Origin of the sequence: Rapidithrix thailandica, from assembly GCF_039710355.1 — a bacterium.
Taxonomy (GTDB): domain Bacteria; phylum Bacteroidota; class Bacteroidia; order Cytophagales; family Flammeovirgaceae; genus Rapidithrix; species Rapidithrix thailandica.
Map to the genome: position 1 here is coordinate 1 of NZ_JBDKWZ010000027.1, position 57,671 is coordinate 57,671.

The window sequence follows — 57,671 nt, forward strand, 5'->3', positions numbered from 1 at the left end:
TCCTGTAAAATTTCCACTAATGTTTTATCTTTATACTGGCTTGCCATCTTTATTATTTTTAGGTGTGGTAACTCAAAAATAACATATTGATGGCTTGCCTTTATTTTTTTGTCATGTACTTAGCCTTCTTCTATAAATTCACCTGCTTTTTGTCCGGCAAGTTGCCATAAGGAAGTCAGGTTTTCGATATTTTTCTCTATTAGTGAAATGCTTTCCATCATTTTAAATTGATTAATAAAATTCCTGTAATCATTGCCAGTACGCCCAGCGCTCTCCGTAAAGAAATGGGGTCCAAGGGAAGGCCAAACCAACCAAAATGTCCGGCAATCACGGCAAAGATCAGTTGTCCGCTAAGGCCGAGAGATATCATGGTAGGAATGCCTAACTTAGGAATGGTAAAATAATAAAGACTGATGCCTATCATACTACAAAACCCACCGGTAAACCATAAATACAGTGGGATTTCAGAAAGTTGCTGTTGAGTGGGCAGCTCTTTAATACTCAACAATACAACTGCCAAGGCAAAGAGTGCGCTGCAACAAAAGGCCACCAAAGAGGCGAGTAAGGGGTTCTTTAAAAGTACGCCTAATTGGGCGTTCAAACTACCTTGTACAGCTAGAAAAATACCTCCTGTAAAGGCCAATACGGATAAAGTAAATTGATTCATACCACAAAAATACCCGGCCTGTTTGCCATCTGCATTTACATAGGTTGACGGATTGTATTTTTTTGAAAAAAAATAAGCCCATGGTTTTAACCATGAGCTTAAATAAAATACGGAAAGGTAAAAATTCTATGTTCAGGCAAGAACCTTTTGAGATTTGTTCAGGATTTTTCTATCCAAGGAGTATTTTCCTCCTCCTTCCAATACAATTGCCGTGGCAATGCCAATGGCCAATAGATGATATTCAAATCCTTCCCCGGCTTGGTTGCCAAACCAGTTCATAAAGAAGCCGTTGTCCCAATGATAGGGGATGGCCCCGATCATCACCACCGCGAGTAATACGGCCATAATTCTGCTGGCAAAGCCTACAAGTAAAAGAAGTGGGGTGACAAACTCAATCAAGACCACAAAAAAGGCAATGAGCCAAGGCAATTGATAGTCGTTGACCAGATGATGCATCACCTTGGAAAAACCTGTGATTTTTTGATAGCCATGGGGCCATATCACAATTCCCAGACTTAGCCTAAGAATGAAAAAGGTAAGGGAGCTTTTCGTTGCAAAGAGTTTTTCTTTCATAATTTTCAGGTTTTTTTAAGCTCCGTAGTAAAACTTTTCTTTGATGATCTGCCCGTTTTTCCACTCCTGTACCGAGATCTGTGTGTAGTTGCGAATGCCCCAGTCTTTGTGCGTATAATCATAGTGCCATTCCACCATGGTGATTCCTTCGCCCACAGTTACTTTTAAAGGCTTGGCTCCTCTGAATTCCGTAATGGCACCGTAAAATTCTTCTTCTCTTTTCCGGTTGGCTGACTTTCCTATGGTAGGTTGGTTTTCGTTTTCCTGCATGACCACTTCTTCATGGTAATATTTTTCAAAGGCTTCCATCGATTTCCCTTGAAGTACCAAATCGTTTAAGTCACTGATTTTTTCTAATAAAGTTGCCATGATCTTTGTGTTTTCGTTAAATGTTTTTGTCTTACAAAGATCAGGACTGGTAAACGAGAGGAAAATGAAGTAGTTTAAAAAAGAAGGTTAAACTAGATTAACATCCATCATTATTATTGCTCCAAAATCAATTGGTTTCTGATCTTACTCAAAAATTCTTTGGTGATTCCCAGGTAGGAAGCAATGAGATATTGAGGAACTCGCTGTTCGATTTGGGGGTATTGCTGCTTGAATTGCAGGTAGCGTTCTTTGGCCGTAAGGCTGAAGTTTTGGACAATGCGCTTTTGGGAAGCTACAAAGGCTTTTTGTAAGATGATTCTGAAAAAACGCTCCAGCTTCGGGATTTTTGCATACAGCAATTCCATCTTGTCGTAGGGGAATTGAAACAGTTCGGTATTTTCCAGACATTGTACATTGTAATCCGCCGGCGTGTGGGTGAGAAAACTACCCAAATCCGAAGCCCACCAGTCTTCCACCGAAAACATCACCACATGTTCTTGTCCCTCTTTGTCTATGTAAAAAGTTTTTAGACATCCGGAAAGCACAAAACTTTCATATTGACAGACATCGCCTTGTTGTACTACAAATTGTCCCTTCAAATATTTCCGGTATTTGGTCAGGGAAAGCAAAATATCTATTTCTTCGCCGGTTAAATGGATATGTTGTGAGATATAATGTAAAAGTGATTCGGCATTCATGTTTGTAAAGATTGATTTGACTGATCAAAACATTCATCGAAGTTGAACGATCCTGATGGAGATTGTCAATACAAATGCATTCGATGAGATCCTTCAAAGGTATTGAAAAATAAGTCAAACCGGCTGCGCTTGTTCATGGCATCAGGGATAAATAAATATCCACTTCTGCCTTGTCCCAATTTTTACTTTTTTCAGAGTAGACTTCAAAGTCCGTGCGATAGGCTCTGGGTATATCCGAATTCCAAATGTCTTTCCAGGTGTTTACCATGCAGTCGGGCATTTTGCCTTTTGCCACTATTATCATGTAGCTTCCTTCCGGAATCGTCAAACGGTCCATTCCCGGTGGCACTGGAGAATTTTCCGCTACTCTGCACCCGATAAAATAAGAAAAAGACGAATCCTCCTCATAATTATGGTACACAGCAAAAATGTTTTCATCCAGTTTGTTAGGAATTCTGTCCGTATATTTTTCCGTAGTAAATTGTTGCCATAAGTTCCCGCAATCAATACTTGATTGCCCTTGAACATTGCTTGTTTGAAAGGGTAAAGCCAAGCCGATCAGATGCCAATTCGCTATTTTGATCCGGTTCATATGTGGAGGTTTTTTAGATGTGAAATACCTATTAAAAGTTAGTAAATATTCTGTTGGTTATAAAGGGAAATGCTCTTTTTATGGTTGATGTTCGGATAGGGAATAGGAGGGGGCATCTGTTGAGGCTACCCACCAGACAAGTTGAAGGTTTGAAAAATTCGGGACTCCGGAGGAAAGTTCAGCTCAAAAAAAAATTACCCGTTCAGGTAATTGCTTTTTGTTTGGGAATTAAAGAAATAAGTATAGGCTGTTGCATACAGAAAGGAGTTGCCTCATCACTCCTTTTCAGATTTTCTCAAATAGATTGCCGGGATTTTTTCTGTCAACCACACGCCATTGTCAGAGACAAAAAACTCAAAGCCGTCCTTGTACATTTGTCCGGAAAGTACTTCCAGGATGACGGGTTTTCCATGCCGTTGACCTACTTTCCGTGCCGTTTGTTCATCCACACTAAGATGTACATGATGCCGGTCTCTTTTTTCCAGGCCCGTTCGAAAAATGCTATCAACAGATCGGTGACCGGTGCCGTGAAAGAGGGTTTCGGGCGGTTGTTGAGGCGAATAACCCAAATCCACCTTTACCGAATGTCCTTGATTGGCCCGGATCAGGGTTTGGTCCCCGTTAAAGGCAAAGCGTTTTTTATTATTGGTGGCTACTACTTCGTGGAGTTGTTTCAAATGGATCTTCTTGCCATATTTGTTCATTTTCTCCAGCAATGTAGCGACCTCGGTCCAGCCGTTTTCGTCCAGTTGGATCCCGATGGTTTCCGGTTGGTGTCGCAATACCAAACTCAGAAATTTGCTAAGCTTGGTAGTTTGTTTTTCATTCATAAACTTTTTATACTTTATTGAGTGATTAAAATAATTTGCGTCAAAAGTACTTATATTATTTTATATTCTCAAAAAAGAGGGTAAATTGTTGGCTTACAAAGGAAGCTTTTGGAAGTGGAGCGGCCTGTATTTTACGCAAAATAGCTTGGACTATTCCTTAAAAAATACAATATCCGGCCCCAAACTTCCAAAGGCGTTTGTCAAGATCAAATGAGCGGACAGAAGTGTCTTTCTCTTACCGTTCAAAAATCAGCTCTCCCTGTAAATAAGTCGCCAAAACCTGAGTTTTCCCGATTTGGTGGGGAGGTATCTCAAAGAGGTTCCGGTCCAGGACAATAAAATCGGCTTCTTTGCCCACTTCTAAAGAGCCCACTTTCGCTTCTTGGCGCATTACGTAGGCGCTATTGAGGGTATAAGCTTTGAGGGCTTCGGCCAAACTGAGCGCTTGAGGGGTCCGGGTAACGGCATTTTGCAAGCCGGCAAAAGGGCTCAGTGTACTTACGTCCCAATCGCTGCTAAGCGTGACTCTGGCTTTTGCTTCATGCAAACTTCGAATCGGAATAACATTGCCGGCCAAAGAGGGAACGATAAATTCATCGTTGTCATGCCAATGGTCCGGCTGGGTAAAATCCCCGGCCACCTGGCAATCCGCAGTGACATTCAATTGGTAAAACCTGTTGTAATCGGCAGGATCCACAAACTCCACATGCGTCAGGCGGTGCCTGCCTTTGGCCGAGCCGCTTTGCTCGATGGCATTTAAAGCCTCTTTTACCCCTCTGTCTCCGATGGTATGAATATGAAAATCAAACCCGGTGCTTTCCAGAGCCGCAATGTATTTTGCAATTCTCTCCTGGGTAAAATAGTTTAAGCCATTGTTGGTGGGCAATCCGAACAAATCGATTTTGTAATCCTCTTGCATGGCTGAGGTGGTATTGATGATGATGCCGTCACTGTACAATTTGATTTGATTGATTTTTAACAAACTGTTTTCCTTCTCGTTGTACAATTCCTTTAATCGGTTGATTTGGAAGGCATCGTCTTCATCCGGGTAGGCCCAAAGACCCAAGTTTACCCGGGCCGTTAATTTTCCTTCGTCTGCGATTTTTTGCCAGGTCCGGTGATGGTTTCTTTTCCAATAAGTACGGGCATCGCAAAGGGAAGTAATGCCGTTTTTGGCCAATTCCGGTAGACCGAAATTGACCAGCCCTTCGTAGTCCTTTTCTGCATTGCCGGGTATAGAGACGATGGCTAAATCGATTAAAAGGTTTCCGGCATTGTCGATCAAAAGGCCGTTGGGTTCTCCGTTGGCTTCCCGCATGATGATGCCGCCCGGTGGATTGGGAGAGGAAGTCGTTATTCCGGCCAACTCCAGAGCTTTGGAATTACACCAAATGGAATGCGAGGTCAGTTCCATGATGGCGATGGGTTTGGTAAGGGACAGCTCATCCAGGATTTCAACCGGAGGCCGTTTGGCACCCAACAAGGTATGTATGTCAAAGCCCCAGCCCAAAATCCACTCTGCCTCCGGGTGTTGCTGTATGGCTTTTTCTACATCATAGGCGTAGTTTTCCGGGTCGGTTTCCGTTTCGTCTAAGATAAACTGAAAATTTTTCGACCCGGCTTCCAAAGGATGCAAGTGCACATCGTGTATTCCGGGCAGGACCATATGGTTTTGTAAATCGATAATTTTGGCTTCTTCCGAGGCCTTCTTTTGCACCTCCCGGTTACTTCCGATGAGTGTAATGACGCCTTTTTCCACAAGCATGGCTTCTGCCCAAGGCTGCTCCTCATTGACCGTATAAATTTTTCCATTGAAATATACTTGCCGGTCACTTTGTTCCGCGGACGGGCTCTTGTTCTTTTTACAAGAAAACAGGCTGAAAATGAGTAAAATGAAAATCGGATTCATGTGCATCAGGTGTTTATGGCTAGTTATTGTTGGAAATCATCGGCTTTTTATTTCTCAGGGCGGTTTTTCATTTCCAGTACGAGCTTGCCGCCTTTTATCAATTCTTTTTGAGGAAATCGCCAAGTATTCAGTTTTTTGCCATTCAGCCTGGCAGAGTGGATGTACTTGTTTTCCCGGGAGGCATTTTTAGCTTCAATGACAAAGGTGTTGCCTCCATAATACTTTTCGCTCAGGTGAATAGTGACCTTTTCGAATCTTGGGCTGCCCAGTTCATAGTGCGGGTCGGTCGATGCTCCTCCATCCATTTGAAATAAGCCAAGGGTACTCATCACAAACCAGGCGCTCATTTGGCCTTGGTCTTCGTCTCCGGGATAGGCGTCTCTGGGGCCTAAGCCATAGTACTTTTCCTGGATGGCACGGGTCCACTTTTGGGTAAGCCAGGGGGCATTCGCATGATTAAACAGGTAGGAAGATTGCATATTGGATTCATTCCCATGATTGATGGGGTACTTGGAAAAGTTGTCCGAAAGGGCATTAAAGTACACTTTTTCAGATTCTTCCATTGCCTTGTCCAAACGTTCGACAAACTGCTTTCTTCCCATCAATTGGAGCAAGCCGGGTACATTATGGGGGACGTACCAGCTATACTGCCAGCTATTGGATTCGCAGAATCCGGGTGCGTGAAAGGGATCAAAATTTTCATACCAGGAGCCATCTTCCTTTCTCGGCCGTACAAAACCCGACTCCTGATCGTAAATATGGCGCCAGTTTTCGGAACGCTGCATAAAAGTCCGGTAAGTAGTGTCTTTGTTCAGAGATTTGGCAAATTGTGCAAAACACCAGTCCTGGTACGCATATTCCATGGTGTTGGACACATAGCTTTGCACATCGTTATTTAAAGGGACATATCCTTTGTCCAGGTAATACTGATAACTTTCGTTGCCCACCTGGCCCCCTCCGGGGTGCTTTTCCATCAGTGCCGTTTGCTGATGGTGCATCGCCCTGAACATTTTATCCGTATCGAAGTCCCGGATGCCGTGCTGGTAGGCCGCCACGATGAGTGGAATTTCGGGTTGGCCGATCATTACTCTGAAGTACTCCATTCCCGGATTCCCTATGGGCAGCCATCCCCCTTTGTCGTACATTTCCAGATAAGTATGTATCCAGTTAGAGGCATATTCGGGAGCGAGCAGGTTGTAAAACGGCACCAGGTTCCAGTGCCAGCCCCAATAGCCGTCACTTCCGTACACGGGTTTGGAAGGGTCCGTTTGTTGCGTTTTTTCATTCATATCCACCCATTTCCCATTCACATCGCTCCAGGTATTTCTGGGACTTAATGCTCTGTAAAAATTCGAGTAAAACTTCACCTTTTGAAGGTAATCGTCCGTCTCTACCTCCACCCGGCTTAATAAACGGTTCCACGCATTTTTCTGATTTTGTACAATCGCTTCGAAGTCCCAGCCAAAGGGTTCGCTCATTTCTTTTTGCAGGTTCAGTCTGGCCTGTTCCGTACTCACCAGGGAGATGCCGGTACGGATTTTTACACTTTGTGTCCCTTTGGCAAATTGTACGAAAGCCCCTGCATCTTTGATGGCAAAGTTTTGCAGGTAGTGGCTCCAGCTAGGTTCGTACGTGGCCTTATGGATCAAGTCGGTGTTTTCGGTAATCCGGTCCAGCACCCATCCGCCCATTTTTTCCATGGGCGTGTCAAATTGCATGACAAAATGCAAGGTGTAATCTTGCTCTCCGGCATATCCTGTGGAAGAACAATGTGATACTGCCCATCCCTCTATTTCCGTAGCACTTACCTTTTTAATTTGGGCATCGCGCAATTCCCAAACGTATTCCGAGGGAAAATGCAAGTCGATAAGGACCCGGTTTACCTTTTCTGCGGGAAGCGTATAGCGCTGCATGGATGCCCGGGTCGTTGCGGTTAGCTCTGCCCGGATGTCATAGTCCAGTAAATCCACAGTATACTTTCCGATGGAGGCCTGTTCGGTGTGTTTGTCGATGCGTGAGCGATAGCCTAAATCAGGGTTGCTTTCCGGGCCGGGTTGGGTAAATAAGGGGCCATTGGCCGGCATCGTTAACAGCCCGGCCATCGTCCACTCATGAAGATGACTGAAGCCCATGATGTTTTCGATTTGATAATCATAGCCGGCTTTCCAACGGCTGTCTTCGTTTTCCGGGGCAATTTTTACCATACCCATAGGCATCCAGGGTCCCGGAGCGATCATCCACCTTGAGCCGCTTGTCCCCATAAACTGGTTGACATAGTCCGAAGGGCTGACCAAAGCTGAGGGCATCCGCTCAAGTTGATCGCTAAATATCAATTTTCCACCGACCAACACCTGCACGTTTGACAGCGTTTTTTTGTAGATGGCCGGAAATTCAAATTCAAGGACGGAGTGCCCCTCCTCTATGGGTAGTTGCAATTGCATGCCATCTACCACAGCGGTAGCGATGTTTTTTTTACCCCTATGGCGTATGTCTACCAATAAAGGCAAGCTACGGGTTTCTTCTTTGCGGATTTCGTGTTGGGCAAAAGCAACCGAGTGGATCAAGGTTTTTCCCGGAGAGGTGATTTGCAGGGACGAAGGGCCGTATAATTGAATGGCATCGAAGGCACACCAGTTTCCGGTTAAGTTTTGAAAAATGAGTTCGTTGATCCCTTCCCTGAATACGGAATGCGGAATGTCAAAGACAAGCACTTGAGGGGTGGCCTTCATGTTTTCCGGCAGCTTCCCGGAGCTTCCCGGTTTGAACTGTTGTTCATAAAATTTGCCATTCACCATGCACCTGAACAATGGAGCCTCTTCGGAGCTGACGGCATAAATGCCGACATGCAGTTGACAATTTCCCCGGGCGGGCAGCTTTGTGATTTCAAAATAGACGGGAAGTTGATGCAAAGCCCTGCCAGCCCAGTAGCCGTAGCCTGCAAAACTATCCATAGGCCCGGGAAGTAGATAGGGAAAATCTTTGGAAGGGGAGGACTCACCAACTACATAATACCGATGAACTCCGCCAAAGCCTTCCGGTACAAAATCCTGATAACGGTTGGGAGATAGGGCAAATTCCGAAACAGCCGTATCCGGTTCTCCAATCTTCCATATCAACTTTTGCAGGTCCGCTTGGGCACGGGCATTGAAATGGGAAAGTGTTGCTAAAATGAAAAGTACTTGGTAGGGTATACCTTTGAGTAATCTGTTTTTCATTATGTTTTACAAATATGTAATGAGTATCATATGAGTTTGAGGGCAAGATATAATAATTTGTCCAAATGTTCAAACATATAAAAATATATGCATCAAACAATAGGTGCCGGCATTTTTTTACCATAGAAGGTATTTGCTTTCTATTAATAGCTTCGGTTATATTAATTCAAGTGGCCACCGTTGATCAATGACGAATTGAATGTTGCTTTGCAGGCATGAACCGGAAAAGAAATGCTTATCAAGCGAGCAGGCCGGGAAAAGGGCAATGAAGTGAAATACTACAATTTACTTTGGCTGTGACCATCTATATTTATACTTAATTATGAAAACTTATCGAATCAATATACGCAATCAAGTGAAAGCTTTCAGTCCTACGGTTGTGATGGTATTGGGAATATATTTAGCCGTTTACTTTGCAAATGGCTATAGGGTTTTGCATTTTAATATCCTTTTCAAGAGCTTATTAAAGTAGCCAAGTACAAAACTTTTTTGAATCGCTTGCCGGCAGTGTCTTATCATTTTTATCAACTTCAGTTTAAAGACAGCCGTGAAGTGATCGTTACTTCCTTAGTATTCAGAGAGTTTCCTGTTAAGGGAAAAAATATTTCTCATCAGTATAAAATGTTGGCTTATGTGCCTATTTGAAAGTTGATATAGCTGTTATAAAAGAGGTTATCAAGTAACATTTAGAGGAATTTAAAGAGTTAACTTCTGAACATCTTTCTTTATATTCAATGAAGTGAATTAAACTTTTTCATTTTCGGTCAAAAACTATACGTTTAAATCACTTCAATAATTACACATCCTATATGAAAAGGAGCAAGATGATTATCGATTTTATAATTGCCCGAAACTTCATTATAACCTAAGTTTTCTATTCTATATTTTGTCATTTTACCATGCTTCATTTGGGCACTATACTATGACATGATGGTTGCCCACCATGTCATATTTCAAGAATTACCAGTACACAGGATTATCCAATGCTTCAACACAATAGGATTTCCCTTGAATTGGCTTGATTTCACCATCTTCTAGCGATTGAGCTATCCAACCTTCAGGATAAGTCAATTTCAATGGAGACGGAATCATGTCTTCTGTAATGGGCCTGTATCCCACTTTAGAATAAAAATTAATATCGCCATAGGTTACCATCACCTGCATACCTTCACGTTTTAGAAAATCATGTGCGTAATGGATTAAGCTTTGTCCTACCCCTGTACCTTGTGCAGATGTAGCAACCGCTGCGGGTGATAATAGCCAAGTGTTAATATTACTTAGCTCAAATCTCATTCTTGAAAAGATAACCCCACCTATTATTTCTTTGCCTTTTGTAGTAATGAAGATCCGCATGTCTTCTTTGGGTGTTATTTCAAGGAGCTTCTTTACTAATGCTCCTATGGCGTTTCCTTCCTTTTCTCCCTCAGAGTCAGTAAATGTTTGTGCGAATAATTGAATGATCTCACTATTTCGGTCTCCCTTATATATAGAATTTTGCATGATTATCAACTTGATTATTAAATAATTAAAAGGTGCTTTCTACCTTAAACCATAAACGCATAGGGCAATTCCATTTAGGTCTTAAACCAATGAGCATAGACGGCACATTTGCTAAGAACATGTATCAATAAGAAAATTAATTTTGGAAAATTACACCTGATGCAACACGGCAAAGACACCATTGCATAGGTATTTTGAGAAGTGTCGACAGTAACGAATTACACAGACCTAATTCTGATTACTGTCTACTATACCGACTCCTGAGAGTTTAATATGTGAAGAATATTATTTTTCATAAAGGCACAAAGATATGAATCATGACGGTTTTTGCCAACGATTACCACAATCAGAAGTGATTTTATGCAGGCATAATTGGCTGAAAAATTACCTTTTATTCTCTTCAAAGCTTTTCTTTAAGCGTCTAAATGAGTAGCATGATATTTATTTTCTTGAATACGATTACCCTGTTTTGGCATTGCAACCATTAGATTAGTATAAGCCTCTGATAATCCGATTTTGATTCTATTTTCGGTCAAAAACTATACGTTTAAATCACTTCATTAATTGATCCTTACCTTAAAGAAACTGAATGAATTTATTGTGAATCAATTTCTTAATAATGTTTAACAGTTACAACTCCATTCCTAACTGCCGGGTCAATTCGGCTTTTCCTTTAAAAGTGATCAGCACCTCCCGGGTACCTTTTTTCTTCTGATCCAATCTTTTGTTAGCATCGTTCTCCATACGATGACAGAACGGGCTTTGTCCCCAATCAACAAGGCGATTTGACTAAATTGATTTTCAAGTTCTTCCATTTCAAGACCTAGGCTTCCAGGGCTTCCACCCTGAGGGTACAACAGTGTTTATGCCCAAGAGAAAATCCAGGAAGGGGCAGCCCTCTGAGTTGGAAAAGTGGGCAAACCAACTGATATCCTCTTGGGAACATGTGATCGGAAGTGTAAAAGTGCTCAGAGTACTCAAAAATAAAATAAGGATAAGGGGAATCGACAAAAGGCAGGGCGTCTTTTTGATAGGTTGTGCTTTGCACAATCTTAAAAAACTCCCCTTAATCAATCATTCGTAATAATCTCTATTATGTCTACCAAACTTTTTACGGTAAACGAAAACGATCTTGCCGAGCTGGCTACCTGTATTATGCAATGGAAAAATATCCACCATATGCCGGTAGAGGATAGTAGTGGTAAATTACTTACCTGGACACAAATGGAGTGCTTCCTGGAAAGGCAAAAATATAATGGATACAGTGGCCGGTATTATGATCAAAGAAGTACTGACGGTAAATACGGGTACTGAAATACAGGAGGCCATTGCATTGATGAAGCAAAACAAAATAGGGTGTTTACCAGTAATACAAGAGAAATTTCTTGTAGGGATCATCACGATAAAAGATGTAACAGAGTTTGACTATGGCAAAGATCTATAACGAAGCGCTAGACAGCACTGTGGAATTGAAACGGGTAATCGGTCATATTCAAGGTGCGAAACCCGGTCCGACTCTCATCTTCATCGGTGGCATTCATGGCAATGAGCCCTCCGGAGTTTTTGCCTTGAATAAAGTAGTGGAAGAGTTATGCCATCAGGACATTGAACTGCAGGGTAATCTGTATGCGTTGAGTGGCAATTTGTGGGCATTGGAAAAAGGTGTTCGCTTTCACAGGCAAGACTTGAATCGACTGTGGACCGTTGACAAGGTGAGGGCATTGGAAAATGACCGGATAGGGGTAAATAATGAAGACGTAAACCAACAGGTGGAAATCTATACACTCATTCGCCATATTTTAGATACGGAAAGCGGCCCCTTCTACTTCTTTGATTTACACACCACATCCAGTACAACGATCCCATTTCTGACTGTAAACGATAGTTTGTTGAACAGAAAATTTATTCAACAATATCCGGTTCCGATGATTTTGGGTATTGAAGAGTACTTGGATGGGCCTTTTTTGAGCTATATCAATGAATTGGGGTATGTGTCTTTTGGATTTGAAGCCGGGCAACATGATGACCCGGCTTCAATCGAAAATCATATCGCTTTCATCTACCTTTCGTTAGTGTTTGCGAATGTAGTGGCAAAAGAAAGCATAAATTTTGAACAGTATTACCAACGTCTTGCCAAAGCCTCAGGTTACATCCGGAGCTTCTATGAGATATTTTACTGTTATAAAATTAAAGCGGGTGAAAAATTCACCATGTTGCCCGGCTATCTCAACTTTCAGCAAGTGAAGAAAGGGCAACTGTTGGCAAAAAGCAATAATAAGCCTGTACTTGCTCCTAACACATCACGAATTTTTATGCCACTTTACCAGTCGCAAGGTGATGACGGGTTTTATTCCATACGTAGTATCCGGCCCATATTTTTGGCGCTTTCTGCCGTGTTACGCAAGTGTAGGTTGGACCGTATAGTCCCTTTGTTACCAGGCGTGCGATGGGCTACTGTTTACAAAGATTCACTCATCGTCAACCGGAAAATAGCGCGTTTTTTTGCAAAACAATTGTTGCATCTTTTAGGCTATCGTTGTAAGCAAATGAATGGTACATATTTGATGATTAAAAGCCGGGAATTTGCTTCAAGAACGAAAGAATATCAGAAAGAAAGTTGGAATCAACGCCACCCGATCAAAAATTAAGTACCCTGAAGGTAAACAGCCTTCAGTCCGGAAAATATTTCGCTTTTCTCCCCTTCTCCAATCAATATTCAAGTCCGGTTGTATCACTGAAGAATTAAGCTTTGATCGTAGTGATCGTCATTTTTCCTTTCCCGTGTTCCTTCTGCCTGGTCTTCATATTGTTCCACTATGTAATTTCGTTTAGCTGCAATGGACAAGAAAAACAGCATATGGCAACTTGAAACCGCAGCAACAAATGCTTCCTCCGGATCTACTGCCGAAGCATCTGACATCGGTGTAGGAACTACTTCAGGGGATGAAGAAGCCAGCTATACAAGCTCCTCCGGCAAAAGTCCAATGATGTGCTCTGTTGTAGCGATTGTCAATAAATACTTCTTTGGGCTGTTTATACTGGTTGATCTTCGCGATACCTTTCACACTCGTTTTTTCTTTAGTTTCATTCTGAACTGAAGCATGGTTTTTTAATGTAAAATACGCTTTTTTTGGGGCTGATAAGAATTTTGGTGGAAATTGTTCATGAATTGCGATTTTCTGTTTTTTCAGCCATTCATAAGCGTGGTGACTGTTTTTACGGATCTGCCCTACACTTTAGACGGAAGGCATTTATTTTTGTCTTATGGGAGTAGGAGGTTGGATCTAATAACAACCTTGCCTCATTGTCCGTTGATAAAAGAACTAATTAAAAACCTTTGTATACCGGAGAGATAAAAAAACAGAAGGCCGTATATTTGTACACACTGTAAACTCCCTATAGTGGGTATACAAGGGAACTTTAGACAATTGAAAACCTAAAAAAAGCATAAATGCCGGCATTGTGAAAAGGATCGCTTAAGAAACCGGACAAGAAAAAAGAGCACTAATTGATATGGAAACGAGTGGAAAACATCATATAGTAGAATTGTGGGGAAGTACTTTTGACAAACTTAACGACCTTGATTTTATTCGAAAAACTTTAATACAAGCAGCTGAAAAAGCCGGTGTGGATATCCGGGAAAAAATCTTTCATCGATTTACGCCTCATGGTCTGAGTGGGGTGCTTGTCTTGGCGGAATCGCATTTATCCATTCACACATTTCCCGAACACGGTTATGCCAGCGTTGATATTTATACTTGTGGTGATTCAGTGAATCCTTCATTGGCCATTGATCATATTTGTGAACAATTAGCCGCCACTTCCGTTGAAAAACTGGAGATAAACCGGGGGGAGAAGCCTATGAGAATTATTTCCCATTGATGTCAGGAAGACGTTTTCAGAAAAGCGGAAAGCTTCATTTGGGGAAATACCGGAAGGCTATTGTTGAGTTACCTTCTTGCGGTGAGCCTCTCCCCAATCCGAGATACTTTGTAGCATAGGCCGCATCGATAGCCCTAAGGCGGTCAGTTCGTATTCCACTTTAGGTGGAACCTCCGCATAAACAATTCGTTTTACCAGTTCTCCCTTTTCCAATTCCCGCAATTGCATCACCAACATCCTTTCCGATACGTCAGGAATAGATCTTTTTAATTCGCTATACCGCATTTTACCATCCATAAGCCGCCAAAGAATGGTAGGTTTCCACCGTCCACCTATTAGTGATAAAGTATAGGCCATCCCGCATTTAGCCGCAATTTTTTTCTCATTAATATTATTACTGGAATTTTCCTTTCTCATGGTTTTCTTAATTTGTGCATTTTCCGATACTTACAAAAGTAAAGTGCCTCTGCTTGCTTTACAAAACATCAGAGCCGGAGTCAGGTCCTGAAAACTTGCAATGTTATACCGGTTTTTTCAACAGGAGAGTCAAGATTCTGGGAATTTCCTTCTTTCCCTCCTTGTCAAAATATTCGTTCAGATCCATCAACGTAAGCCCATTGTTCTTAGCTACTTGTACAAATTCAGAGACTGCATGTGTAAAACAAGGCACTTCTTGCCGGCCTTCAGATGTATCAAACCGGGCTTTACTACCCAGGTATTGTTTGAAAGGATGAAGCTCCCCGATATATACATAGCCTCCGGGTGTTAACACCTGGGCCACTTGCTGAAAAATAGGATTTAGATCCGCAATATGTTCCAACACCAGACTGAAACCCACAAGGTCGTAGGCTTCTGTTACAAACGTCCACTCTTTTGTGATATCAGCTTGGTAAAACCGGACTTTCTCCGAAGTGACTTTTTCCCGGGCTTTGGCCAGCATTTCGTCCGAGAGGTCTATGGCTGTAATCTGTTCCGCTTTTTTTATAAGCCATTCGGTATTTTTTCCGGTTCCACAGCCGATTTCCAGACAGTTTTTGAACGTAACATTGGGCAGTGTTTTTCTCAAAGCAGTTCCTTCCAAGTCTCTGGTTTTATTCTTATTGCTGTCGTATTGTGACGCCCAGAGGTTATAGGCTTGACGAGTATCCATAAAAATTCTTTGAGATTGATTCGAAATTAATAATTACAGACTTGGTATGTCTTTAGAATTATCTTTTTGATAACTGATTTAACCAGCAACCGAACAATTGAAAGCGGGGACAATGCTAAAAAACGAAAAAGCAGTTGTTCAAACTTATACTTTAGCTTTCCCTTCGTATTCAGGACAATCAATCCGGATGTCTTTATCGAGCAATTCTTTTTTTATAAGATTGCAAAAGTGGTTTGTTTCATTCTTTTGATAAAATTTACAACCGTAACAGGTCCGTTGCACAGAAAGAATTCCCGATTGGTTCAAAGAAAAAATCACTTTGTTTAAAGCTGAGAACAATTGTATTTGTTCCGGCTTGTCCATCTTTTCAATTTGTTGCCGGATAGGATTGGCAAATTGCTCGGTGTCTTTTACCACAGCTTGCCCTTCGGATGTCAACGCTATGGAATAGCTCCTTTGGTCAAAAGCCGTTTTGTGTTTTTCTATAAGTGCTTTTTTTTCCAGTACTTTCACCACATCGCTAATGGTGGGTTTGCTTACATTGAACTCTTTGGCCAAGTGGCTTACATTGCACAGTGATTCGGGATGGTAGGTAATAAAGATGAGCAGTTGGATTTGGATAGGGCTGAGTCCAATGGTTTTTGCATGTGCCCAAAGCAATACCCGGAATGCTTCTGATATGCGCTCAAGCCCCGCCACTATCTTACTTGGGGTATCTGTCTGTTGGAATTGGGTATTGAATACACTTTCTTTCATAAATACGGATATGCTACTTTTTTACTACTACTCTCTGCTTGTTCAGGTTTTTAGTACCCCGGTGAATGAATCACTCAAATGGCATTCGGAAAAAATACAAAGGAGTCTGATTGTACGAGTAAAGTTAGCAATCCTAATTTTTAAATGAAAGTGGAATGAGGCATAGGTGTATAAGAGAAAAATAGTCAGGATTCTTTATATTAGGAATCCTAACTATTTTGGGTAAATTTTTTTAACCTTTTACATCTTCTAGAGAGGCTCCGAAATTGATATGCAATACATTGCCATTAGACGTAACCAAGGCCGGTACGGATTTTACCCCTGCCCTTTCAGCCTGTTCGATTTTACTTCTGTCTTCTCCCAAATGCACGATTTCCACAGCATCAGGATTTATTAAATTTAAGATATCGTGTTCTGCACTGACACAAACGGGACAACCAGCATGATAGAAAATTGATTTACTCATAATAAATAAAGTTTTGAATGAATGATGGGACAAATATAGTTAGGAATCCTAATTATAAAAATCAATTTTACATTTTTTTTTATAAACCGGATTTTTATCAGGAATTTGACCTCTCATTGAATTTTGTCTAATTTCGCTGATAGCGCAAACTATCGTCTTTCCTATTCAATGCATTGGGTAATGGAGCTTATCCCTAACATTTGATAGCCACTACACTGAAACAACGCTAAGTTCATCAAACCGCAGATTTCAACATTTTTAATGGGTAGAAGCGCTGGAAAAACGAGCCATTCACCGGAAGGGAGAAGGAAGTATTTTTTTAAGTTAATTACAATTTAATGGGTTTAAAAAACACACAAAAGGGGCATTCAGAAGTCTATTTTGGAGATTATAGAGATTATTGGTGGAATAGGGATTATTTAGATTTGATAGCCGAAAGGTTGGGTCTGGAACGCCATAGAAAACTTCTGGATGTAGGCTGTGGCCTGTGTCATTGGAGCAAATTGCTGGTGAATTACCTGGCTGCTTCCGCTCATGTAGTCGGTTTGGACAACGATGAAAAATGGACCCAGAAAAATAACAAAGTCCGGAAGCATTTTCAAGAACTCGGGGCCCGTTTTGAGTTGATCAATGGGGATGCTCATAAATTACCGTTTGAAGACAATTCATTTGATTTGGTCACCTGCCAAACGGTACTGATCCACGTAAAGAAGCCAAAGAAGGTAATCAAAGAAATGAAACGGGTTTTGAAACCCGGAGGGACGATTTTATGTGTAGAACCCAACAATCTGGTGCAGAACCTGATGAAAAGTTCTTTGTCAGACGGGAATACCATTGACGAAGTATTGGACCATGTGAAATTTGCCTTAATCTGTGAAAAAGGGAAGAAAAAATTGGGTATGGGCGATAGTTCCTTGGGGGATTTGGTTCCGGGAATGTTAGCCGAAGCGGGATTTGATGAAGTGGAAGTCTGCCTTTCTGACAAAGCCATTCCGATGTACCCCCCCTACGAACGGCAGGAACAGGTCGCTACTCTGAAACAATGGGGCAATACCACCCACCCGGATTTGCAACCGGAAAGTGATTACAAATATTTTGAAGCGTTTGGCGGCCGCTATCTGGATTTTTATGAAAATTACCAGAAGAAATACCAGGGTGCGGGAGAAGACTTTTTGAATTCTTTGGTACATCAACAATACCATGCCGCCGGTGGAGCAGTGATGTATATTGTATCCGGTACCAAACCGGAATAATGCTAGACTCTTTGAAGAGATGCATTTGCCCGGTTACTATATTTTATAACCGGGCAAATGCATTTAAACCGTTTTTTAATTAGAGGAAATATTTTCAGAAAGCTGTTTGCAGGGGAATAACTCACTTTTAAGTTCTTCCCAAAAAACTTGTAAGGTGAGTAGTTGCTGTAGGTCCATCACGCCGAAATACTTGTTGAATCCAATAAATTGTTCCAGACATATTACTGTAACTTTTGCCGTAATGACGGACTCTTCCTTGCCGGACACGGAAAGCCGGTCAAGAAGTTTTCCATTGTGATAAGCGCTTGTGGACACTGCAAAGATTGATTCTCCCATTGAAAATGAATCAAATAAGCGGATGGCTATTTTCTTCAATAACTTAGTGTGTAACAATCGGGTTACTCCTGTCTTTTTCAATCGGGAAAGCAACCGGGTGACCCATGGAGAATCCAGGCACAAATACGTGGCAAATGATTTTTCCGGATAGTTTTCTTTTAAAGCATGTTGATCGGAAAAGTTAAATCGGTAGGCTTTCCTTTTACCGTTAATTCCGGCAAATTGAAACTCCTTACTTTTTCCGAAAGATTGTACAGGGGTATGATGATATTCAAAATCCTTTATGAGGTTGTCCAGGGTCCATTCAATGGCAGCTTTTCCATGTTTCTCTCCCAAGCCTAACAAAATACCGGTGGAAATTTCATCGGCATGGGGGTATCGGGTAATCAGCTCAGCTGCTAAGAGGTTGGTCAAGCCGGGGCATAGTCCCAGACTGACTACTGCCAAAGCCCTGTGTTGATGAGCGTAACCATTCAGCTTTCTCAGTTGTGAAAGAAAGTTGGTATTGGCAGTAATATCCAAATACAAGATAGCCTTAGTGAGACAATAGGTGGCAAAGTCGGTACTTGATTGATCGATACATACAATGATGGCATCGTGTCTATTCACAATTTCTTTTTCCTATTTTTTGAAATGAGCAATATCAAAGTGAACACCTGTAACTTGTCTGCCCAATTGCCGGGCAGTATTGTTGGCTTTTTCTTTGTTTCTTCCGGCAAGGGTAATGGTATAGCGATTGGTTTTAACAAGCTGAGAAGCGATTAGCTTCCCCACTTTTCCATATCCGCCAATAATTAAAATTGCCTTTGTATGGGTAGTATTCATAAGTCGATGTAAATGGATCGTTCAAAACTCATTTTATTGTGCCTAGGGAGATGTAGGAAAGTAGAAAACACAACCTTACACTTACCGGAAGCTTGTTTCAAGTTCTTTTTGCCTTCTTCTTAGTCTCCGGAAGGTTTTCAAAGAGAATATTGCATAGATACCGGTGAAGAATTGCAAAATTCCACTGAATTCAAACCAAAAGTCATTGGGCATTTCATAGGTAGGCGGAGGAAAAAATTGCTTCAATGCATTTTGGGACATACCCCCATAATAAAGAATGTTTTTAAGCAAATGATTGTATCCCCCTTCATACAATCCGATCATTCCGATAGACGCGAGTAAGGTGACGGTTAGAAATATTCCAATTGCCACTTTTCCGGATACGGTAGAGGGTTGCTTTTGGAATATTTGATAAGTAATTCCCAAAATTACGATTATCGGTAGGGCAAAAAAAAGCCACATGGAGACGGAAGGGGGCTTCATAAATTATCGCGCCATAGGCATGGTGAATCAAAGTAAGTACCATTGTGCCTATTGAAGCCAGCATCGTGTTTCTTAAAGCGTTCATTTTTTCTTTTTTGAAACAAAACTATACCGGGTAGCCCGCTTTGTATTGTAAAAAATTTACCTGATATGATGGGAGTGAATGAACCGGGCACAAGTACTTCCGGTTGCCAGATAAGCCTGAGGGTTGGTGCCCGTAAACTGTTTGAACTCTTTGATAAAATGAGCCTGATCATAGTAGCCATTTTCAAAGACCAAAGTGGACCAGTCTCTCATTCCCTTTTGTGTTTGAATCTGCTGCAAAACGTTATTGAACCGGTGGATACGCTGGAAATATTTCGGAGCAACACCTATATGTTTTTTAAAAAGATGACTGAGGTGTTTTTGAGAGTATCCGGTTTTTGGAATCAGCGAAGAGAGCGGGACATTCATATGGCCACATGCGTAGTTGACCACCGTATGAGCATCACTTGGACGATCGATTTTGTTGAAAAAAAACTGTTCTGCAGTTTGAAAGAGACGGGTCGTATTCTCACAATGGAGTAAGCTTTCTCTTAGATCCAAAATAGAGGAGCCAAATAGCAAATCTGCATCCAATACCGTGGATTCCATTTCCGATTGAGGCAATTTTGTGAGTTCGTAAAAACCTCCGGGCTGGAATTGAATATACAAAGAGACTGAATTTTGAGCCAATTGATACGTAAGTGCCTGTTTTTGAACGCCTGACACCCAAGCATTCTTAAGTTTTTTCTTAGGTTCAGTTTTGACAAATCTTGTGGTTTCATCCAATGAAATCACCAGTTGCACTGCCCCATCGGGTAAAATTTTCTCATAAACATAGTCGAGATGGTGCCCTTTGCAATAGATCATGTTGGCAACATAAGTATCCAACGGAGCAGAGGGGATATAAGCTTTGATCTCTAACGGATTATGCTGCATTTGCGAAAGTGTATGCAGCATATTCCGGTGGCGTTTTTGAACAATGGTCGAACTTTTGATTAGCCTGGAAAGATGACCGGGACTTTTGCATTCGGTAAGGAGAGGTGGTAGTTCGGCTTGTATCCTGTCATTTTGATATTGAATTAATAAACCTTTTTCCCCTAAGTCAAAATAAGTGGCGAGAGTAAAAACCTGAGCTTTGGTAAAGTGCCTTTTCCCCTGTTCGATTTGATAGAGCACGCTAGGAGTTAAGTTCAGGAAACTGGCTAACTCTTGAGAAGAAATACCTTTTTTGAGTCGTAATTCCCGGATAGATTGACCAAGTGTATGCATTGAATCTTTACATTGGATTGAAATGTTTCACACTGCAAGTTACCTTTTCTCCGGGAAGGATATTTTACACAATTATGGAATGGATGTATAAAGTTTTATGTAGAGGTATGGATAAAAAAAGGCTGTATTTCTAGCAAATACAGCCTTTTCATTAAAGAAGTGAATTAAACTTTTACTTTTTCCTAAAAAACGTTTCAAAAACGCCTCTTCTGTGTTACTTTTCTCAACAATAGCTTTGGCTATTCTCTTCAAAAAGTGCCTTGATGAGCCGGTTCTGATTCCATCTTCGGTCAAAAACTATACGTTTAAATCACATCTACAACTTAGGGCATGTTTAAATTTTATCCTTTGGGCTGAAATTTAAACATGCCCTAAAGAGGATACCCACATCGGTTTATTCAGGAGTATTTTTAATAAGTATAAAACTATTGTTTTTGGATTACTTACAGCAAGTTACACTGTTTATTCGCCTACTTCCACATAACGATCATCCTCGTCTCCTACCGGGTTTCCTACCGGGTCCGATAAATCCACTTGACAGGGGAGTTTACTTAGTTTTGCAGATAGCTCTTCAGAGATATAATGGTGCCTGAGGATTAAACTTTTCAGTTGGGTAATTTTCGGATTGGCTAACAGCGCTTGAGCACCTTTGTCTCCGAGCGTCCCCATCGAAAGGTCAAGCACTTCCAAACCATCCAGGATGCTTGCATTGTTCAAAGCCCTGGCAATCTCATCGGAAATTTCGCTGTTTTTCAAACCCAGGTAGGTGAGCTTAGGGAAGTGGTCTCCGGACAAGAAAGGTTGTAGGTCTTCCAGGGTTCCGGTCCATCCGTAATTTTTATTACCCAACCATAATTCCAAATGTTTCAAGTTCGGGAGAGTTGCATTGGCGATTTCTATCAGGGTTTGGCGATCCATTCCCCCGGTTTCTACAATCAAGGTTTCGAGTGAGGTATGGTGCAATGAACCGAATGAGAGTCCGTTTCCACCCCGAACCTGAAAGTGTTTTAATTGTGGGTAAGCGGCTAACAGAGGGGAAACATCGCATTGATTGATCCAGGACATCTCACATTCTTGATAGGTAATATCTCCTAAGAAAAGGTATTCCAGTTTTGGTAATTTGTCTTTATTCTGAATCAGAAGATCTACAAGTTTAGTAGAATCGTTTTTATAACTAATTGTATTAAACCAGGCCCCGATAACGAGTTCCTTTGTTTGAGTGGTGATAGGATTATCACAATATTTTTGAAATAAAGCATCGAAACCCCCTTCTTCATTATCTTTATTAATGCTTATCCGGTAGATAAACTTTAAGAAAGAAATTTTACCTTTAAAGTCAACGATTTTCCTGTGGTTGAAGGAAGACAGGTTTTCGTTAATGGTCATGTTAAAAAAAACAAGGGTTTTGATTTTAGGGTCGGTTAAAATTATTGTCATAATGTTAGAACATGTCTAAAATTCGATGTGGGTGCCCTTTTACAACCCAAAAGTGAAATTCAGACATGCTCTCTAATCGCTTTCTATTCACCTACCTCTACATAGCGGCCGTATTCATCTTCTTCCTCTTGGTCTGACAAGTCTACTTGGCAAGGTAATTTGCTCAGTTTTTCAGATACTTCATCGGAGATATAATGATGGCTGAGGTTTAAACTTTTCAGTTGGGCAATTTTCGAGTTGGCTAACAGCGCTTGGGCACCTTCATCTCCGAGCGTTCCCATTGAAAGATCAAGTATTTCCAAACCATCCAGGATGCTTGCATCATTCAAGGCCTTGGCAATCTCATCAGAAATCTCGCTGTTTTTCAAACCCAGATAGGTGACTTTAGGGAAGTGGTCTCTGGACAAGAAAGGTTTCAAGTCTTCTACTGTTCCGGACCATCCGTAGCTTTCATCCCCCAACCACAATTCCAGGTGTTTTAGTTGAGGAAGGGTGGCATTGGCAATTTCTTCCAGGATTTGGTTGTCCATACCCCCGGTTTCCACAATCAGGGTTTCCAGCACCTCGTGGTGCAGCGAACCGAATGAGAGTTGGTTTCCACCCCGTACTTGGAAGTGTTTTAATTGTGGATAAGCGGCCAATAGCAGCGATACATCCGATTGATTGATCCAGGACATCTCACACTCTTCGTAGGTAATGTCTCCCAAGAAAAGGTATTCCAACTTTGGCAACTTGTCTTTATTTCGGATCAACAGGTCTACGATTCCCGATGAATCGTTTTCCATATCGTCACCAAACCAGGCTCCGATGATTAATTCTTTTGCTTCTGCTGCCTTAGGGTCATTGCAAAATGCAGTTAACATTTCTTTAAATGCACCCTCTTCACTGTCGTAATCAATGCGTAAGCGATAGGCAACGTCTAAAGAAGAGATTTCACTTTCAAAGTCAACAATTCGCTTGTTGTTGAAAGCAGATAAATTTTCACTGATGGTCATGTTGAAAAAATAGTTTGAATGGGTTATAAATGATTGGCGCAAGTTTAGAAGATTACACCGTAAAAGATTTACGGTGTGTAATATTTTTTAGGAAGTTATTTCTTTTTAGAATGATTTTAAAAAAAATAACTCTGACGAGCATGAGAAAATTGAAGGGATGGACAAAAAACACTCTCTGAGGAATTTAAAATTCCTCAGAGAGTGAAGAAAGATCATTGCGTGACGGACTGTGTCAACTCATTAGCATGGATGGCTTGTGATGTAAGGGCTTTCATAAATGCGATAATAGCTTGTTGTTCTACGGGAGTTAAGTTCAAGGGGTCTTCCGGTAGGGTTTGGTTCGGAAGGTCAATGCCGATACCTTTTCCCCCGCCCCGGTTATAGAAATCCATGACTTCCTCCAGGGTTCGGTACACCCCGTTATGCATATAAGGAGCGGTCAGGTCCACATTGCGGACGGTTGGCGTTTTGAAAGCATGCCGGTGAAGATCAATGTGATGCAAGTTGTATTTTCCCAAATCCGGGTCTACTGTGGCATGGACCGTGTCCGGAGTAGTGGGGACTCCCAATACTTCCGATTCCGTATGGGCAAAGTTAGGAGGTACGGTACCGTTGAATACAGGCATAAAGTGACAGGTACCACATTTGGCCTTGCCCATAAACAAATTGAAGCCTTGAATTTCCTCTGGGTTGAGTTGCGTCTTATCTCCCCGCATGTATTGATCGAAGCGGGAATCCAGGCTTGTAGTACTTCTGATGAAGTTTGCCAGGGCAGTTTTTAATTGTTTTTCTTCAATGGCTCCTTTAAACCCATCTCCAAAAGCCTCTTTAAATAAGGGTAGGTATTTTTCATCGGAATTCATTTTGACAACCGCTTCTTGTAGGGAACCGTGCATTTCTTCTTTATTGCTCACGACATCTTTTACTTGGTCTTCCAGGTACACGACTCTGGAATCGTAAAAGTTAAAACGTTGTAAACCAGCATTGATAATGGAAGGAGCATTCCGGGAAACCGTATGTTGTAAGTCGATGGTCGGACTTTTGACCAAGCCATCGGCATAGCCTTTGTCCGGTTGATGGCATGTACCACAGGAGCGTTGACCATTTCCGGAAAGCACCGGGTCGAAAAAGAGCTTTTTACCCAAGTCGACCGTAGAAGTCAAGTATTCGCGACTGTATTGCGGAGCGTAATAATCCAGGTTAAAAGCCTTCTGCTCAAAGAGGGTTTTGGCTTGGGGGTTTATTGCATACAAGCCTTCGAAGGGTTGGATTGCCAAAGCCTCTTGGACATCCAGTAGAGAGGAAGAGAGGGGGTTGATGCATTCTGTGATGAACTGCATCCTGTCAAAGGTATTGAAGCTTTGGTGTTGTTTGAGGTAGGCAATTGCCAAAGAGAGTTGATGTTCATACGTTTTCGCCAATTCCGGTTGCTTTTGGGAGAGAAGTGGTTGGTAAATAGTGTAAATAGCTTGTAAGCCTTCCATAGCAGATTGGGCCTCGGGAAGAGAGTGTAAAGCTATGGGCGAGTCAAAACCGGAAATTCCTAAGGTAATGATCCGGAACAGTTCCATCCGGAAGGCGATGAAGATATTCCCGTCAATAAAGTTTGTTGTTTGTATGATTTTATGGAGTCGTTGAATATTGGACTGTACAATGTTTAATTCTTTCAGAAGAACATCCCGGTTTCCGAGGGTAAATTCAGGGAATAACAATTCTTCCACTACTTGATACCCTTCCGGAGGAATCACTACTTGGTTAGGGTCATCGGTTTCCACCTCGTCCAGGGCAGGGCCGTTCAAGCTTTTTGCGGTAGCCGGGAAATACATTTCTGTCAAAGGCTCTACTTTTTTATAAGCCAGTCGAGCCTGTTTAAAAGCCTTTTGAATTGCTTTTGTGTCTGCATTTTGTTCTACCAGACGGACTAATTGTGCGTTTTGACTATTTAGTTGGTCAATGTATTGTGTCAACAAATGCTTGACTTTTTCAGGAGGAGGTGATAGTTGTTGTGTCGTTTCACAGGAAATTGCCAACATAGCCGTGATCACCCACAAACTGATGCTTGCCATCACCAATACTCTGATTCTCCTTCTACTCATTTCTTTTATGTATTTGGTAAATCGTTATTCGCTTTTCAATGGAATTTTACTAATCCTTTCAGGCCGCCACTGCAAAAACAGGACGACCCGAAAGGGGAACGTATTAGGACATGAAATTGTAAAAGACTTTGATTATCTAGGCAAACCTCTTATCACCACGATCTGGCTACCTTGGTCCTGGTCTTGTCTTTTGGAACCACCGTCCACACCTTTGAACTCTTCTTTTCTCCAAGTATGAGGTTGAATACAAAGAGTGAACGTATTTGGAATGCCCAATACATCGGAAACATCTACCAGTGAGCCGTATTCCCAACCACCAAGTCGGGCACTATACCCTCCGTATACTTCGTCAGAGGCAGGGTTGTCTCTATCATGATCCAATTCAACTACTTTTTTCAACACACCTGTAGCGATATTATACTGGTAGATATATGAGTCGTGGGTTTCGTCTCCGTAACCATTCGGATCTTCCTGTACATACACAAAGTTGGTGGTTACACAGATGTTGTCAGGGTTTTGGAAGGTTTTCGCAATGCCGCCCCGGTCATCTCCATTCAATACCAGGCTCAATTTTCCTTTGAGCGGGTCATTGGCATCCAATACCAGTTTGTATACTCTTCCGTATTTTGAACGGGAGTAATCCGCATTGGCACCGCTGTTATACTGACCGGTTACGTTGAAATAGATTTCACGACTGTGGGCCCCTCCGCCTTTTCGATAGTCGATGTCTTCCACTCTACCGAAAGGCATGGCATTGAGCTCCTGGGATTTCATGTTTAATTGTTCTCCGGTAAGATTTTTATGATCTTCCAATTTGACGAATTCCACTTCGTATTCCGTCCCGCTTACCATATCGGTCTCAGTAGTGTTTTTATCCACTCTTCTTAATGCATACAAGTCTCCGTTTTCCAAGTCACCTACGGTAGAAGATACATACATGGCTACTTGGCCTCCATACGTTCCCGAATCATCGTCACCGATGATGATCACAGTTTTTCCGGAAAAAGCATTGGAAGAAAGAGGGACTGCATTTTCCGCACTCCAACGGCCTAGTCCGGCCAGTTCGCGGGAGGTTCCTGCATTGGAAGCCGGATCGGTGGGGTGGATTCCATGCGTTCTGGACTCGGGACCAGACTCACCGCAAGTCAGGTAGAGTGGGCCGAAACCGTGTTCTTCCTGAGTGGCCAAGGTAGCGGAGCAAAGCCTCCATTGCCCTCCGTCTGAATTCAATAAATACTCACCACGGACAGGACGGAACGTTTCATCGAAATACAGTCTGGAAACAGCGTAGTTATCTTCATTATTGACCAACATCACATATCCTTCATTGGTCGCCATAAGGCCCGACCCATCTGCAGATCCCCCAAAGACATAGTCGGGAGATTCTTCCAATACATCGGCACTTCCTACTAAAGAGTATACTTCTAAACTCTCAAAACCAGGAAGTTTTTTTACAAAAGTGGAAGTAGCAGAGTGATTGGCAAGTTGTACAAGACCAGGTCCTTGAGGGCCGTCCGGACCATCAGGGCCTTGGGGTCCTTCCGGACCTTGTGGGCCTTGCGGTCCCACATCGCCTGTATCGCCTTTACATCCTGCAAATAAAACTGCAATGATCGCCAACAACTTGAGCGAATGTAAAAGTGTTTTCATGTTCATGATCAATGGATTTTCTTGATTTGGGTTTGTTTATGGCGTCAAATTTAGAAGACTGTTTTACTGAGGGGGTTAAGTGAAGGTTAAGCTTTTTGAGTGGATTTTACACCCAAATAATACAGTCCTTATCGTTCCTTGTTTTTGAGGTGTAATATATTGGTAATCAAAATTATATGATTTTAACTTTTGCTTAATCCTTTTCTAATTTATACTATTTCTAAATACGAAAGATTGAAATTGTTTGCTCCTGTTAGTCTTATACTTCTGAGTTTCATGTTATGAAGTGAATTCACCTTTTTCTTTTTCCTAAAAAATGTTTCAAAAACGCCTCCTTTGTGTTGCTTTTTTCAACAATAGCTTTGGCTATTCTCTTCAATAAGTGCCTTGATGAGCCGATTTTGATTCTATTTTCGGTCAAAAACTATAAGTTTAAATCACTTCAATATTTTGATGAATTACCCACTACTACATAAGTCTAATCTGTAGATTATTTTGGCTTAGATTTCCACAATGTCTAGATTTAAGGAAAAGTATAGGCCAACTCCGGAATGAGGTAGAGACAGGTTTTTACTTTTGGGTAAATGGAATAGGTGTAAGAAGCATAAATTTTCGGAGTAATCTTGACCTGCTACTGCTCTTTACCGTTAGAGATATTTATTTTGAAATGAGTTGGAAAATCGTTGAAAGAAGAATTGGCCAAGCCGGAAATACCAAACAGCAACAGAAAAGGCAAAGAGAATGGGACCGGAAGTACGGACAGAACTGGATGATCGGCTATATGGTGGATGGGGAATTTATCTCCCAAGAAGAAGCCCTGGAAGTGATCTATTACCAAAGTTATCATGAGCATTTTGAAAACCATCCCGATGATTTGAAGGAACTTATCCATACGGCTAAAGCCTTGAGAAATCCGCATGCCCTACAGACCGGAGGGGTAGACTTGCAAGTGCCTACCATCATGAAATTCCTGGAAAGAAATGCCCTGAGCTTGCTTGGAAATGAGGTGGTGGACATCGGGACTTATGGAACCCGTTCTCATAAGATCAGTGTGCGATTGAGTCCGTTAAGTATAAAAGTGACGGGTCGTCCCAAAATGACGTTAGAGCAGTTTTGGCAAGACAAAAAATGTCTGGCGGTCTGGGAGGAGTAATTTAAGGTATACTCATCTACTAAATCATATTCAAATGAAATTCGCGAAAAGGATTGTATGGAGCATCTTCATCGTTTTGTTGGTCGGGATATTGTTTCGTGGTGGGGTATACAGGTCTTTGATTAGCTACCAATCGCTTGGAGAACGAAAAAACTATACCGTATACGATCCGGAATTAGTCCGGCAAATAGATGAAATGGCCAAGGCTGAAAAGCCACAAGATATACGGGAAGTTGTAGACCTTGGGCTTTTGATCACAGCTTCACAATTGAAGTTTACTTTTACCCGGAATGAGATGGATCCGAACCGGCTGGCTCGCTCAAAAACGGCCCATTGTGTAGGCTATGCAGTTTTCTTCGCCAGTGTCTGTAATTATCTTTTGAAAAAAAATGATTTGGAAGGTGACTGGATTGCCCTGCCTCATGCCGGCCAATTGTACTTGGGGCAAACCAATGTGCATGCTTATTTCACTTCGTCTTTTTTCAAAGATCATGATTTTGTGATCCTGAAAAATCAATTGACCGGTGAAATCTTGACAATAGACCCTACTTTGTATGACTATCTACGAATCGGGTTTGTCACATTCAAAGAATGAGTTTCATTATTTGTAATCTTAAACGTCTTATCATGAATATCGCAGTCGCCCAATTTGAACCTAAGGATGGAGACAAAGTTTATAACCTTTCCGTGATTGAACAACTTACCCAAAAAGCAAAATCCCAAGGAGCGGATTTGATCAGTTTTCATGAAATGTCTATCACCGCCTACACCTTCACCAAAGACTTGAACCTGGATGAAATTACACAACTGGCTGAGGCCGTTCCTCATGGAGAAAGTACCCAAATGCTCATGCGGATTTCCAGTCAATACACTATTCCAATTCTTGCCGGTTTAGTGGAAATAGAAGACGGTAAAATTTATAATACCTATGTATGTGTGTATGAGGATCGTTTAGTGGCTAAGTTTCGAAAGTTACATCCTTTCATCAGCAAGTATATGTCACCTGGTGAGGAGTATGTGGTATTCGACCTGTTGGGTTGGAAATGCGGAATTTTGATCTGTTATGATAATAATGTGATAGAAAATGTAAGGGCGACAACCTTGTTGGGAGCAGAGTTGATTTTTGCACCGCATGTAACGGGATGTACTCCTTCTTCCATGCCGGGGAGAGGTTATGTCGCTGACAAATTTTGGCAAAACAGAGAAAACGATCCGGTGTCTTTACGTATGGAGTTTGACGGGCCCAAAGGAAGAGCTTGGCTGATGCGATGGCTTCCGGCAAGAGCGTACGACAATGGGGTCTATTATGCATTTACCAATCCGGTCGGTTATGACGGTGAACATTTGAAAAATGGAAATTCCATGATTCTGGATCCCTATGGAGAGGTGTTATCAGAAATTAAAAGCTTTGAAAATAGTATTACGATGGCAAAAATCACCAAAGAAAAACTACAACTTGCCGGTGGGTGGCGGTACCGGAATGCCAGAAGACCGGAACTGTACCGGAATATCCTTGGTCAGGATCACAAACCTCAAACCAAGCCTGTCTGGATGAAAGATAAAGCGTAAACAGTCTATCCTTCAGACCTTCCGGGTTTCCGAAACCTGGAAGGTCTTGCCCGGGTCAAAGCATTTATTGGTGAAATTCCTCTTCAAATTCTCGGATCAATTCCCGGATATCCTCTTCGGAGTACCTTCTGGAAAAATGTACGGGGATGGCTTGTTTGACGCTGGCCCTTCGCATGATTTTACCCGATTGCCTCGAATAACTGTGATAGTTCAACTGCGCTTGTTCTTGATCATCCGCTTTGTAAAAGCTTTCGATAAACACTTTTTCACTTTGAGAAAAATGCGTTAAAATTTTTTGATGGTTTTCCTCATGGGCGGCATGGTCCATAATGATGCCTAAAGAGTCCCCGGTTTGTACATGAAGTAAGTGAAATAAATCTTTTGCGCAGTAGGATTGGTTTCCAATTTCGATGATGCGTTTTTTTTGCCCTTCTTCAAAAGCCTCTTTCAATTCTTTTACCCACTTGCCTCCGGGAAGCTCACTTTTACCGAGATCAATTTTCACCGTATCGTTTTCTTTGAATTTAAATGCCAAGGATGGCGTTTTGTGATCGAGAATGGCAAAACTTACAGAAAATGTTTTTTCTTGAAATATAGTATTTCCTTGTAGACTGTCTATTGCTTTTAATTCCCATTCCGGTGGTTCCAGTTCAAAGCAGAGTACTTTTCCAGGGGCAATGACTTCCCGGATTTCATACATAATGGCGCCCTTTTGGATCAAATTCCAGGTATAAGCTTTCAATTTGGCTTGTACTTGACGGGCAATTCCCATAGGTCCGCAGATAACCACCCTTCTTTCAATACCGATTTGGTGCCGGATCAACGCATCGAAATTGACAAAATGATCAATATGTGTATGGCTGATAAAAACCGCATTGGTATTTTGTACTTCCTTTACCGTCAGACCACTGGCATCTCCGCATTCACAGAGGTAGTTCCAAGCGTGATTATCCGGTCTTATTAAAATAGAAATGTCCTCTCCGACTTTGCTTTTTACTTCTGCTTGGAACATAGTTTTCAATGGTAGGTTGTGTTTTTAAGTTGTGTAAATTTAATACGGTTCTCGGTAAATTCCTTGATGATCAAAAAGACCTTCCAGGTTTTCAAAACCTGGAAGGTCTAAGAAGGGTTATCTATGGGACTTAATGTACCTTATTGAACAGGCTTTTCCCCTAAAACAAATACCAATTCTCCACCTTCGATCAGCTGTTGATGCCGGATATTCAGAGACGTATATACTTCTCCGTTCAGGCGGATTTCCTGAATATAAGGATGCTCTTTGGCTTGGTTTTCAGTCTTAACGGTAAAGATTTTCCCATTAGGCAAATTGATCTGTGCTTCTTCCACCCATGGAGAGGTCAAGTCATAGATCCCATTGGCTGGGTTGGTCGGGTACATTCCCATGGCTGAAAATAACAACCAGGCTGACATTTGTCCGCAGTCTTCGTTTCCACAATAGCCATCCGGCTTGTTACTGTATTGGGTGTCCAGAATTCTTCTGACCAATTCCTGTGTTTTCCAAGGTTGACCGATGTGATTATACAGAAAAGCTACGTGGTGACTAGGCTCGTTGCCATGTGCGTATTGACCGATCATCCCTGTGCTGAATATCGGCAGTTCGTCATCCGTTGCCGGATAATAGGTGAACATAGAATCCAGCTTTTGAGCGAAACGCTCCTGACCCAAAGTGTCAATCAATGCAGGAATATCGTGTTGTACATGCCAGAAGTACTGCCAGGCATTGCTTTCACAATAGTATTCGGTGTATTCTTTGGCAACAAAAGGCGAAAGGAACTTACCGTTTTTATCTTTGGGACGGATAAACGTGGTAGAAGCATCGTACAGGTTTTTCCAGGAGTCGGCTCTTTTGGAAAAATACCGGTAATCTTCTTCTTTACCCAAAGCTTTGGCAAACTGCGCGATACACCAATCGTCATAGGCATACTCCATGACCATAGAAACTACCCAATGATTTCCGAATTTGCCGTCAAAAGGGATATATCCGTATTCCATATATTCGTCAATGCCCCGGTCTTTTACGGTGGCAGACGCTTTACAAGCGGCATAGGCTTTTTCTGCGTCCAATTCAATGCCTTTAAAATAGGCGTCTACAATCACCGGAACGGCATGGTAACCAATCATCATATTGGTTTCGTTTCCGGCCATCGACCATACCGGAAGGAGCCCGGTTTCCTCATAATGCGCCAGAAACGATTTGACAAAGTCACCTACATGATCGGGGGTCAAGAGAGTATACAAAGGATGTGCTGTACGATAGGTATCCCATAAAGAGAAGGTATCATAACGTTTAAAGCCTTTCGCTTGTTGGGTTTTGCCATCCGCTCCTTTATACTGTCCGTCTACATCACTGTGCAAACTTGGGGTTAAAAACAAGTGGTAAAGGTTGGTATAAAAAAGCTCTTTTTGATAATCGGAACCTTTGATACGAATGCTATTCAGCGCCTTTTCCCAGGTTTGCTCTGCTTGTTTTACCGTAGCATCAAAATCCCACTTGGGCAATTCTGCCTCCAGGTTTTTACGGGCCCCTTCTATAGAAGCGGAAGACAAAGCGACTTTCATCAAAATTTGCTCCCCTTCCGAAGTGGCATAATTTGCAATGAATTTAGTGCTTTTGCCTTTGGTTGTATTGTCTTCTACGAGTTCCTGCCCTTGATAGAGTTGTGTTTTTTCGAAAGGCTTGGAAAATTGTGCGACAAAATAAACCCTTTGGTCGGCAGCCCATCCACTGGACATCCGGTAACCGGAAATGGTGTTTTCATTTTCAATTTGAATATGAGTTTCCGTTGGGCCGTCCCAGTTCAATGAATATCCCAGGTCCAAAATCAATTGACTATTGGCATCTTCCGGGAAGGTGTACCGGTGAAACCCGACTCTCGGGGTTACGGTTAATTCCGCATCGATACCCGAACTCTGCAAATGTACTTTGTAATAGCCAGGCCGGGCTTCTTCTTGCTCGTGGCTAAAGGTGGAATACGGGCGATACCCGGCTGCTTTCGGCAAACTTTGCGTAAACCGGCTGTTCAAAGGCATCACCAATAAATCATAAAGATCACCTGCTCCGGTTCCGGTAAGGTGGGTATGGCTGAATCCGGCAATAGTGGTATCCGGCCAGAAGTAACCTGCGATACGATCCCATCCCGGCAAGCCGTTGTCCGGACTGAGTTGCACCATGCCGAAAGGTACTACGGCTCCCGGGTAGGTATTACCCGGACCGTCCGTACCGATAAAGGTATTGACGTATTGGGTCAGGCTTTCTTTTGTATTGGGTTGTTCTGTTTGTTTCTTCTGTTCATTTTGGCAATTTGCAAATAGAGAGAGTATTGCAACTGCTAATAGTAGTTGTTTCATTTTTATATTTTTTTGATTCTAAATCTAAGTAGGGTGATTTTTAGGGTACTACAATCAACTCTTCAAGAAGAGTTCAAATCTCTTGAAGGTTGATACCGCTAGTTTTTTAAGTCCTAATCAAGGAAGGTGGCTCTGCTCCGTTTTACAAAGAATTCTCCTTTACAAACTCAATGATTTCTTTGATATAACCGAATGCCATCGCAACTACCGTATCTGCCGCACCATAGTAGACAGCCACTCTTTCTTCATCGTGCAAAGCAGCACAAGGAAAAACCACATTGGGAACATCTCCTGCCAATTCATACGGGGCTGCGGGAGCCAATAGGTAAGGTTGAGAGCGGTATTTTACTTTGTCGGGTTGTTCTGCATCCAGAATGGCGGCTCCCATAGAATAGCGAAAACCGTTACAAGTATTGATCACACCATGATAAAACATCAACCAACCTTCTTCGGTAAGGATTGGTACAGAGCCCGCTCCGATTTTGGTACATTGCCAGGCGCTATCAGTAAAAGGGGCTACTTTCATTACCACGCGGTGCTCTCCCCAGTATTTCATATCCGGGCTATAGCTCAAATAGATATCTCCGAAAGGGGTATGTCCGTTGTCGCTGGGCCGGCTTAACATGGCATATTTTCCGTTGATTTTCTGAGGGAAAAGCACTCCGTTGCGGTTGAATGGCAGGAATGCATTTTCACATTGGTGAAAGGTTTTGAAGTCAAAAGTATAGGCGATGCCGATGGTAGGGCCATGATAGCCATTACACCAGGTAACCCAATAGCGGTCTTCGATAAATACTACCCGGGGGTCGTATTTGTAGTCGGAATGAAGTAGATCCGTGTTGCCAGCTACCATTTCAATGGGTTGTTCGTTTATTTCCCATTGAATACCGTCTTTGCTGAATCCGGCGTGAATATTCATTTGTACGGCCTTGTTATCACAGCGGAACACTCCGGCAAAACCGTCTTCAAAAGGTACTACGGCACTGTTAAAAATGCTGTTGGAAGTAGGAATTTGGTACCTACCAATCACTGGGTTGTGGGAATATCGCCACATTACCTCTTTCGATCCTTCGGGACGCTCTTCCCAGGGAATCATTACCTTGCTCATTTTTTGGTTTTTTTAAATGTTACTATGTTAATTGGAAAGCTATTCAATACAAAAGGTATTTTTACTATATGCGATCAGTACTACTTTCATTCAAATGAAATGCAGTAATGCTGGATACGACAATAGCTTTTGGTTTTAGTACTACAAGTTTATGCCTTGTTTCTTCAAGTTTCCAAAAAAGCCGGAAATTATTTCTAGCACTCAAGTACAAACGACCCGGTGCGACTGGTCAGGATCAGGATGTTGAATGAGCGGAATCGTTCGATAGCAGGAAGAGTCATATTATTTTCCTAGTGGATGTATTCCCCCTCCTTTCGTGAAAAGTGAATTATTTTTATTATAGAATATTATAAACTTTCAGAATAGTTTGAAAGAAAAGAAATTTAGTTTACGCCTGATCCGGTTAAGAAGGGGATAGGGCGGAGGGTTGGTACTGGAATATGTGGAAAATAAATTGTAAATGGCCGTTATAAGAAAATTTTGATACAAAGCCAAAGGGCTTCCGGTTTCTGTGGAACTTCATCCGTACATCCCTGTAATTCTACCGATCAATGTTTAACTTAGCCGGGAAAATTATGATCTAACCTTTAGATATTTATGAAAATGTTTTCAGCTGAAACTTATAAACAACGCAGAGAAGGATTAAAAAAGCAACTATCCTCAGGAATTGTCTTATTCATGGGAAATGAAGAAGTAGGGATGAATTTTAAAGACAATGTATATCATTTCCGCCAAGACAGTAGTTTTTTGTATTACTTCGGAATTGACGTTCCGGGTTTGGTCGGAATCATGGACCTAGACGAAGGTACCGAAATCATTTTTGGGAATGAATTAAGTATAGACGATATTGTATGGACCGGTCCCTTACCCACCATTGCCGAGTTGGCCGCAAACGCAGGGGTGAGTCAAACCCGTCCGACGACTCATATCGAAGAAATATTGAAGACGGCAAAAGCACAACAACGAACTATCCACTTTTTGCCTCCTTACCGCTCTGTCAACAAACAGAAAATCCAAGCTTGGTTGGAAATCCACCCGGAACAACAAGCACAAGAAGCTTCTGTAGAATTGATCAAAGCGGTAGTGGCCCAGAGAGAAATCAAGTCAGAAGAAGAACTGCAAGAAATTGATAAAGCCGTCAATATTACCTCGGAGATGCACCTGACGGCCATGAAGGGAGCAAAGCCGGGGTTAATCGAATCACAACTGACCGGATTAGTGCATGGGAAAGCTATCAGTGGAGGAGGAGATTTGTCATTTCCGATTATCTTAACAGTGAACGGACAGGTGTTGCACAATCATTACCATGGCAATACACTGAAGGAAGGGCAAATGGTGCTTTGTGATTGTGGAGCGGAAGCCCCCTCACATTATGCCGGGGATATGACCCGTACCTTTCCGGTAGGCAAGCAGTTTACCGAACGGCAGCGTGAGTTGTATCAGATTGTCATTGATGCACATGAAGCAGCGGTCGCGGCATTGAAACCGGGAGTCCGATTTAAAGATATTCACTTACTTGCTTGCAAAACCCTGGCCGAAGGGTTAAAAGGCGTTGGTTTGATGAAAGGGGATGTGGAAGAAGCTGTCAACCAAGGGGCACACACACTCTTTTTCCAATGCGGATTGGGGCATATGATGGGACTGGACGTACACGATATGGAAGATTTGGGTGAACAATACGTAGGATATGATGAATCACTGAAAAAGAGTACCGAATTTGGTTTGAAGTCCTTGCGTTTGGGTAAGGCTTTACAAAAAGGCTTTGTGGTTACAGTGGAACCTGGTATTTATATGATTCCGGAATTGATTGATATGTGGAAAAGTGAAGGGAAATATGCTGATTTTGTCAATTACGATAAAGTGGAGACATATAAAGATTTTGGCGGTATTCGTGTAGAAGAGGATTTTGTGATTACCGGCAACGGAGCAGACCTATTGGGTACTCCGGTAGCAAAGTCTGTCAGTGAGGTGGAAGCTGTCCGGGCATCCAGTTTTTAAGATCGTTTCAAATCAGGAATTACGAAGGCATTTGTATGGTTCGTAATTCCTGATTTCTTTTATTTTTTTAATCCCTTACTTCTTCCTGATTTACCTGGATCAAAACGTCTTCTGCAATTTGTTCCAAAGGTAAAACCGTACAAGCAGCACCTTTTTCAATCGCTTTTTTAGGCATTCCGAATACTACACACGATTTTTCATCCTGTGCAATCGTATAGGCACCTGCTTCCCGCATTTCCCACAAACCCTGTGCGCCATCGCTTCCCATACCGGTCATGATTACGCCAATGGCATTGGGGCCGGCATGATGCGCAACAGACTTAAAAAGCACATCTACCGCCGGACGGTGCCGGTTTACCAATTCCCCAGCAAAAATTTTTACTTTGTATTGATTGCCAATCCGGAACAAAGACATATGGAAATTTCCCGGAGCAATAAGAGCTGTTCCAGGCAATACCTGGTCATCGTTTTCTGCTTCTTTTACAGAGATACGGCAAATTTCATTTAACCGGTCGGCAAAACTTTTGGTGAATTTCTCCGGCATATGTTGTACAATGACAACTCCTGGTGAATGCTCGTCCAGACTTTGTAAGAAAAGCTTTAAGGCATCCGTACCGCCCGTAGAAGCGCCTACAGCCACTACTTTGTTATGAGTGATCAGGGTGGTAGGCCTTTTTACCGGAGAAAATGTCCGTTTTGCGGAAGCCGTTTGTACCGTTTTGCGAACCCTTGCCTCTTTGAGTTTGGCCATGGCTGCCGAACGGATGGTATCCGTAATTTTGATTCTTGATTCTTCCAATAACTTCTTAGAATCCATTTGAGGCTTGGTGATGACCTCTACCGCTCCTAATTCGATGGCTTTTAAGGCCAAAGCCGTACCTCTTTGCGTCAAACTAGTGATAATGACGACTGGGATAGGGGCCTGTTTCATGAGTTTCTTTAGGAAAGTCAAACCGTCCATACGGGGCATTTCTATGTCCAGGGTAATGACATCGGGCTTTTCTCTAGTAATTTTTTGAGCCGCGAAATACGGGTCCATAGCCGTACCGATCACTTTTATATCGGACTCACTTTCCAATAAAGTGCGTAGGGTTTGACGGAACAAGGCGGAATCGTCAACAATCAGTACTTTTACTCGGGGATCCATGATCTGTATAATGCAAAAAAATTAGATTACAAACGTCTTTTACAAGCGTTTTTGATTATTTATTATCGTCCTCTTTTGCAGTAAGAGGTAAAAAAATACTTTTGTACTTTTCTTGTTTAGTAAACTTTTGCTTCTTGGTTTTCAAACATTTTGTGCACGAAAACACAAGGCGAGAAAGTTCATTTTCAACGTTCCATCCATTCATGATATTTTGGAAAAAAAGAATTCATTTTTCAGTCAAAAAAGTAGATTGTAGATAACACCTTCGTAAACAAATATTTATGATAACTTGAAGAAAAAGCGATGACAGGTTTATACATTACAAAAAAACTCTTCAAGGTTTTCGGATTGATCATTTAATGTCAAAACCTTGAAGAGTTAGAGCGAACTTTAATTCTTTAGAATATGCTTAAAACTCGTTTTTAATGCAGTCCCAAAGATAAAATCTAAACATGCTCTTATTCCCAGACTTCTTCCAAAAACCGTAGAAAGTTTTTATACATGATGTTCTCAATATCCTTTTCTGAATACCCCCTTTGGCTTAACATTGCCGGAAGCTTTTGAAGGTCGGCAATGGTATCCAGGTCGTAAGGAGTTTGTTCTTTGCCAAAAGCTCCGTCCAGGTCGGTACCGATACCCGCATGAAGTGAGTTTCCGGCCAGCTGGCAAATATGATCGATATTATTGACAGCAAGCTCCAACGTGACATTTTTTCCTTCCGGGGTAGATTCTCCCCGTATCCAATCGGGCACCATCATCCAGGCATCCAAGGCAATCCCGATAACGGCCTTTCTTTCCAACAGGGCATGGATCATTTCATCACTGAACTGGCGGTTGTGGTCTACAAACTTGCGGCAGTTATTATGACTGGCCCAAACAGGTCCCCGGTAAATACCGATCGCTTCCCAAAAGCATTGATCACACAAATGTGTGGCGTCCAGAATCATATGGAGTTGATCCATTTCTTTTAATAATTCTTTGCCTTTTTGAGGTAAAGGGCCGGTAGAATCGGTGCCAAATGCATAAGCCCCGGGTCCGTAATGAGCGGGACCTAGAGCTCGTAATCCGTAGGCATATGCTCTGTGGAGATGGTCTAAAGTTACAATTGAATCGGCACCTTCTAAACTAAGAATATAGCCAATAGGTGTATTTTCAGGGTCCTCTTTCCACTGCTTCAGGTGTTTTTGCAAAGCTTTGGCATGGGTGATTTGCACCATTTGTCCGGTATCTTCCATTGCTTGGTACCAAGCCCATTGTCCTTGGGTTTGGGCCCAGGCCTGTTCTTGAGAGTGCCAACCGGGCAAGGGGTTGTTGCGGTCTACGTACCGGGCAATTTGCGTAGCAACACAAATACCAATATTCCCTTCGCGCATGGCAGGGAAGGAAACCGTGCCTTTTGCCCTGTCGGGTTTGTCATTCATTCCTCTTTCACTTTCACGGATTTCGTCCACGGACCAGCGCAAATCCCTGTTCCATTCCATGGCATTCATGGATAAGTCAAGGTGCGCGTCAAATATGAGTAATTTATCAGATGATGAATTCATTTTCTACTGTTTATTCATTTTGTTAATCTGGGAATAGAGCCTGTTTCGGGCTTTTACTTGCCATTTTCCCACCACTTGGGAATTTTCCATTACATAGACTTCTTCATGCAAAGCCATTGTCGGGCAAATATGGATGGGGTAACCCGGTATAACCTGGTTCACGGAAATCTCCTGAGCATTTTCTACGGAAATAACCATATGCTCCTCACTATGATTGAGAAATTGGACATTTTCCAAGCCGGGAAAATATATCCGGGGATGGGGCATTTCGGCCGCCAGAGCTTTGTACCCTATATCCAGGCAGAGCAGATGAGGAGCGGGCTTGCTGACAACCCGGGTTAACAACACTGCTGCAATTTGAAAATCCAGGTCGGGAAAGCTGTTGGCATAGCCCCAATCCCAGAGTAGAGGGGTTCCCGGACTGAGCTTTCTCGATGGGTCTTCGGCATGGATGGGAAAAGTGGGTGTTCCCCCACAAACCACTTCTTCCAATGGAATTTTTTCTTTATCCAACTGCTCCATTAAATCCTGTACGGGTTGAAAGGCCTGTTGACAAGCCTCTTTCCGTTTTTGGAAAGAAGCTTGGTGCAAATGACCGTCATAGATATGGAGGCCTTTGAAATGTAATTCGGGAGAGAGGTGGAGAAAGCGGCAGAGCTCCAAAGCGTCCTTGCCTGGTGGAGTTCCTGTCCGGTGCATGCCGTTGTCAATATCTACAAAGACGGCAATTTGTCCGGTAACCTCTTGGGTCTTTTCTACTAACACTTTGCCGATGTCGAGGTGGTCTGCTGTCAGTGAAAAACGGACATTGGGAAACGCCTTTACCAATTCTACAAAGATATCCAAGGCCGGTCCCACAAGAGGGTAAGCGATCAAAATATCCTTTCCTCCGGCCTCTGCTACCATTTTTGCTTCTGCGAGGGTAGCACATTTAAAGGACGAAATGCCAGCCTCCAATTGCAGTTGAATGATCTGTGGAAGCTTATACGTTTTTACATGTGGCCTTAACCGCTCAGGAGATGCTGCAATTTGTACCATCCTTCGTATATTTTCCCGTATTCGAGCGGGCGACAACAAGATTGCCGGAGTAAGTAAGTCCTGAAGTTGACCGGTTTGGTACCAAGGGGTATTCATAAAACGGATTTTTTAATACAATTCAAAAATGGCCTCTACTTCTACCGCAATATTTCCCGGAAGGGACATCCCCACCGCACTTCTGGCCCCTTTGCCAAATTCTTCACCGAATACGTCTACCATCAGGCTGCTAAAGCCATTGATGACTTGCGGGTGTTGTTCAAATTCCGGATAGCAATTGACCATACCCAGCGTTTTGATGAGGCGCTTTATTTTATCCAAACTTTCGATTTGATTTTTGATCGTAGATAACATGGTAAGTCCTACTTGTCTGGCAGCGGCTTGCCCTTCTTCCATACTCAGGTCTTTGGCCACTTTGCCTGTAATGAGAGAGCTGTCATTTTGTACGGGGCCTTGTCCGGAGACATACAAATATTTCCCGGTAATGACGACCGGGTGATAAATTCCGCCAAGTGGTGGAGCAGGGGGTAAAATCAATCCTAAGGCTTTAATTTGTTCTTCGGGTTTCATCATTTTTCGTTTTAAAGGTTATACTAGCATCCGTTTTAAGACCTTCCAGGTTTTCAAAATTTGGAAGGCCTTTCAATTATACAAACACACTTAAAGTCATCACTCCGGCCAGACCAATTAGAGAAACCATGGTTTCCATTACTGTCCAGGTAGACAAGGTATCTTTGATCGACAAGTTGAAATATTCTTTAAACATCCAAAACCCTCCATCGTTGACATGAGAAAGCATCAAGCTACCCGAGCCAATGGCCAGCACCATTAACTCCCGGGAAACTTCGGTGCCTTCTACCATGGGGAACATGATGCCGGCTGCTGTTAACCCGGATACCGTAGCAGAGCCTACGCATACACGGATCACCGCCGTAATCATCCAGGCCAGGAATAAGGGAGACAGGGCCGTTCCTTTTAAAAGCGCTCCGATATAATCGCTCACTCCACTCTGTACCAACACCTCTTTGAGCGAACCGGCCCCGGCAATGATCAACAACACCATGGTGATGCTGGAGACGGCATGAGCCAGGTCGTCCATCAACGGCTTCATTTTATAGCCTCTCCGTAGTCCCAAGAAGATAAGTGCCACCAATACCGAAAGAAGCATGGCAAAGGCGGGGTTTCCTACGGATTTCAGGATTTGAAAAATCATACTTTCAGAAGGCAAATACATGGTAGCAATACCCGAAAGGCCTATCAGAATGACCGGAAGCAAGCCGCAAAACAAACTTAGATCCATCGAGGGGAGGTCTTTCTCTTCTACAGGTTCCGCTTTAAAAAAGTCTTCCAGCGGTTTTGCCCGGTATTTTTTCATCCGGGGCGACATTACCGGTCCGGCGATAACGATGGCCGGAATGGCGATGATGATTCCGTAAATTAAGGTTTTTCCAATGTCTGCTTTGAACATATCGGCAATGGCAGTGGGGGCCGGATGGGGAGGTAAGTATCCGTGCGTGACGGATAATGAGGCCAACATGGGCACCCCTACATATAATAAAGGCAAACCGGTATTGGCCGCTACGGTGAAGGCCAAAGGCACCAATATTACAAAGCCCACAGAGTAAAACATGGGAATTCCCACGACAAAGCCTGTAATCATGAGCGCCCAGTGAACTTGCTTGAGGCCAAACAAGCGAACCAGGTTTGTGGTGATGCGCTGAGCCGCTCCGCTTTCCGCTACGATTTTGCCCAACATGGCACCAAAGCCCAGAATTAATACCAAAGAGCTGAGAGTACTGCCAATGCCTGTTTGAATGGCATCGATGGTACCTTCAAAAGGCAAGCCTTGGGCCAAGCCTACAAAAATCGAGACTAAAACAAAAGAGATGAATGCATTGAGTTTGCAAACAGTAATTAACAACAGAAGTAGCAAGACTCCTGTCAAAACAATGATGAGAGGCATAATTTTAGGAGTTAGTGTTTTCCTGTTTTTGAAACAGGGGCAGTAGAACTTTTTTTCATTTTCGTAAATGAAAGATACAAAACAATACGGAAGATCTTCATAATCAAGTAAATAATTTTTTGATCCGGCATGGGCGAGCAATGACATTGACCTGCTGAGATAGAATAGGAACGTGACTTGGAAGTGTTTGCATTTTGCAGATGGCAAATGGTATTCGAACAAGGAGTTGTGTCAAGGTAACAAGCTATTTGTAAAAATTAACTAACTTTGGGGCTGAATAAACGTACACATTTGAATCAGACAAATACCATCGCGATATATCAAACTGAATTACAGGCCATAGCTGTGAAAATGCTCGGCTCCATAGTCGATGCGGAAGATATGGTGCAAGAAGCGTTTTTGAAGTGGCTCACTACCGATCATAGCAAAATCCATAACCCCAAGTCTTATTTGGTGAGGATCGTAACCAACAATTGCTTGAACTTTTTGAATTCGGCCCATCGCAAAAAAATCGATTTTTTTGATACTTTAAGTGCCCTGGACTTGCATTTTCAGCAATATGCCAAGGAACCGGAGGTAACGAAGATCGACCGGGAAAATGAAATATCGGTGGCCCTTGCGGTTATTCATAAAAAACTGCCTCCATTAGAAAAAGCCATTTACCTGTTGAGAGAAATTTTTGAATTTGATTATGAAGATCTGCAAGACCTGTTTGATAAGAAAAAAGACCATTGCCGTCAGCTCTTTTGTCGGGCGAAAGAAAAGCTGAACCAAGAAAAGAAAAAATTAAGCTTGCCCTTGCCCAAACAACATCAACTGATGAAGAATTTTAGTTTGGCTTGTAACCTGGGGCATTTGTCGGATTTTATCAACGAACTCTCTTTGGAAGTCCGGGTTAGCTTGGCTTGATTATGATTTACTCTCTCTTTGTACCTTCCCTCAAAAACCACCCATATAGTTTATTAATTAAACTTATTCATGAAGTTGTTTTAATTAATTTATTGAAAATAAACAATTTAGAGAATATTGTGTTGGACTTAGCACTGCCTGAAATTCAAAACTGTACTTTATATTAGAAATTTTTTTTTTCTTCTCGGAGGAAAAAAATATTGGAATCTGTCACAAATCAAAAATGACTTTGTCTTTAATAAAAAAACCTCTCCAAAATGGAGTGGTGTGTAATGTGGAAATTAATTTATAAAGGCCAAATAGATCAATAATGTTAGTAGTAATATCTTTTTTTGTTGCCCATTGGTATCTTTCATTGTTTTTTCAGACTTTCTTTTTACACCGGTATGCGGCACATAAGGCCTTTACCATGGGTAAATTTACCGAGAAAGTATTTTATGTGTTGACTTGGATTTTCCAAGGTTCCAACTACCTAAGTGCCTATGGATATGGCGTAATGCACCGGATGCACCATGCCTATGCCGACACTCCCAAAGACCCGCATTCGCCTAAATACGATGAAAGTATTTGGAAGATGATGTGGAAAACCAAAACGACCTATTCTGCTTTGGTGAGCAGGGAATTGGAAGTAGATAAGCGCTTTACCGAAGGGGTGCCTGATTGGCCGGCTTTCGATAAGATTGCACGCTCATGGGTTTCCCGTTTATTCTGGGCAATTTGCTATGTTGCGGTATACGTACAGTTTGCTACCGAATGGTGGTTATGGTTATTGTTACCGATACAATTCCTGATGTCACCGGTACATGGAGCGATCATCAACTGGTTTGCTCATAAATACGGGTACATCAATTTCAAAGTAGGGGATACCTCTAAAAATTTCCTACCTTTTGACTTCTTGATGATGGGAGAGAGCTATCATAACAATCACCATAAACACGGAAACCGTGCGAATTTCGGTGGGGTGAGATGGCATGAAATCGACCCGACCTATATTGCCATTTATGTATTTGACAAATTGGGCATTATCAAGTTGAAGAAGCAAGCCGAAGTCAAGATGGATAGAGTAGAAAAAGCAGCCTAAAGGCAAAAACATACAAAAAGGGATGGACTGATTTAACAGCCCATCCCTTTTTGTATAAAAAGATTAAGAATACAGTTTTGCAATGTATCCATTATTCAATAAAAAATAGCCCTGGCAGGTTTCAAAAACCTGCCAGGGCTTTAAGGTCAGAGACTTAATTGTATTACGCTTCTTCTTCGAAAATGACAATTTTATGGATGACATCCCCCTGGCGGATATCGTCAATTACCTCAAGGCCTTCCACCACTTTGCCAAAACAAGTATGTCTTCCGTCCAAACCGGCAGTGCTTCTCCGGTTATGGCAAATAAAGAATTGAGAACCCCCGGTGTCTCTTCCCCGGTGAGCCATAGAAAGCACCCCCCGGTCGTGGTATTGATTCCCACCGCTTGTTTCACATTTGATGGTGTACCCAGGCCCTCCCGTGCCAGTACCGAGAGGGCAACCACCCTGGATGACAAAGTCAGGAACCACCCGGTGAAATGTCAAGCCATCGTAATAGCCTTTTTTGGCTAAGTCAACAAAGTTTTGGACTGTACCCGGAGCATCCTTATCGTAAAACTCCACTTTCATCAGACCCTTGTCCGTATGAATTTCTGCTGTTCTCATGTCGTATACACTTATAATTTTATAGAAAACTTTACCTTTCGCAAAGATAGGGATTTCTTTTTGTGGGCGATTTAAACCTTCCAGGTTTTGAAAACCTGGAAGGTTTATAATCTGATGAGGTTTTTATACGTCTTTCCTTTTATTTGTAGGGGTGTTTTAAAAGTTTATTTTGTTATATAATTTAGATTATGTTAAATAAAGTTATAGCAAAACCTCCCCCTTTGCCTCTTGTTTTATGATGACTCCAGTTTCCTGCATTTATTCAAAAAAAGCAGCCCTGTCAGGTTTCCGAAACCTGACAGGGCTTTTAACTACTAGCATCCTTCCTTGATGAAATAATTAATTCTCCCAAATGCTTGAAACATATTCGGGATGATCAACGAAAGGATTGCGGTTCTTTTGTAATTGATACACAGCTTCGTTACGATTCTGTTCTTTCGGACTGACGGGATCTTGTTGATGCCATTTCAACAGCAATGCCAATTGCCAGTTTTCAAAAACATGATTGCTCGTACCGTCCAACACCGCATCGGAGTGATTGGTATTTTTTTCCCAACTGGCAATTTTGTTTTCATAACGCGTAGCCATATAGAAATAAATCCGGGCAAAGTCCCCTTTGTATTCGTCTATGGGTTCGAACACGGTACCGCTATAACCACCGGTTGCATTCGGACCCAGCTTTGCCCCATTCGTGGAAGTCCAGTTGGCAGTACTCACCTCTCCGTAAGGATAATTATTTCTACGAGTGTTTACATACCCATCGGAAGGAACCACCTGGATTAAGTCCGTATACATGGGATATACTTTTCCGCCAAACCAGCTTTTAGGAAAACTGTGTTCGCGGTTATAGCAACTCCCCTCTCCACTAAACTGACCGCACTGGTCGGTAATAAAAGTATAGGTATAAGCCGGCGCGCCATCGGGATTGTATGAATACATATCCCATACCAGATTAGGGTTGTCTTTTTGCCGGTCGGTCGTAGTATAAGCATCCCATAAATCTCCGTAAGACAATTGCTCCGTATTGGAAGAGACGATTTGATAAAGGGCTGTTTTTAAAGCATAGCCGCTTTTTCCCTCTGCACTTTGGTAATAATTATCCGGGTCGGGATCAGGTCCGGGATTGTCCTTAAACCCACCAGAGATGACTTTGATATTATCAATCTCTACCTTGGTACTTTGCGTACTGCTTCCTTTGTATACAAAAGCAATACTGATCTCTCCTTCAAATTGTGACAGGTCTACATCCGATCCTTCCCATTGCCAGAAATCCCCTGAAGGGTTTCCGATGTCGGCCGGTAAATTGACTTTATCCGTAAGATCCACCCAACTTGCACTTGCTACATTGGTGCCATCAAAGTCCGTAGAAACTTTCAAGCGCAATACATCGTCATGCCCGGCAACCATATACCCTACAGCCATACGGAACTGGATATGCAAATCTTCCCCACTGAGCTTAGGCAATATCATCCAACCTTCCGATTCACTGTCACCTGACCCGTACGGGCTGAAAGCTGCATAATGTCCGGCATTGCCTTCTTTTTTCCAAGTGCTGCTTCCCAATGTACTGATATTACTCCAGTCTGGTTCGTTAATTTCCCCATCCGTCCAATCTTCAAAATCTTCAAAGAAAATAACGTCTCCCCCAGTGCCTGGCTCTCCGTCATCATCCTTAAAGTCGATCATATCCGCAGGACTGTTGATATACAATTGTGGCGTATTTCTGAAGCGGGAAAGAATTGCCACTACGGTTCCACTGCCTTCGGGTAGTTTGTCCCCTGCAAAGTCGGCATAGCCACTGGTTCTTAAAACGATATCTTTACTGCTTGTTCCGTCATTGAAATAGCGGTTTTGCGTAAGCTGTTTTTCCGCATCAGCATATGTCTTTCCTCGGTCGCTTTCTGCAACTTTCAGGTTTTCGATTTTTACCCGGTGCCCTACCCAAGCGTCCAGGTTTTCAAAAATTTCCTCTACGGTAGCCGTTTTAATTGCCAATTCCTGGGAAATTGTTCCTTTCCGGATATAGGCTTGCGCCAAGGGAGCCGGAATCCGGCCGGCAGCAGGCTCATCGTTGTAGACCGAAGCAATTCCCAACTGTTTATTGCCTCCGTAAGAACCGATGACCAACTGGCTACAATCCAGGGCAATTTGCTGTCCAAGAGCATATTCCGTATACAATACACTGGCATCGATACGGACTAAGATACCTCCGGTGGCATCTTGTAAATACAATTCTTTGTAAATATTTCCGGCTTTGTCCGAAGAAATCACCTCTCCTACAATGACGGTCCCATCCGCTATTTCTACAATTTCCTGATCGCTTTTATCTTTATGCAAGGCTTTCAAGTCTGCAATGCTGATGGTTGCGGTGTTGGACGGCAAGGGCTCCAATTTGATTTCGTCCGGAGCCTGAAAATCATTGTCCACACAGGAAACCGAAAAGATCAACAAGAGCACTCCTAGTAAGGCAAAGGGCTTTTTATTTTTTAGAAAAATCATAAACCTCTATCTTCATTCGATGAATTAAGTATTTGTTAGCTCCTCTTTCAAAGGAAAACGACCCTCCGCAGTCAAGCCGGGAGGATCGTTTTGAACAAAAATTATTGTTGAACGATGCTGATCTCATCGTAATACACAATGGAGTTTTTATAGGTTCTCAGTTCAAAGTAAAGCTGGGTAGCACCTACAGGAGCAACATACGTCTTTTTAAACTCCACCCATTGTCCCGGGGTGGAAGGCAAATAAGTACTCGGGTTACTATTGGTCATTTCTTCATCGCCATTTCCTTTGATATGACCGTCTGCTAAATTGCTATCCCCTGCATCTTTAAATACGGACCAGATTCTGGAATCTTCTCCATCATTTGCTATAGGATCTACATAATACCAGAAGGTGATTTCATAAGTCATTCCTTCTTGTACACTGATGGTTTGGGCTAGATCTTTGGTTCCTCCGGCTCCGGTGTGTTTTACTGAAAAGCTTCCGGTGTGCACAATGCCTGCTTCTTTTTCAAGGCTCTCGAATTTAGTCCAACCTTCCGGAGTGAAATCGTCCGTCCAGGTTTCAAAACCTCCGTTTTGAATTTCTGTAGGGAGTACAGGGTCCGGATCAGGATCTGGAGTTGTGTTTCCTTCTACGATTTCCACGGTTTTGATATCCCATGACATGGCCTGTGCTTCCGCAGAAGTATAGACAAATGCGATGTACATAGCTTCCGTCAGGGTGAAGTTCGTAGTGTTTTCCCCGTTCTTAAAGCGATCGCCTACTACGGTTAAATCGTTCCATGTGGCAAGGCTAGGGTCTCCCATACCGCTGTAGTCCGTAGAGCCTACTACGCGGACATCGGTAAAAGCAGTAAAATAATTCAGTATTTCTGTCAGCGCCAACTCAGGGTTGGTAAATCCGGTAAGATCTAATTTTTGCGAACTGATCATCCAGGCTCCGGTGATTCCTTTCTGATAAGCATTGATTTTGGCTACTCCTGCTTCCGCCTTCCAGAATTCTTCGGAAGCTTGTACATTGTATGTACGGAAATCGATCATGGTAGCGGTCAGGTCAGCTCCGTAAATAGGATCCAATTCTCCTTGGAATTTATCCGGGCCTTCCTCATTAATTCCATCCAAAGAGTAGGCATCCACTTCTTTCAGCCCGGGTAGATTGTAATACGTTTGCAAAGACCCGTGTAGCCATACGGCTTGGCCCAGCATTTCCGGGTTTTCCAGTAAGTTTAGGTTTGTACGGGGAAACGAATTACTCATCAATTGAACAGGCATTACCTTGGCGGGGTTGGTTTCGTCTTTGTTATCTGCAATGGCCAAATTGCTGTTCAAAGCAGCTTCCGTACCCGGGTAGAAGGTGTTGTTTTTAAAATAGCCTACAATATATCCTTTCACCCATTTTTTCTCTGAATCCCCTTGGTTTGCACGACCGGCACTGATATTAAACGCATCGGACAAACTGCCGTCTCCAGCCGGAGGTTCAATAGCATTCGGATCGTCAAAACGGTCGCCCGTTAAGTTTACATCTTCCGTAGTATTTAAAAATAATTGTAGTACTTCGTTGTGTATACTTAAAATACCGCTGACACTTCCGCTTCCGTCAGGCAGCTCTGCTTTGGCAAAAGAAGCGTAGTTACTCGTACGAACGATGATGGATTCTCCCGTACTGGTAATCAAGGTACGGCTGGTGGGAGCACCTTCGGCCGTATATTGTAGTTGATATTCTTCTTCAGCGAACATTACGTTCGACACTTTTACCCAAGTACCGTAATGGCGCTCCATATTTACAGGCATCTTAGTCAGGTCCAGGGCAAAAGGATTAGGCTGTACGTCTGTTACTCCTTCTACTACATGGTCTTTGATACGAGCTTCCTCTAAGCGGCCAAACTGGTCGTTGTATTTTCCTCCCAGCTGAATCATACCCCGGTAATTGCCCATCTGCATTCCTTTGGCTTTGATATACAGCTTTTTCCCAATCGGGTAGCTCTTATACAGATCGCTTTTGTCCAGGCGCACTACAATTCCGGCAGACTCATCCTGTAGGTAGAGTTCTTTATGAATATTTCCGGTCTCGTCCGTTGAAATCACTACCCCACCAATCACAATTTCTTCTTCGATAGTATACATTTCGGGCATTTCGGCATCAATGTATTTCTTTTTAAGCGCAGCAATGGTATGAGTTACTTCCACTGTGGGTTCCGGGTCGGGATCGGGATCCGGGTCCGGCTTTTCAGGAGGAGGAGGCACCACCGGGCCAAGCGGATCACTGTTATCACAGGAAGTAAAGGGTAAGGCAAAGAGCAACCCCAGCAGAATGATGCGATAGAAGATTGAAAATTTTTTCATTGTGCTAATTCTTTTAGGAAAAACAGGGTTTGATATAAATGTTACTAGATTGAAAATTTCATTAAAAACTCACACTCAGATTTAAGAAGGCCTTGAAGCCTTGAGCGTAATAATATTTATTGGCAAATTTTTCCGGGTTGCCTTCCACAAAATCAAAGCGATATTGTTGGTATCCGGTGGTCACGATGTCTTCCTTGTTCAAGATATTGGTCAAGTTCAGGTTCAAGCGAAAGAGGTGATTTTTTACTTTCCAGCTTTTCCCGGCAGAAATATCCAAGGTAAAAGCCCCGTCCGGTTCTTCCTGATCTATGATCTTCTGATATCCTGCAGTACCGGGAGCATACGAGTACTCGTCATTATGAATGGCGCGAACGGTATACCGGGCAGGGTTCAACGTTACATAGCGCTTGCCCAAGTAGTTGCCCGTGATGCCTACGAACCAATATTTTTTTGACCAGTATTCCAAAGAAAGGGCTCCGGCCAATTCCGGTGAACCTCCTATATGGAAGCCGTTGAAAAAGACGGTTTCTTCCGAAAGTTTTTCTGCACTGTTGTCCACTGTAGTGGTGGCCGTAGGATTGGCATTGTAGGTGTAGTTGGCATAGGTTCCGGCTCCTTTCACCCGCAACTCCTCCGTAATTTGGTATTCCAGCCCCAGTTCAACTCCTTTGAACTCCTGACCCATGCCAGTCAAGGCATAGTTGACAAAATTGTTGTATGAGTCATCGTAATAGCTGATAACCTTGGTCAAGTCACTGATTTGCGTATAAAAACCGGAAATCCTCACTTTCACTTTTTCACCGCGATGGTAGTAATTGATATCCCCGGACAACACTTCCGATGAGTTCAGGTCATTCACAGCCTCGTTGCGCGTGCGGACTGAGACAAAAGCATCTTTAAAATAAGGCGCTTGAGTGTAATAGGTTCCGTTGGCCGTTAGTACATTGCGTCCGGTCAGGAAATATTCTCCGCCCAGTTTAACCCCAAAATCCAGGAAGTCTAACACTTCCGATTTGCCATAGGAATTTTCAGGAAACAATCCTTTTTGACGGTTGCCATTCCGGTACATAGATGTATTGGTAACGGATCCGCCTAAGTAAACAGAACCTTTCGCAAAACTTTTGGATAGGTTGAGCCAATAATTTGCCTTGTTCAACACGGCATCGTAATCGTGACCGATCCTGTCATCCTCTCTTTTGATATTGGAAGGGTCGAGCAAGTTATTACTCGCTTTGTCCTCATCTACAAAATCGCGTTCCGCAAAATTGTCAATGTCTACATAGAAGTCCCCTCCCAATAAGTCGTCCACCGTATTGTAATTATTGCCTTTGTAATATTCGTACTGAATACCGGTGGTAAGTTTGAGCGATGAACTAATATCCCATAGAAGTGTTGGGTTCACATCCAGGTTTTGAATATCGTTTTGGCGTTTCTCAATAATATAGTGTGACCGGGCTCCTGTAATTGTATTGTCACCATCGGCTACTGTAGTGAGACTGGCGTAATTGATTTGATAGAAGTTATCCCAGTTTAATTGACCATAACCTGAGGAAGACCAAAGGTCTGTCATGGCAGCACCCGTACCGTCCATATCCTGAGCATACTGGTAGGAAGGCAAATAACGGTAGTAATCCGGGCGAGGATCCGAAGCATCGTACCAGTTTAAGGCCGTTTTGGCCTCTTTGCCGAAACTGTATCCTATAGCCGTTTTCAGTTTGAGTTTATCATTGAAGGCAAATTCATCATTTAAGATGAATTGGGGCAATACGCTGCTTTTGATACGGCTATTGCGTTTTTCACCATCCTGATACCCCCAATAAGCGTTGTAAAGATTATCCCCTTTCAATTGATAAATTTCCTGTACGGTTCCTGCTTGTTGCCCGCGTTGGTAGGGAGCAATGAGCGCGGTAAATTGTAAAGAGTGCCGGTTGGAAAACTGTTTCTCAATTCCCAAAAATCCCGCCCAGGCATCATACGAGGTACCCTCTACATAGCCTTCCTGTGCCCATCTGCGCGAACCGGAAGCGGTAATGGCCCAGCCATTTTTCATTAAACCGCTGGAGTAGGTCATCATGATCCGGTTGCTATAACTGGAGTTGCTCCACGAATAGCTGGCTTTTACCCCCGGTCTTTGTTGGGAAGGCTTGGTAATGATATTGGTAGATCCTCCTATTTTGCTAAAAGAAAAATCTACCGGAGCAATATTATAAGTAACTTCTTTATTCCGGGTTACATCATTTAATCCCCCCCAAATGGACCAGGAGGCATAGCCTTTTTCAGGATGGGCCATATTGATTCCATCCATATACACATTGGAATGATTGGATTGGTATCCCCTTTGGCGAAACCAATAAGGTCCCCAGGAATACCCAGCAAGGGAGCTATAGGCATCACCGGAAGAGAACAAAAGACCGGGGGTGGATTGAGCCCCTCCTTCGTCTGCAACATCCAGCTCACTGAGGGATAAAACAATGGTTCCCGCATCTTCCCGCACTGGTTTTAAATGCACCAACATGTTTTGGGTCAGGGGAAGAACGATGGTTTCGTACTGTTCTTTCGAAATCTGAACCTTGCTGTTTTCAGTCACCAGGCCGGCAGGAATTTCGAAATACCCATCGGGGCCGGTTTGGTAACTTACTCCATTTACCCTTAGCTGTACGTCTTCTATGGGCTGGTCTGATCCCGCAGCCAGGACCCGCCCTCGAATGATTCCTTCTTGTTGTTGTGCCACAGAAGTACCGTAAATACTAAGAAGTACTATTAATGCAGTAAAAATGCTTTTCATGATGTAAATAAAATGAATACAATTACGATTAAACTTTATCTATCAATAAGGGAGATTTATTCTTATCATAACCTGCTACTCCATGTGCTGTGATGCATTGTCGCGAGGGTGAATGCCTTTCATTTTTAATTCTTTTCATTTCTCCTTCTTGAGTTTCCAAATCTCCGGGAGAAAAAACTTCTTTCCCGGGCCCACCCTGTGTATTAGGCCGGGAAGGTTGTCTACTGTTTGTCGAAAAGTTTACGGTTGCAATACCCAATGTTTCATCTTTGAAAGAAGCAGGCTGTTTCTAATACCGGTTACCGGAAAATGATATTACAGGTCTGCTTTCTTCTTAATCAAATAAATAACAACCGGAAAATGATCGGAATATCCCCCGGCATAGGCTCCTCCCGCATAGGTACGAAACGGATAGCCTTTATAGCGCCCGTTGGGGTTCTTTAATTCTTCAAAATTGCAGATATCACTTTTATAAAAAAGCAAACCTTCTTTGTTGTTTACCAATTCTTTGCTGATAATGATCTGGTCAAATAAATTCCAGTTATCCCGGTAAGCGAGGGTGCCCAGGCCATTTTTGTACATCTTGTACATGGGGTTGTACAAGTAATCTTCTTCGCTTAAGGCCTCTTTACTTCCTTTGGCTCCTAAAGCACGGACAAGGCTTTTATCTACCGGGTCATCGTTAAAATCGCCCATGGTCACAATATGTAAAGCGGGGTTCAATGCTCTGAGGGAATCAATGATAGAGCGTTGAAGCGTTCCTGCCGCTTCCCGGTAGCGGGACTTGGCGGCCCGTGATGGCCAGTGATTTACCAAAAAGGCAATCTTTTCATCGGCCAACTCCCCTTCTACCAATAATTGGTTCCGGGTGGCAAAACCCTCATAAGCTTTTTCTATCCATAATTCGCGGGCAGATACCTTGCTAAGCGTGAAAAGGTCAGTCCGGTATACCAGCCCTACATTTATTCCCCGTTTGTCCGGTGACGCTACCAAGGCGATCGCATAATTGTATTGATTCAGGGGAGGGTGTGTAATGAGATCCTTCAAACACTGTTGGTTTTCTACTTCTGCCACGCCAAATATCACCGGAGCTTGCCGGGCTTTTTCCGCTCCGACTTTCCCAATAGTCTTAGCCATTCTTGCCAGTTTTTCCCGGTAGCGTTTTTCCGTCCATTTGTAAGAACCTTCCGGCAAGAAATCATCGTCTTTTTTTTCGGGATTGTCTACCGTATCAAACAGGTTTTCTAAATTATAGAAAGCAATATTGTAAATATCATAAGAGGCTTCTTGTGCTTTGGTTTCTACGGAAAATGCAAAAAACAGACACAAGAGGAATGCATAGTATTTATTGATCATAAGCATGTTAAACTAAATGTCAGTAATAGAGTGTATTTATTGAGTTAAGTAGTTGAAAGCTTTGTTAATCAATATTTTTCCACACACGGAGAAAAAAAGTAAAAGAAATATAATTGTACTTTCTCTTGTTAAGAGCTGCAAATTAATGTAAGAATAGCGCAATTCTAACAATAATAAATAAGAAAAGTAAATAATTCATAGATTGTTCATGCTAAATTTCACCCCGAAAAGGTGGTAGTACGCTTGGCACATCACACTTCCACTATTACCAATGTATCAAGCATTATTTAACTTTTGGTTAATTAATATAGGTGTTTGAATGACTTTAAGAAACTCGTATCTTTTTGTAAATCAATCTATAATCCTTAAAATATTCCTGTTTTTTTCTTGCTTCCCCGGGAATTGCCTCCAAAGAAAAGTTTAGTATATATAAACTTTTCCCTATCTTTGTACTATGAGTTCAAGTACATCAAGCAATTCATTTATACATTTTTAAAATATACCTGAAAATTCATGTCCATTAAACTGGTAGTATTTGATATGGCGGGCACTACGGTGAAAGATAAGAGTAACGTAGGCGCTGCATTTAAAAGGGCTTTGGAAAGCTTTGGCTATGATGCCATTACCGATGCGGAAGTACAAGAGGTAATGGGTTATGAAAAACCCTTGGCGATTAAACGCTTATTGGAAAAGCATGAGCCGGAAACGGCCAAGATCACAGAGGAATTGATTGCTGGCATCCACCAAAAGTTTGTGGATGGAATGATCCGGTACTATGAAACCAACCCGGAGATCGGTTCGACGCCTAATGCCGAAGCAGTACTGAAAGGCTTGCGGGAACAGGGGATTAAGGTGGGGATTAACACCGGTTTTTCCCGGGACATTGCCGAAGCAATTGTCAAACGGCTTCAATGGAGGGAAAAAGGAGTATTTGACTGCCTGGTAGCCAGTGATGAAGTGCCTCAAGGCCGGCCTTATCCGGATATGATTCAAAAGCTGATGCTAGAAACCGGAGTGGAAGACATTGAGGAAGTAGCCAAGGTGGGTGATACGGAAGTAGATGTAAACGAAGGCAAAAATGCGGGCTGTAAGTACATTGTCGGCGTAACTACGGGGGCTTATTCCCGGGAAGAGTTGGCGGTATATGGTCCTACGCATATCATTGATAACTTGTCGGAGTTAAGCGCAATTTTAGCGGACAATTAGAACATGTTTCTTTTGACTCCTTATTTTTAGTTGAGAAGTGGTTTACACGTATAGTTTTTGACCGAAGATGGAATCAACATCGGCTCATCAAGAGAATAGCCAAAGCTATTGTTGAAAAAAGTAACACAAAGGAGGCGCGTTTGAAACATTTTTTAGCGAAAAGAAAAAGTTTAATTCACTTCTGAGTTAAGAAACTAAATACTCGAAAGGTAGTAAGGCATTTTGCCTGCTACCTTTCATTTTTTTGAGGCGTCTTTGCATTTTGTCCAAGCAAATTCCCTTTATTCGATTGGCTTCTATCCCGGTTCTTTAAGTGGTTAGGTGGAATCGTTGTTTTCATTGAGTTATATTTTTCTGTCTCTTTCTTTCACAAATCATTTTCTCGCTCAAAAGTCCCCTCCCCCCTCTCGGCTTTTTGGGATTTAGCTGGGGAAGCAGCAAAATTGTTTCTTATAACTATTAGGTTATCGGAACTTATAGAAAAAATGCGTATCTTTACTTCAAGCAAAAAAATCAACGCCATGGAACCAAAATTCAATCATAAAATCGCCCAGTTACTGGATAAAGAGCAATCGGAAAATACCCGGAAAGCCTATCGTTCGGATTTTGAACATTTCCAGCATTTCTGTGAGGGCCAACAAGAATCTTCGTTACCTGCTTCGGTAAAAACCGTGATGGCGTATTTGAGTCACTGTGCAGAGCAATTCAAACCTTCCGTAATCAAACGCAGAATGGCAGCCATCAAAAACTACCATCAGGCACATACGCAGACTTCTCCCACGGATGACCTACGCGTCAAACGTCTGTTCTATGCCATCAAACGGGACAAAGGCACGGCACAAGCCTCTGTCAAGCCTATATTGAAAAAAGATATCTGGGAAGCCATAGACACACTGGATGAAAATACCTTAAAAGGTCTACGGGACAAATGCCTTTTATTGATTGGTTTTATCGGAGCTTTCAGAAGAAGCGAATTAGTCGATCTCGATTACGAAGATTTGTATTTTGATGAAAAGGGCTTGACCATTCATTTGCACAAAAGCCAACCGGACGCACTGCAAGAAGGGGACTTCAAAGCCATTCCTTTTAATAAGGAACAAGAAAAATACTGTCCGGTCAAAGCCATGCAAACCTGGTTGGCGGCTAGTGGTATCCGGCAAGGGGCCTTGTTCAGAGGCGTCAATAAAGGAGGCCACTTGAACACCAAACGCATTTCGGACAAGGCCGTGTATTTGGTTGTAAAACAACTCTTGGGAAAGAAATTTTCAGCCCATTCGCTCCGGGCCGGTTTTATCGTACAAGCCAAAATCAACGGAGCCGAAGCTCATGAAATCCAACGGCAAACCCGGCACCGTTCCCTATTTATGATCGAACAATACACCAAAGTACAATCCGCCTGGGAAGACAACGCAGCGTTGAAGATATAGGGACTGTTCCCTCAGCTGCTTTAGGATATAAAACAAATACTAATGGACATTTTAAAGGGAACACCCAATGCTGTCAGCTTAAAGTGTTAAGTCAATCCCTATATTTACAGGATAGATAGGTACCGTTCATCACTAAAACGGGAACCACGGTATTAAGCTGTTTTTCTTGTTCATGTTATATTGCTACCCAGCAATAAATACTCTACTCATCAGTATAACACCTAAGAAGCCCAAAACTCAGGTTAACAATCATTCAAAAACGTAATCTGTTAATTATTGACATTGTTTAAATACATGTTCAAAACTCACCTTCCTTTTCTCCACAATGACATCTACTTTGACCTGCCATATCCCATCTGGTTGTTTTTTTCCAATTAAACTTCCTTTAGAAATATGAAAGTCCGAACTATCAGGAAAATCCATTCCTGCCCCACCTAAAGTATAATACAAACAATTAGTTTTTAATATCTCTTTATCCTTAATTTCAAAACTTTCAATCCCATCCTTAACTTCAAAAAGGAATGTTTCTGTATTTGTTTCAGAACCGTATTCAATTTTGTTATTGAATTCAAATACAATATTCTCTCCGTCTACTACTCGATAAACATCTACAATAGTGTCAGAAAGTCTAGCATCATTAAAAGATGTAATAATCATTTTATTAGCATACCAACAACTGCCAGTACAAGAACCAGTAATACGTTTTTTTGGCATTTGGCTCAAAAACACTATACAGGTTAAATACATTGCAACCTTCATAGTTTGATTTCTTTTATCGTTTTTTCACTAATCTTGCTTGTATAGTTGGCCTTCCTGTAAAACGTGTAAACGTTTTTACTGTTTCTCTAGATGGTAGCTATACTGATGAATCAACTCTCTAATAAACATAAATACTTTTTACTCTAAATGTTTATTTGAAAAACGTAACGCCCAAGTGCATAAGCAATGGTACAATTGCCAATACTCTATTTAGTCTTGGTAGCAATGACAGCATTGTTTGATAGTTCAATGTAAGATAATTTTGTAGAAAATGGATTACTTCATCAAAAATAGCCCAACCTGGTCCCTGTCCCAAAGACTATTTTTGAAAGGTTTTCTTCAAGTAAGAGTGGAGCTTATCTGTTCTTTATATTTTTCCAATTCATTTTTTTTCAAAATAAATTTTCATTATCAATTTATTTTTCCAATCTTTGGCCCCACGAAACAAGATCACTGAATGAAAGCAAGAGTTCAACATATGGCATTTTTTGGTTTTTACTTTTTTTACTTTTACTTTAAAGTATGAGTGAGGCCTTGCTGTATTTGACTTTTTAAAATATACCTTGGGGCCTCAAATTGAGGCCCTTTTTTATGGACTAATTTCAACTTAAAACAAAACTCAATCATTAAGAAATATGCAAAGCAATAGCGTTTATACCTTCTTCTTCTTTTTTTACTTCTTTTATTTTAGAATGAAGCAGGGGACTCTATTGTAATTTTTGTTGAACGGCAAATTAGAAAGGGTCCCCAAAAGGGACTCTTTTTTTATGTCCGATGCGCAGTATCCAGTAAAAATTAAAGTTCAAATCTATTAAACTATCTAAAATGAATTCCAA

At 42.2% G+C, this 57,671-nt stretch carries 52 protein-coding genes (1 of these 52 running past the window's edge); 14 read left to right on the forward strand and 38 right to left on the reverse strand.

The genetic code is table 11. The annotated features are described in order from the left end of the window. Positions 1-217 precede the first annotated feature (217 nt). From AAG747_RS27855 to AAG747_RS27895, 9 genes are all read right to left on the reverse strand, one after another. A complete protein-coding gene (locus AAG747_RS27855) occupies positions 218-667 on the reverse strand; it encodes a DMT family transporter (RefSeq protein ID WP_346824544.1) in 450 nt (149 codons plus the stop codon). A 132-nt stretch (positions 668-799) separates the two neighbouring features. Further along, a complete protein-coding gene (locus AAG747_RS27860) occupies positions 800-1,240 on the reverse strand; it encodes a DoxX family protein (RefSeq protein WP_346824545.1) in 441 nt (146 codons plus the stop codon). 15 nt (positions 1,241-1,255) lie between these two features. Beyond that, the gene (locus AAG747_RS27865) at positions 1,256-1,609 is read right to left on the reverse strand and encodes a SnoaL-like domain-containing protein (RefSeq protein WP_346824546.1); all 354 of its coding nucleotides are present in this window, start codon (positions 1,607-1,609) and stop codon (positions 1,256-1,258) included. A gap of 113 nt (positions 1,610-1,722) precedes the next feature. After that, positions 1,723-2,307: a Crp/Fnr family transcriptional regulator gene (locus AAG747_RS27870; RefSeq protein WP_346824547.1), complete on the reverse strand. Its 585-nt coding sequence runs from the start codon at positions 2,305-2,307 to the stop codon at positions 1,723-1,725. Positions 2,308-2,440: 133 nt separating this feature from the next. Continuing rightward, positions 2,441-2,899 (reverse strand): GyrI-like domain-containing protein, encoded by a 459-nt coding sequence (locus tag AAG747_RS27875; protein WP_346824548.1) that lies wholly within the window; start codon positions 2,897-2,899, stop codon positions 2,441-2,443. Positions 2,900-3,174: 275 nt separating this feature from the next. Next, positions 3,175-3,729, reverse strand: coding sequence for an RNA 2'-phosphotransferase (locus tag AAG747_RS27880; RefSeq protein ID WP_346824549.1), 555 nt, complete (start codon positions 3,727-3,729; stop codon positions 3,175-3,177). 235 nt (positions 3,730-3,964) lie between these two features. After that, on the reverse strand, positions 3,965-5,638 hold the full coding sequence (locus AAG747_RS27885) for an amidohydrolase (protein WP_346824550.1): 1,674 nt from the start codon (positions 5,636-5,638) through the stop codon (positions 3,965-3,967). Positions 5,639-5,685: 47 nt separating this feature from the next. After that, positions 5,686-8,853 carry a GH92 family glycosyl hydrolase gene (locus AAG747_RS27890; RefSeq protein ID WP_346824551.1) on the reverse strand — a complete coding sequence of 1,056 codons (3,168 nt, stop codon included), beginning with the start codon at positions 8,851-8,853 and terminating at the stop codon, positions 5,686-5,688. Between the two features lie 960 nt (positions 8,854-9,813). Continuing rightward, positions 9,814-10,353 (reverse strand): GNAT family N-acetyltransferase, encoded by a 540-nt coding sequence (locus tag AAG747_RS27895; RefSeq protein WP_346824552.1) that lies wholly within the window; start codon positions 10,351-10,353, stop codon positions 9,814-9,816. Between the two features lie 1,095 nt (positions 10,354-11,448). Here AAG747_RS27895 and AAG747_RS27900 point away from each other — a divergent pair. The 3 genes from AAG747_RS27900 to AAG747_RS27905 are packed head-to-tail and all read left to right on the forward strand — an operon-like array spanning position 11,449 to position 13,001. After that, the gene (locus tag AAG747_RS27900; protein WP_346824553.1) at positions 11,449-11,667 is read left to right on the forward strand and encodes a CBS domain-containing protein; all 219 of its coding nucleotides are present in this window, start codon (positions 11,449-11,451) and stop codon (positions 11,665-11,667) included. Beyond that, positions 11,630-11,797, forward strand: coding sequence for a CBS domain-containing protein (locus AAG747_RS29265; RefSeq protein WP_430300678.1), 168 nt, complete (start codon positions 11,630-11,632; stop codon positions 11,795-11,797). Before AAG747_RS27900 ends, AAG747_RS29265 begins: the two co-directional genes overlap by 38 nt. Then, positions 11,781-13,001, forward strand: coding sequence for a succinylglutamate desuccinylase/aspartoacylase family protein (locus AAG747_RS27905; RefSeq protein ID WP_346824554.1), 1,221 nt, complete (start codon positions 11,781-11,783; stop codon positions 12,999-13,001). Before AAG747_RS29265 ends, AAG747_RS27905 begins: the two co-directional genes overlap by 17 nt. A gap of 83 nt (positions 13,002-13,084) precedes the next feature. On the opposite strand, the gene AAG747_RS27910 is transcribed toward AAG747_RS27905, so the two are convergent. Both AAG747_RS27910 and AAG747_RS27915 read right to left on the reverse strand, forming a co-directional pair. Next, positions 13,085-13,273 carry an OsmC family protein gene (locus AAG747_RS27910; protein WP_346824555.1) on the reverse strand — a complete coding sequence of 63 codons (189 nt, stop codon included), beginning with the start codon at positions 13,271-13,273 and terminating at the stop codon, positions 13,085-13,087. Positions 13,274-13,289: 16 nt separating this feature from the next. Beyond that, entirely contained in the window at positions 13,290-13,418 is a 129-nt protein-coding gene (locus AAG747_RS27915; protein ID WP_346824556.1) for a hypothetical protein, read from the reverse strand. A 448-nt stretch (positions 13,419-13,866) separates the two neighbouring features. Between AAG747_RS27915 and speD the strand changes: the two genes are divergently transcribed. Beyond that, a complete protein-coding gene (gene speD / locus AAG747_RS27920; protein ID WP_346824557.1) occupies positions 13,867-14,235 on the forward strand; it encodes an adenosylmethionine decarboxylase in 369 nt (122 codons plus the stop codon). Between the two features lie 57 nt (positions 14,236-14,292). Here speD and AAG747_RS27925 read toward each other — a convergent pair whose 3' ends face one another. From AAG747_RS27925 to AAG747_RS27940, 4 genes are all read right to left on the reverse strand, one after another. Beyond that, complete coding sequence (locus tag AAG747_RS27925) at positions 14,293-14,652, reverse strand: winged helix-turn-helix transcriptional regulator (RefSeq protein ID WP_346824558.1); 360 nt, start codon at positions 14,650-14,652, stop codon at positions 14,293-14,295. A gap of 103 nt (positions 14,653-14,755) precedes the next feature. Then, positions 14,756-15,385 carry a class I SAM-dependent DNA methyltransferase gene (locus AAG747_RS27930; protein ID WP_346824559.1) on the reverse strand — a complete coding sequence of 210 codons (630 nt, stop codon included), beginning with the start codon at positions 15,383-15,385 and terminating at the stop codon, positions 14,756-14,758. 144 nt (positions 15,386-15,529) lie between these two features. Beyond that, positions 15,530-16,141 carry a MarR family winged helix-turn-helix transcriptional regulator gene (locus AAG747_RS27935; protein ID WP_346824560.1) on the reverse strand — a complete coding sequence of 204 codons (612 nt, stop codon included), beginning with the start codon at positions 16,139-16,141 and terminating at the stop codon, positions 15,530-15,532. Between the two features lie 232 nt (positions 16,142-16,373). Then, positions 16,374-16,607: a thioredoxin domain-containing protein gene (locus tag AAG747_RS27940; protein WP_346824561.1), complete on the reverse strand. Its 234-nt coding sequence runs from the start codon at positions 16,605-16,607 to the stop codon at positions 16,374-16,376. A gap of 338 nt (positions 16,608-16,945) precedes the next feature. Between AAG747_RS27940 and AAG747_RS27945 the strand changes: the two genes are divergently transcribed. Beyond that, positions 16,946-17,860 carry a class I SAM-dependent methyltransferase gene (locus AAG747_RS27945; RefSeq protein WP_346824562.1) on the forward strand — a complete coding sequence of 305 codons (915 nt, stop codon included), beginning with the start codon at positions 16,946-16,948 and terminating at the stop codon, positions 17,858-17,860. A 75-nt stretch (positions 17,861-17,935) separates the two neighbouring features. Here AAG747_RS27945 and AAG747_RS27950 read toward each other — a convergent pair whose 3' ends face one another. The 9 genes from AAG747_RS27950 to AAG747_RS27990 form a co-directional block, all read right to left on the reverse strand. Next, on the reverse strand, positions 17,936-18,805 hold the full coding sequence (locus AAG747_RS27950; RefSeq protein ID WP_346824563.1) for a saccharopine dehydrogenase family protein: 870 nt from the start codon (positions 18,803-18,805) through the stop codon (positions 17,936-17,938). A 12-nt stretch (positions 18,806-18,817) separates the two neighbouring features. Next, positions 18,818-19,021 (reverse strand): saccharopine dehydrogenase NADP-binding domain-containing protein, encoded by a 204-nt coding sequence (locus tag AAG747_RS27955; RefSeq protein ID WP_346824564.1) that lies wholly within the window; start codon positions 19,019-19,021, stop codon positions 18,818-18,820. Positions 19,022-19,102: 81 nt separating this feature from the next. After that, positions 19,103-19,504 (reverse strand): hypothetical protein, encoded by a 402-nt coding sequence (locus AAG747_RS27960; RefSeq protein WP_346824565.1) that lies wholly within the window; start codon positions 19,502-19,504, stop codon positions 19,103-19,105. 141 nt (positions 19,505-19,645) lie between these two features. Continuing rightward, positions 19,646-20,797 (reverse strand): helix-turn-helix domain-containing protein, encoded by a 1,152-nt coding sequence (locus tag AAG747_RS27965; protein ID WP_346824566.1) that lies wholly within the window; start codon positions 20,795-20,797, stop codon positions 19,646-19,648. A gap of 72 nt (positions 20,798-20,869) precedes the next feature. Beyond that, positions 20,870-21,091, reverse strand: a complete 222-nt coding sequence (locus AAG747_RS27970) for a hypothetical protein (RefSeq protein WP_346824567.1) — start codon at positions 21,089-21,091, stop codon at positions 20,870-20,872. A gap of 168 nt (positions 21,092-21,259) precedes the next feature. After that, positions 21,260-22,234, reverse strand: coding sequence for an STM4015 family protein (locus tag AAG747_RS27975; protein ID WP_346824568.1), 975 nt, complete (start codon positions 22,232-22,234; stop codon positions 21,260-21,262). 83 nt (positions 22,235-22,317) lie between these two features. Then, positions 22,318-23,229, reverse strand: a complete 912-nt coding sequence (locus AAG747_RS27980; RefSeq protein WP_346824569.1) for an STM4015 family protein — start codon at positions 23,227-23,229, stop codon at positions 22,318-22,320. Between the two features lie 212 nt (positions 23,230-23,441). Continuing rightward, positions 23,442-25,325, reverse strand: a complete 1,884-nt coding sequence (locus AAG747_RS27985) for a cytochrome c peroxidase (RefSeq protein WP_346824570.1) — start codon at positions 25,323-25,325, stop codon at positions 23,442-23,444. A 132-nt stretch (positions 25,326-25,457) separates the two neighbouring features. Beyond that, complete coding sequence (locus tag AAG747_RS27990; protein WP_346824571.1) at positions 25,458-26,981, reverse strand: PhoX family protein; 1,524 nt, start codon at positions 26,979-26,981, stop codon at positions 25,458-25,460. A gap of 661 nt (positions 26,982-27,642) precedes the next feature. Between AAG747_RS27990 and AAG747_RS27995 the strand changes: the two genes are divergently transcribed. The 3 genes from AAG747_RS27995 to AAG747_RS28005 are packed head-to-tail and all read left to right on the forward strand — an operon-like array spanning position 27,643 to position 29,697. After that, positions 27,643-28,128, forward strand: a complete 486-nt coding sequence (locus AAG747_RS27995; RefSeq protein ID WP_346824572.1) for a hypothetical protein — start codon at positions 27,643-27,645, stop codon at positions 28,126-28,128. 34 nt (positions 28,129-28,162) lie between these two features. Next, entirely contained in the window at positions 28,163-28,723 is a 561-nt protein-coding gene (locus AAG747_RS28000; protein WP_346824573.1) for a hypothetical protein, read from the forward strand. Positions 28,724-28,755: 32 nt separating this feature from the next. Then, positions 28,756-29,697, forward strand: coding sequence for a nitrilase family protein (locus tag AAG747_RS28005; protein WP_346824574.1), 942 nt, complete (start codon positions 28,756-28,758; stop codon positions 29,695-29,697). Positions 29,698-29,761: 64 nt separating this feature from the next. On the opposite strand, the gene AAG747_RS28010 is transcribed toward AAG747_RS28005, so the two are convergent. The 3 genes from AAG747_RS28010 to AAG747_RS28020 all read right to left on the reverse strand — a co-directional run bounded on the left by AAG747_RS28010 (position 29,762) and on the right by AAG747_RS28020 (position 34,174). Next, positions 29,762-30,709, reverse strand: a complete 948-nt coding sequence (locus AAG747_RS28010) for an MBL fold metallo-hydrolase (RefSeq protein WP_346824605.1) — start codon at positions 30,707-30,709, stop codon at positions 29,762-29,764. 140 nt (positions 30,710-30,849) lie between these two features. Next, entirely contained in the window at positions 30,850-33,066 is a 2,217-nt protein-coding gene (locus tag AAG747_RS28015; RefSeq protein WP_346824575.1) for a GH92 family glycosyl hydrolase, read from the reverse strand. A 142-nt stretch (positions 33,067-33,208) separates the two neighbouring features. Beyond that, on the reverse strand, positions 33,209-34,174 hold the full coding sequence (locus AAG747_RS28020; RefSeq protein ID WP_346824576.1) for a glycoside hydrolase family 130 protein: 966 nt from the start codon (positions 34,172-34,174) through the stop codon (positions 33,209-33,211). A gap of 597 nt (positions 34,175-34,771) precedes the next feature. On the opposite strand from AAG747_RS28020, the gene AAG747_RS28025 reads away from it, so the two are divergent. Next, entirely contained in the window at positions 34,772-36,172 is a 1,401-nt protein-coding gene (locus tag AAG747_RS28025) for an aminopeptidase P family protein (protein ID WP_346824577.1), read from the forward strand. Positions 36,173-36,239: 67 nt separating this feature from the next. On the opposite strand, the gene AAG747_RS28030 is transcribed toward AAG747_RS28025, so the two are convergent. The 5 genes from AAG747_RS28030 to AAG747_RS28050 form a co-directional block, all read right to left on the reverse strand. Beyond that, positions 36,240-37,319, reverse strand: a complete 1,080-nt coding sequence (locus tag AAG747_RS28030) for a protein-glutamate methylesterase/protein-glutamine glutaminase (RefSeq protein ID WP_346824578.1) — start codon at positions 37,317-37,319, stop codon at positions 36,240-36,242. Positions 37,320-37,777: 458 nt separating this feature from the next. Continuing rightward, positions 37,778-38,863, reverse strand: a complete 1,086-nt coding sequence (locus tag AAG747_RS28035) for a dipeptidase (RefSeq protein WP_346824579.1) — start codon at positions 38,861-38,863, stop codon at positions 37,778-37,780. A gap of 3 nt (positions 38,864-38,866) precedes the next feature. Next, positions 38,867-39,997: a D-TA family PLP-dependent enzyme gene (locus tag AAG747_RS28040; protein ID WP_346824580.1), complete on the reverse strand. Its 1,131-nt coding sequence runs from the start codon at positions 39,995-39,997 to the stop codon at positions 38,867-38,869. 12 nt (positions 39,998-40,009) lie between these two features. Further along, entirely contained in the window at positions 40,010-40,471 is a 462-nt protein-coding gene (locus AAG747_RS28045) for a RidA family protein (protein WP_346824581.1), read from the reverse strand. Between the two features lie 73 nt (positions 40,472-40,544). Then, positions 40,545-41,861 (reverse strand): gluconate:H+ symporter, encoded by a 1,317-nt coding sequence (locus tag AAG747_RS28050; protein ID WP_346824582.1) that lies wholly within the window; start codon positions 41,859-41,861, stop codon positions 40,545-40,547. Between the two features lie 291 nt (positions 41,862-42,152). On the opposite strand from AAG747_RS28050, the gene AAG747_RS28055 reads away from it, so the two are divergent. Together AAG747_RS28055 and AAG747_RS28060 are read left to right on the forward strand one after the other, a co-directional pair. Further along, the gene (locus AAG747_RS28055) at positions 42,153-42,770 is read left to right on the forward strand and encodes a sigma-70 family RNA polymerase sigma factor (RefSeq protein WP_346824583.1); all 618 of its coding nucleotides are present in this window, start codon (positions 42,153-42,155) and stop codon (positions 42,768-42,770) included. Between the two features lie 310 nt (positions 42,771-43,080). Then, complete coding sequence (locus tag AAG747_RS28060) at positions 43,081-43,851, forward strand: acyl-CoA desaturase (protein ID WP_346824584.1); 771 nt, start codon at positions 43,081-43,083, stop codon at positions 43,849-43,851. Positions 43,852-44,014: 163 nt separating this feature from the next. On the opposite strand, the gene AAG747_RS28065 is transcribed toward AAG747_RS28060, so the two are convergent. The 5 genes from AAG747_RS28065 to AAG747_RS28085 all read right to left on the reverse strand — a co-directional run bounded on the left by AAG747_RS28065 (position 44,015) and on the right by AAG747_RS28085 (position 53,449). Continuing rightward, entirely contained in the window at positions 44,015-44,458 is a 444-nt protein-coding gene (locus tag AAG747_RS28065) for a peptidylprolyl isomerase (protein WP_346824585.1), read from the reverse strand. A gap of 339 nt (positions 44,459-44,797) precedes the next feature. Continuing rightward, positions 44,798-46,957 carry an endonuclease gene (locus AAG747_RS28070; protein WP_346824586.1) on the reverse strand — a complete coding sequence of 720 codons (2,160 nt, stop codon included), beginning with the start codon at positions 46,955-46,957 and terminating at the stop codon, positions 44,798-44,800. A 101-nt stretch (positions 46,958-47,058) separates the two neighbouring features. Beyond that, complete coding sequence (locus AAG747_RS28075) at positions 47,059-49,302, reverse strand: DUF5689 domain-containing protein (protein WP_346824587.1); 2,244 nt, start codon at positions 49,300-49,302, stop codon at positions 47,059-47,061. 61 nt (positions 49,303-49,363) lie between these two features. Then, positions 49,364-52,087, reverse strand: coding sequence for a TonB-dependent receptor (locus AAG747_RS28080; protein ID WP_346824588.1), 2,724 nt, complete (start codon positions 52,085-52,087; stop codon positions 49,364-49,366). Positions 52,088-52,402: 315 nt separating this feature from the next. After that, the gene (locus AAG747_RS28085) at positions 52,403-53,449 is read right to left on the reverse strand and encodes an endonuclease/exonuclease/phosphatase family protein (RefSeq protein ID WP_346824589.1); all 1,047 of its coding nucleotides are present in this window, start codon (positions 53,447-53,449) and stop codon (positions 52,403-52,405) included. 507 nt (positions 53,450-53,956) lie between these two features. On the opposite strand from AAG747_RS28085, the gene AAG747_RS28090 reads away from it, so the two are divergent. Together AAG747_RS28090 and AAG747_RS28095 are read left to right on the forward strand one after the other, a co-directional pair. Beyond that, a complete protein-coding gene (locus AAG747_RS28090; protein ID WP_346824590.1) occupies positions 53,957-54,649 on the forward strand; it encodes an HAD-IA family hydrolase in 693 nt (230 codons plus the stop codon). A 521-nt stretch (positions 54,650-55,170) separates the two neighbouring features. Beyond that, entirely contained in the window at positions 55,171-56,076 is a 906-nt protein-coding gene (locus AAG747_RS28095; protein ID WP_346824591.1) for a tyrosine-type recombinase/integrase, read from the forward strand. A gap of 273 nt (positions 56,077-56,349) precedes the next feature. Here the strand turns inward: AAG747_RS28095 and AAG747_RS28100 are convergent, their stop codons facing one another. Further along, entirely contained in the window at positions 56,350-56,835 is a 486-nt protein-coding gene (locus tag AAG747_RS28100; RefSeq protein ID WP_346824592.1) for a hypothetical protein, read from the reverse strand. A gap of 825 nt (positions 56,836-57,660) precedes the next feature. Here AAG747_RS28100 and AAG747_RS28105 point away from each other — a divergent pair. Beyond that, positions 57,661-57,671 carry the beginning of a prephenate dehydratase gene (locus AAG747_RS28105; RefSeq protein WP_346824593.1) on the forward strand. Its footprint extends 835 nt past the window's final position, so 11 of the gene's 846 nt are visible here — the first part of the coding sequence; its start codon is at positions 57,661-57,663; its stop codon lies beyond the right edge, outside the window.

What these genes read in the sequence shown, in the direction of transcription:
- AAG747_RS27855 (WP_346824544.1), bottom strand. Translation starts at nt 667, where the DNA reads ATGAATCAATTTACTTTATCCGTATTGGCCTTTACAGGAGGTATTTTT.
- AAG747_RS27860 (WP_346824545.1), bottom strand. Translation starts at nt 1,240, where the DNA reads ATGAAAGAAAAACTCTTTGCAACGAAAAGCTCCCTTACCTTTTTCATT.
- AAG747_RS27865 (WP_346824546.1), bottom strand. Translation starts at nt 1,609, where the DNA reads ATGGCAACTTTATTAGAAAAAATCAGTGACTTAAACGATTTGGTACTT.
- AAG747_RS27870 (WP_346824547.1), bottom strand. Translation starts at nt 2,307, where the DNA reads ATGAATGCCGAATCACTTTTACATTATATCTCACAACATATCCATTTA.
- AAG747_RS27875 (WP_346824548.1), bottom strand. Translation starts at nt 2,899, where the DNA reads ATGAACCGGATCAAAATAGCGAATTGGCATCTGATCGGCTTGGCTTTA.
- AAG747_RS27880 (WP_346824549.1), bottom strand. Translation starts at nt 3,729, where the DNA reads ATGAATGAAAAACAAACTACCAAGCTTAGCAAATTTCTGAGTTTGGTA.
- AAG747_RS27885 (WP_346824550.1), bottom strand. Translation starts at nt 5,638, where the DNA reads ATGAATCCGATTTTCATTTTACTCATTTTCAGCCTGTTTTCTTGTAAA.
- AAG747_RS27890 (WP_346824551.1), bottom strand. Translation starts at nt 8,853, where the DNA reads ATGAAAAACAGATTACTCAAAGGTATACCCTACCAAGTACTTTTCATT.
- AAG747_RS27895 (WP_346824552.1), bottom strand. Translation starts at nt 10,353, where the DNA reads ATGCAAAATTCTATATATAAGGGAGACCGAAATAGTGAGATCATTCAA.
- AAG747_RS27900 (WP_346824553.1), top strand. Translation starts at nt 11,449, where the DNA reads ATGTCTACCAAACTTTTTACGGTAAACGAAAACGATCTTGCCGAGCTG.
- AAG747_RS29265 (WP_430300678.1), top strand. Translation starts at nt 11,630, where the DNA reads ATGATCAAAGAAGTACTGACGGTAAATACGGGTACTGAAATACAGGAG.
- AAG747_RS27905 (WP_346824554.1), top strand. Translation starts at nt 11,781, where the DNA reads ATGGCAAAGATCTATAACGAAGCGCTAGACAGCACTGTGGAATTGAAA.
- AAG747_RS27910 (WP_346824555.1), bottom strand. Translation starts at nt 13,273, where the DNA reads ATGTCAGATGCTTCGGCAGTAGATCCGGAGGAAGCATTTGTTGCTGCG.
- speD (WP_346824557.1), top strand. Translation starts at nt 13,867, where the DNA reads ATGGAAACGAGTGGAAAACATCATATAGTAGAATTGTGGGGAAGTACT.
- AAG747_RS27925 (WP_346824558.1), bottom strand. Translation starts at nt 14,652, where the DNA reads ATGAGAAAGGAAAATTCCAGTAATAATATTAATGAGAAAAAAATTGCG.
- AAG747_RS27930 (WP_346824559.1), bottom strand. Translation starts at nt 15,385, where the DNA reads ATGGATACTCGTCAAGCCTATAACCTCTGGGCGTCACAATACGACAGC.
- AAG747_RS27935 (WP_346824560.1), bottom strand. Translation starts at nt 16,141, where the DNA reads ATGAAAGAAAGTGTATTCAATACCCAATTCCAACAGACAGATACCCCA.
- AAG747_RS27940 (WP_346824561.1), bottom strand. Translation starts at nt 16,607, where the DNA reads ATGAGTAAATCAATTTTCTATCATGCTGGTTGTCCCGTTTGTGTCAGT.
- AAG747_RS27945 (WP_346824562.1), top strand. Translation starts at nt 16,946, where the DNA reads ATGGGTTTAAAAAACACACAAAAGGGGCATTCAGAAGTCTATTTTGGA.
- AAG747_RS27955 (WP_346824564.1), bottom strand. Translation starts at nt 19,021, where the DNA reads ATGAATACTACCCATACAAAGGCAATTTTAATTATTGGCGGATATGGA.
- AAG747_RS27960 (WP_346824565.1), bottom strand. Translation starts at nt 19,504, where the DNA reads ATGAAGCCCCCTTCCGTCTCCATGTGGCTTTTTTTTGCCCTACCGATA.
- AAG747_RS27965 (WP_346824566.1), bottom strand. Translation starts at nt 20,797, where the DNA reads ATGCATACACTTGGTCAATCTATCCGGGAATTACGACTCAAAAAAGGT.
- AAG747_RS27975 (WP_346824568.1), bottom strand. Translation starts at nt 22,234, where the DNA reads ATGACAATAATTTTAACCGACCCTAAAATCAAAACCCTTGTTTTTTTT.
- AAG747_RS27980 (WP_346824569.1), bottom strand. Translation starts at nt 23,229, where the DNA reads ATGACCATCAGTGAAAATTTATCTGCTTTCAACAACAAGCGAATTGTT.
- AAG747_RS27985 (WP_346824570.1), bottom strand. Translation starts at nt 25,325, where the DNA reads ATGAGTAGAAGGAGAATCAGAGTATTGGTGATGGCAAGCATCAGTTTG.
- AAG747_RS27990 (WP_346824571.1), bottom strand. Translation starts at nt 26,981, where the DNA reads ATGAACATGAAAACACTTTTACATTCGCTCAAGTTGTTGGCGATCATT.
- AAG747_RS27995 (WP_346824572.1), top strand. Translation starts at nt 27,643, where the DNA reads ATGAGTTGGAAAATCGTTGAAAGAAGAATTGGCCAAGCCGGAAATACC.
- AAG747_RS28000 (WP_346824573.1), top strand. Translation starts at nt 28,163, where the DNA reads ATGAAATTCGCGAAAAGGATTGTATGGAGCATCTTCATCGTTTTGTTG.
- AAG747_RS28005 (WP_346824574.1), top strand. Translation starts at nt 28,756, where the DNA reads ATGAATATCGCAGTCGCCCAATTTGAACCTAAGGATGGAGACAAAGTT.
- AAG747_RS28010 (WP_346824605.1), bottom strand. Translation starts at nt 30,709, where the DNA reads ATGTTCCAAGCAGAAGTAAAAAGCAAAGTCGGAGAGGACATTTCTATT.
- AAG747_RS28015 (WP_346824575.1), bottom strand. Translation starts at nt 33,066, where the DNA reads ATGAAACAACTACTATTAGCAGTTGCAATACTCTCTCTATTTGCAAAT.
- AAG747_RS28020 (WP_346824576.1), bottom strand. Translation starts at nt 34,174, where the DNA reads ATGAGCAAGGTAATGATTCCCTGGGAAGAGCGTCCCGAAGGATCGAAA.
- AAG747_RS28025 (WP_346824577.1), top strand. Translation starts at nt 34,772, where the DNA reads ATGAAAATGTTTTCAGCTGAAACTTATAAACAACGCAGAGAAGGATTA.
- AAG747_RS28030 (WP_346824578.1), bottom strand. Translation starts at nt 37,319, where the DNA reads ATGGATCCCCGAGTAAAAGTACTGATTGTTGACGATTCCGCCTTGTTC.
- AAG747_RS28035 (WP_346824579.1), bottom strand. Translation starts at nt 38,863, where the DNA reads ATGAATTCATCATCTGATAAATTACTCATATTTGACGCGCACCTTGAC.
- AAG747_RS28040 (WP_346824580.1), bottom strand. Translation starts at nt 39,997, where the DNA reads ATGAATACCCCTTGGTACCAAACCGGTCAACTTCAGGACTTACTTACT.
- AAG747_RS28045 (WP_346824581.1), bottom strand. Translation starts at nt 40,471, where the DNA reads ATGATGAAACCCGAAGAACAAATTAAAGCCTTAGGATTGATTTTACCC.
- AAG747_RS28050 (WP_346824582.1), bottom strand. Translation starts at nt 41,861, where the DNA reads ATGCCTCTCATCATTGTTTTGACAGGAGTCTTGCTACTTCTGTTGTTA.
- AAG747_RS28060 (WP_346824584.1), top strand. Translation starts at nt 43,081, where the DNA reads ATGTTAGTAGTAATATCTTTTTTTGTTGCCCATTGGTATCTTTCATTG.
- AAG747_RS28065 (WP_346824585.1), bottom strand. Translation starts at nt 44,458, where the DNA reads ATGAGAACAGCAGAAATTCATACGGACAAGGGTCTGATGAAAGTGGAG.
- AAG747_RS28070 (WP_346824586.1), bottom strand. Translation starts at nt 46,957, where the DNA reads ATGATTTTTCTAAAAAATAAAAAGCCCTTTGCCTTACTAGGAGTGCTC.
- AAG747_RS28075 (WP_346824587.1), bottom strand. Translation starts at nt 49,302, where the DNA reads ATGAAAAAATTTTCAATCTTCTATCGCATCATTCTGCTGGGGTTGCTC.
- AAG747_RS28080 (WP_346824588.1), bottom strand. Translation starts at nt 52,087, where the DNA reads ATGAAAAGCATTTTTACTGCATTAATAGTACTTCTTAGTATTTACGGT.
- AAG747_RS28085 (WP_346824589.1), bottom strand. Translation starts at nt 53,449, where the DNA reads ATGCTTATGATCAATAAATACTATGCATTCCTCTTGTGTCTGTTTTTT.
- AAG747_RS28090 (WP_346824590.1), top strand. Translation starts at nt 53,957, where the DNA reads ATGTCCATTAAACTGGTAGTATTTGATATGGCGGGCACTACGGTGAAA.
- AAG747_RS28095 (WP_346824591.1), top strand. Translation starts at nt 55,171, where the DNA reads ATGGAACCAAAATTCAATCATAAAATCGCCCAGTTACTGGATAAAGAG.
- AAG747_RS28100 (WP_346824592.1), bottom strand. Translation starts at nt 56,835, where the DNA reads ATGAAGGTTGCAATGTATTTAACCTGTATAGTGTTTTTGAGCCAAATG.